Annotated in this window: 58 protein-coding genes (1 of these 58 running past the window's edge); 28 read left to right on the top strand and 30 right to left on the bottom strand. The window is 63.5% G+C overall.

The window, feature by feature from the left end:
• Nucleotides 1-187 precede the first annotated feature (187 nt).
• The gene (locus NKI15_RS26055; RefSeq protein WP_023732115.1) at nt 188-589 is read right to left on the bottom strand and encodes an endonuclease domain-containing protein; all 402 of its coding nucleotides are present in this window, start codon (nt 587-589) and stop codon (nt 188-190) included.
• Nucleotides 590-813: 224 nt separating this feature from the next.
• Between NKI15_RS26055 and NKI15_RS26050 the strand changes: the two genes are divergently transcribed.
• On the top strand, nt 814-984 hold the full coding sequence (locus tag NKI15_RS26050) for a hypothetical protein (protein ID WP_352500447.1): 171 nt from the start codon (nt 814-816) through the stop codon (nt 982-984).
• A 3-nt stretch (nt 985-987) separates the two neighbouring features.
• Here NKI15_RS26050 and NKI15_RS26045 read toward each other — a convergent pair whose 3' ends face one another.
• Nucleotides 988-1,932: a glycine--tRNA ligase subunit alpha gene (locus NKI15_RS26045; protein ID WP_023687115.1), complete on the bottom strand. Its 945-nt coding sequence runs from the start codon at nt 1,930-1,932 to the stop codon at nt 988-990.
• A gap of 176 nt (nt 1,933-2,108) precedes the next feature.
• Here NKI15_RS26045 and NKI15_RS26040 point away from each other — a divergent pair, with 176 nt between their 5' ends.
• The gene (locus NKI15_RS26040) at nt 2,109-2,570 is read left to right on the top strand and encodes a GNAT family N-acetyltransferase (RefSeq protein ID WP_352514476.1); all 462 of its coding nucleotides are present in this window, start codon (nt 2,109-2,111) and stop codon (nt 2,568-2,570) included.
• A gap of 478 nt (nt 2,571-3,048) precedes the next feature.
• Here the strand turns inward: NKI15_RS26040 and NKI15_RS26035 are convergent, their stop codons facing one another.
• The 5 genes from NKI15_RS26035 to NKI15_RS26015 all read right to left on the bottom strand — a co-directional run bounded on the left by NKI15_RS26035 (nt 3,049) and on the right by NKI15_RS26015 (nt 8,261).
• On the bottom strand, nt 3,049-4,824 hold the full coding sequence (locus tag NKI15_RS26035) for a tetratricopeptide repeat protein (RefSeq protein ID WP_352514503.1): 1,776 nt from the start codon (nt 4,822-4,824) through the stop codon (nt 3,049-3,051).
• 191 nt (nt 4,825-5,015) lie between these two features.
• A complete protein-coding gene (locus tag NKI15_RS26030; protein ID WP_023735592.1) occupies nt 5,016-5,432 on the bottom strand; it encodes a DUF1284 domain-containing protein in 417 nt (138 codons plus the stop codon).
• Nucleotides 5,433-5,542: 110 nt separating this feature from the next.
• Nucleotides 5,543-6,136 carry a biotin transporter BioY gene (locus NKI15_RS26025; protein WP_352500448.1) on the bottom strand — a complete coding sequence of 198 codons (594 nt, stop codon included), beginning with the start codon at nt 6,134-6,136 and terminating at the stop codon, nt 5,543-5,545.
• 352 nt (nt 6,137-6,488) lie between these two features.
• The gene (locus NKI15_RS26020; protein ID WP_023702055.1) at nt 6,489-7,157 is read right to left on the bottom strand and encodes a GntR family transcriptional regulator; all 669 of its coding nucleotides are present in this window, start codon (nt 7,155-7,157) and stop codon (nt 6,489-6,491) included.
• An 87-nt stretch (nt 7,158-7,244) separates the two neighbouring features.
• Nucleotides 7,245-8,261 (bottom strand): polyprenyl synthetase family protein, encoded by a 1,017-nt coding sequence (locus tag NKI15_RS26015; RefSeq protein ID WP_023668471.1) that lies wholly within the window; start codon nt 8,259-8,261, stop codon nt 7,245-7,247.
• Between the two features lie 221 nt (nt 8,262-8,482).
• Between NKI15_RS26015 and NKI15_RS26010 the strand changes: the two genes are divergently transcribed.
• From NKI15_RS26010 to NKI15_RS25980, 7 genes are all read left to right on the top strand, one after another.
• Complete coding sequence (locus NKI15_RS26010) at nt 8,483-8,707, top strand: putative signal transducing protein (protein WP_023692106.1); 225 nt, start codon at nt 8,483-8,485, stop codon at nt 8,705-8,707.
• Nucleotides 8,707-9,501, top strand: coding sequence for a tRNA1(Val) (adenine(37)-N6)-methyltransferase (locus NKI15_RS26005; protein ID WP_023696580.1), 795 nt, complete (start codon nt 8,707-8,709; stop codon nt 9,499-9,501). Before NKI15_RS26010 ends, NKI15_RS26005 begins: the two co-directional genes overlap by 1 nt.
• 120 nt (nt 9,502-9,621) lie before the next feature.
• Nucleotides 9,622-10,479 carry a S49 family peptidase gene (locus tag NKI15_RS26000; RefSeq protein WP_023668474.1) on the top strand — a complete coding sequence of 286 codons (858 nt, stop codon included), beginning with the start codon at nt 9,622-9,624 and terminating at the stop codon, nt 10,477-10,479.
• A 72-nt stretch (nt 10,480-10,551) separates the two neighbouring features.
• Nucleotides 10,552-10,737, top strand: coding sequence for a membrane protein (locus NKI15_RS25995; RefSeq protein ID WP_023668475.1), 186 nt, complete (start codon nt 10,552-10,554; stop codon nt 10,735-10,737).
• Between the two features lie 26 nt (nt 10,738-10,763).
• Nucleotides 10,764-11,657, top strand: coding sequence for a 4-(cytidine 5'-diphospho)-2-C-methyl-D-erythritol kinase (locus tag NKI15_RS25990; RefSeq protein WP_023747562.1), 894 nt, complete (start codon nt 10,764-10,766; stop codon nt 11,655-11,657).
• Nucleotides 11,644-12,198, top strand: a complete 555-nt coding sequence (gene moaB, locus NKI15_RS25985; protein ID WP_023732120.1) for a molybdenum cofactor biosynthesis protein B — start codon at nt 11,644-11,646, stop codon at nt 12,196-12,198. Before NKI15_RS25990 ends, moaB begins: the two co-directional genes overlap by 14 nt.
• Nucleotides 12,199-12,322: 124 nt before the next feature.
• Nucleotides 12,323-12,754, top strand: coding sequence for a GFA family protein (locus NKI15_RS25980; protein WP_023709898.1), 432 nt, complete (start codon nt 12,323-12,325; stop codon nt 12,752-12,754).
• Here the strand turns inward: NKI15_RS25980 and NKI15_RS25975 are convergent.
• A complete protein-coding gene (locus NKI15_RS25975; RefSeq protein ID WP_352514475.1) occupies nt 12,744-13,718 on the bottom strand; it encodes a hypothetical protein in 975 nt (324 codons plus the stop codon). The two genes, NKI15_RS25980 and NKI15_RS25975, sit on opposite strands and share 11 nt — an antisense overlap.
• A 252-nt stretch (nt 13,719-13,970) precedes the next feature.
• Nucleotides 13,971-14,474, bottom strand: coding sequence for a glycosyltransferase (locus NKI15_RS25970; protein WP_023684377.1), 504 nt, complete (start codon nt 14,472-14,474; stop codon nt 13,971-13,973).
• A 149-nt stretch (nt 14,475-14,623) separates the two neighbouring features.
• On the opposite strand from NKI15_RS25970, the gene NKI15_RS25965 reads away from it, so the two are divergent.
• Together NKI15_RS25965 and rnhB are read left to right on the top strand one after the other, a co-directional pair.
• The gene (locus tag NKI15_RS25965; protein ID WP_023684378.1) at nt 14,624-15,778 is read left to right on the top strand and encodes a PA0069 family radical SAM protein; all 1,155 of its coding nucleotides are present in this window, start codon (nt 14,624-14,626) and stop codon (nt 15,776-15,778) included.
• Nucleotides 15,779-15,932: 154 nt separating this feature from the next.
• Nucleotides 15,933-16,628 (top strand): ribonuclease HII, encoded by a 696-nt coding sequence (gene rnhB, locus NKI15_RS25960; RefSeq protein ID WP_023747565.1) that lies wholly within the window; start codon nt 15,933-15,935, stop codon nt 16,626-16,628.
• Nucleotides 16,629-16,852: 224 nt separating this feature from the next.
• Here rnhB and NKI15_RS25955 read toward each other — a convergent pair whose 3' ends face one another.
• The 7 genes from NKI15_RS25955 to NKI15_RS25925 form a co-directional block, all read right to left on the bottom strand.
• On the bottom strand, nt 16,853-17,344 hold the full coding sequence (locus NKI15_RS25955) for a F0F1 ATP synthase subunit B (RefSeq protein WP_023668483.1): 492 nt from the start codon (nt 17,342-17,344) through the stop codon (nt 16,853-16,855).
• A gap of 10 nt (nt 17,345-17,354) precedes the next feature.
• Complete coding sequence (locus tag NKI15_RS25950) at nt 17,355-17,954, bottom strand: F0F1 ATP synthase subunit B (RefSeq protein WP_023684380.1); 600 nt, start codon at nt 17,952-17,954, stop codon at nt 17,355-17,357.
• Between the two features lie 92 nt (nt 17,955-18,046).
• Nucleotides 18,047-18,271 carry a F0F1 ATP synthase subunit C gene (locus NKI15_RS25945; RefSeq protein ID WP_006206606.1) on the bottom strand — a complete coding sequence of 75 codons (225 nt, stop codon included), beginning with the start codon at nt 18,269-18,271 and terminating at the stop codon, nt 18,047-18,049.
• A gap of 68 nt (nt 18,272-18,339) precedes the next feature.
• Complete coding sequence (locus NKI15_RS25940; protein WP_352514474.1) at nt 18,340-19,098, bottom strand: F0F1 ATP synthase subunit A; 759 nt, start codon at nt 19,096-19,098, stop codon at nt 18,340-18,342.
• 65 nt (nt 19,099-19,163) lie between these two features.
• Nucleotides 19,164-19,556, bottom strand: a complete 393-nt coding sequence (locus tag NKI15_RS25935) for an AtpZ/AtpI family protein (protein ID WP_023668486.1) — start codon at nt 19,554-19,556, stop codon at nt 19,164-19,166.
• 265 nt (nt 19,557-19,821) lie between these two features.
• Nucleotides 19,822-21,006, bottom strand: a complete 1,185-nt coding sequence (locus tag NKI15_RS25930) for a cell wall hydrolase (RefSeq protein ID WP_352444409.1) — start codon at nt 21,004-21,006, stop codon at nt 19,822-19,824.
• Between the two features lie 136 nt (nt 21,007-21,142).
• Nucleotides 21,143-22,438 carry an MFS transporter gene (locus tag NKI15_RS25925; RefSeq protein ID WP_352460057.1) on the bottom strand — a complete coding sequence of 432 codons (1,296 nt, stop codon included), beginning with the start codon at nt 22,436-22,438 and terminating at the stop codon, nt 21,143-21,145.
• A 117-nt stretch (nt 22,439-22,555) separates the two neighbouring features.
• Here NKI15_RS25925 and NKI15_RS25920 point away from each other — a divergent pair, with 117 nt between their 5' ends.
• On the top strand, nt 22,556-23,464 hold the full coding sequence (locus NKI15_RS25920; protein ID WP_023668489.1) for a LysR substrate-binding domain-containing protein: 909 nt from the start codon (nt 22,556-22,558) through the stop codon (nt 23,462-23,464).
• Between the two features lie 233 nt (nt 23,465-23,697).
• On the opposite strand, the gene der is transcribed toward NKI15_RS25920, so the two are convergent.
• Nucleotides 23,698-25,128 (bottom strand): ribosome biogenesis GTPase Der, encoded by a 1,431-nt coding sequence (gene der / locus NKI15_RS25915; protein WP_023668490.1) that lies wholly within the window; start codon nt 25,126-25,128, stop codon nt 23,698-23,700.
• Between the two features lie 76 nt (nt 25,129-25,204).
• Nucleotides 25,205-25,867, bottom strand: a complete 663-nt coding sequence (locus NKI15_RS25910; RefSeq protein ID WP_023729304.1) for a tetratricopeptide repeat protein — start codon at nt 25,865-25,867, stop codon at nt 25,205-25,207.
• A 193-nt stretch (nt 25,868-26,060) separates the two neighbouring features.
• Here NKI15_RS25910 and NKI15_RS25905 point away from each other — a divergent pair, with 193 nt between their 5' ends.
• A complete protein-coding gene (locus NKI15_RS25905) occupies nt 26,061-27,065 on the top strand; it encodes a polysaccharide deacetylase family protein (RefSeq protein ID WP_031247170.1) in 1,005 nt (334 codons plus the stop codon).
• 26 nt (nt 27,066-27,091) lie between these two features.
• Here NKI15_RS25905 and sbmA read toward each other — a convergent pair whose 3' ends face one another.
• From sbmA to NKI15_RS25890, 3 genes are all read right to left on the bottom strand, one after another.
• A complete protein-coding gene (gene sbmA, locus NKI15_RS25900; RefSeq protein ID WP_023704870.1) occupies nt 27,092-28,360 on the bottom strand; it encodes a peptide antibiotic transporter SbmA in 1,269 nt (422 codons plus the stop codon).
• A 115-nt stretch (nt 28,361-28,475) separates the two neighbouring features.
• Entirely contained in the window at nt 28,476-29,633 is a 1,158-nt protein-coding gene (locus NKI15_RS25895) for a YbfB/YjiJ family MFS transporter (RefSeq protein ID WP_031247171.1), read from the bottom strand.
• 81 nt (nt 29,634-29,714) lie between these two features.
• Nucleotides 29,715-29,930 carry a hypothetical protein gene (locus NKI15_RS25890; RefSeq protein WP_023668495.1) on the bottom strand — a complete coding sequence of 72 codons (216 nt, stop codon included), beginning with the start codon at nt 29,928-29,930 and terminating at the stop codon, nt 29,715-29,717.
• Nucleotides 29,931-30,024: 94 nt separating this feature from the next.
• On the opposite strand from NKI15_RS25890, the gene NKI15_RS25885 reads away from it, so the two are divergent.
• The 3 genes from NKI15_RS25885 (at nt 30,025) to NKI15_RS25875 (ending at nt 32,653) form a co-directional block, all read left to right on the top strand.
• Nucleotides 30,025-30,939, top strand: a complete 915-nt coding sequence (locus NKI15_RS25885; protein ID WP_023687096.1) for a LysR substrate-binding domain-containing protein — start codon at nt 30,025-30,027, stop codon at nt 30,937-30,939.
• Between the two features lie 85 nt (nt 30,940-31,024).
• Nucleotides 31,025-32,281, top strand: a complete 1,257-nt coding sequence (locus NKI15_RS25880) for an aminopeptidase (protein ID WP_023684389.1) — start codon at nt 31,025-31,027, stop codon at nt 32,279-32,281.
• Between the two features lie 15 nt (nt 32,282-32,296).
• On the top strand, nt 32,297-32,653 hold the full coding sequence (locus tag NKI15_RS25875; protein WP_023745515.1) for a DUF488 domain-containing protein: 357 nt from the start codon (nt 32,297-32,299) through the stop codon (nt 32,651-32,653).
• Nucleotides 32,654-32,791: 138 nt separating this feature from the next.
• On the opposite strand, the gene NKI15_RS25870 is transcribed toward NKI15_RS25875, so the two are convergent.
• Complete coding sequence (locus tag NKI15_RS25870) at nt 32,792-33,139, bottom strand: ArsC family reductase (protein ID WP_023687095.1); 348 nt, start codon at nt 33,137-33,139, stop codon at nt 32,792-32,794.
• Between the two features lie 165 nt (nt 33,140-33,304).
• Between NKI15_RS25870 and NKI15_RS25865 the strand changes: the two genes are divergently transcribed.
• Nucleotides 33,305-33,661, top strand: coding sequence for an ArsR/SmtB family transcription factor (locus NKI15_RS25865; protein WP_352514473.1), 357 nt, complete (start codon nt 33,305-33,307; stop codon nt 33,659-33,661).
• Nucleotides 33,658-34,137: an SRPBCC family protein gene (locus tag NKI15_RS25860; RefSeq protein WP_352460059.1), complete on the top strand. Its 480-nt coding sequence runs from the start codon at nt 33,658-33,660 to the stop codon at nt 34,135-34,137. Before NKI15_RS25865 ends, NKI15_RS25860 begins: the two co-directional genes overlap by 4 nt.
• Before the next feature lie 89 nt (nt 34,138-34,226).
• Here the strand turns inward: NKI15_RS25860 and NKI15_RS25855 are convergent, their stop codons facing one another.
• Entirely contained in the window at nt 34,227-34,580 is a 354-nt protein-coding gene (locus NKI15_RS25855) for a nuclear transport factor 2 family protein (RefSeq protein ID WP_023684393.1), read from the bottom strand.
• Nucleotides 34,581-34,766: 186 nt separating this feature from the next.
• Here NKI15_RS25855 and NKI15_RS25850 point away from each other — a divergent pair, with 186 nt between their 5' ends.
• Nucleotides 34,767-35,471, top strand: a complete 705-nt coding sequence (locus NKI15_RS25850) for an SOS response-associated peptidase (protein ID WP_352514472.1) — start codon at nt 34,767-34,769, stop codon at nt 35,469-35,471.
• A 440-nt stretch (nt 35,472-35,911) separates the two neighbouring features.
• On the opposite strand, the gene NKI15_RS25845 is transcribed toward NKI15_RS25850, so the two are convergent.
• The 6 genes from NKI15_RS25845 to NKI15_RS25820 all read right to left on the bottom strand — a co-directional run bounded on the left by NKI15_RS25845 (nt 35,912) and on the right by NKI15_RS25820 (nt 42,080).
• Nucleotides 35,912-36,997, bottom strand: coding sequence for an ABC transporter ATP-binding protein (locus tag NKI15_RS25845; protein ID WP_352514471.1), 1,086 nt, complete (start codon nt 36,995-36,997; stop codon nt 35,912-35,914).
• The gene (locus NKI15_RS25840; RefSeq protein WP_023684396.1) at nt 36,987-37,586 is read right to left on the bottom strand and encodes a helix-turn-helix domain-containing protein; all 600 of its coding nucleotides are present in this window, start codon (nt 37,584-37,586) and stop codon (nt 36,987-36,989) included. Before NKI15_RS25840 ends, NKI15_RS25845 begins: the two co-directional genes overlap by 11 nt.
• A 282-nt stretch (nt 37,587-37,868) precedes the next feature.
• A complete protein-coding gene (locus NKI15_RS25835) occupies nt 37,869-38,975 on the bottom strand; it encodes an ABC transporter substrate-binding protein (RefSeq protein WP_023668506.1) in 1,107 nt (368 codons plus the stop codon).
• A gap of 25 nt (nt 38,976-39,000) precedes the next feature.
• Nucleotides 39,001-39,828: an ABC transporter permease gene (locus NKI15_RS25830; RefSeq protein WP_023709184.1), complete on the bottom strand. Its 828-nt coding sequence runs from the start codon at nt 39,826-39,828 to the stop codon at nt 39,001-39,003.
• Nucleotides 39,825-40,706, bottom strand: coding sequence for an ABC transporter permease (locus NKI15_RS25825; RefSeq protein ID WP_023747934.1), 882 nt, complete (start codon nt 40,704-40,706; stop codon nt 39,825-39,827). Before NKI15_RS25825 ends, NKI15_RS25830 begins: the two co-directional genes overlap by 4 nt.
• A 96-nt stretch (nt 40,707-40,802) precedes the next feature.
• A complete protein-coding gene (locus tag NKI15_RS25820) occupies nt 40,803-42,080 on the bottom strand; it encodes an NAD(P)/FAD-dependent oxidoreductase (RefSeq protein WP_352514470.1) in 1,278 nt (425 codons plus the stop codon).
• Nucleotides 42,081-42,256: 176 nt separating this feature from the next.
• Here NKI15_RS25820 and NKI15_RS25815 point away from each other — a divergent pair, with 176 nt between their 5' ends.
• The 7 genes from NKI15_RS25815 (at nt 42,257) to NKI15_RS25785 (ending at nt 50,404) form a co-directional block, all read left to right on the top strand.
• A complete protein-coding gene (locus tag NKI15_RS25815; protein ID WP_352514469.1) occupies nt 42,257-43,414 on the top strand; it encodes a fumarylacetoacetate hydrolase family protein in 1,158 nt (385 codons plus the stop codon).
• 137 nt (nt 43,415-43,551) lie between these two features.
• Complete coding sequence (locus NKI15_RS25810; protein ID WP_352514468.1) at nt 43,552-45,096, top strand: sugar ABC transporter ATP-binding protein; 1,545 nt, start codon at nt 43,552-43,554, stop codon at nt 45,094-45,096.
• Nucleotides 45,093-46,121: an ABC transporter permease gene (locus NKI15_RS25805; RefSeq protein WP_196814808.1), complete on the top strand. Its 1,029-nt coding sequence runs from the start codon at nt 45,093-45,095 to the stop codon at nt 46,119-46,121. Before NKI15_RS25810 ends, NKI15_RS25805 begins: the two co-directional genes overlap by 4 nt.
• 296 nt (nt 46,122-46,417) lie before the next feature.
• On the top strand, nt 46,418-47,350 hold the full coding sequence (locus NKI15_RS25800) for a substrate-binding domain-containing protein (RefSeq protein WP_023687083.1): 933 nt from the start codon (nt 46,418-46,420) through the stop codon (nt 47,348-47,350).
• Nucleotides 47,351-47,459: 109 nt separating this feature from the next.
• On the top strand, nt 47,460-48,446 hold the full coding sequence (locus NKI15_RS25795; RefSeq protein WP_023668514.1) for an ABC transporter permease: 987 nt from the start codon (nt 47,460-47,462) through the stop codon (nt 48,444-48,446).
• A 4-nt stretch (nt 48,447-48,450) separates the two neighbouring features.
• Nucleotides 48,451-49,245: an ATP-binding cassette domain-containing protein gene (locus NKI15_RS25790; protein WP_023668515.1), complete on the top strand. Its 795-nt coding sequence runs from the start codon at nt 48,451-48,453 to the stop codon at nt 49,243-49,245.
• Between the two features lie 136 nt (nt 49,246-49,381).
• Nucleotides 49,382-50,404: a LacI family DNA-binding transcriptional regulator gene (locus NKI15_RS25785; protein WP_023668516.1), complete on the top strand. Its 1,023-nt coding sequence runs from the start codon at nt 49,382-49,384 to the stop codon at nt 50,402-50,404.
• A 336-nt stretch (nt 50,405-50,740) separates the two neighbouring features.
• Here the strand turns inward: NKI15_RS25785 and NKI15_RS25780 are convergent, their stop codons facing one another.
• The gene (locus NKI15_RS25780) at nt 50,741-51,322 is read right to left on the bottom strand and encodes a TetR/AcrR family transcriptional regulator (protein WP_023668517.1); all 582 of its coding nucleotides are present in this window, start codon (nt 51,320-51,322) and stop codon (nt 50,741-50,743) included.
• A gap of 242 nt (nt 51,323-51,564) precedes the next feature.
• Here NKI15_RS25780 and NKI15_RS25775 point away from each other — a divergent pair, with 242 nt between their 5' ends.
• Nucleotides 51,565-51,825 carry a hypothetical protein gene (locus NKI15_RS25775; RefSeq protein ID WP_023692134.1) on the top strand — a complete coding sequence of 87 codons (261 nt, stop codon included), beginning with the start codon at nt 51,565-51,567 and terminating at the stop codon, nt 51,823-51,825.
• Nucleotides 51,819-54,289: the 5' portion of an efflux RND transporter permease subunit gene (locus tag NKI15_RS25770; RefSeq protein WP_352521258.1), read on the top strand. 718 nt of this gene lie beyond the right edge of the window; only the first 2,471 of its 3,189 coding nucleotides appear in the window; the start codon lies at nt 51,819-51,821; its stop codon lies beyond the right edge, outside the window. Before NKI15_RS25775 ends, NKI15_RS25770 begins: the two co-directional genes overlap by 7 nt.

Here is a 54,289-nt window from a genome sequence, read left to right as displayed (position 1 = left end):
CAGAGTTTCTCCACCCGCATGCCTTCTCCCTGATTGCGCGTCCTCGCGCCTCCGGCGCTGCGGTTGCGCGGCCGGGCGGGGATTTCCTCGGAGCGAAGTTCTAGAAGCAGATCAGGCATAGTTAGGCTCCCACCCTCCCCTCGATGGGGAGGGTCGGCGCGTAGCGCCGGGGTGGGGTGGCGACCTCTCAGCCGCCGATACCTTCGGCACCATCGCGCAAACGCAGGTGTGATTTTCGTTCTTCCACCGCCGCATAGATCGTATCGAGCACGGAATCCAGTTCGTTTTTGATTTCATGGTTCCAGAAGCGGATGACTCGATAACCCTGGCTCTCAAACCATTTCGTTCGACGTTCGTCATGGTGCTGTTGGTCATCGAAGCTGTGATGGACACCGTCCACCTCAATGATCAGCTTCAGCCGGTGGGAGGTGAAATCAGGGAAGTAAACGCCTACCGACGCCTGCCTGCGAAAATGAGTGCCTTCTACTGGAATGCGCCACAGATGCCGCCACAGGATGCGTTCCTCGTCGGTCATCGCCGCGCGAAGCCTTTGCGCAGACTGCAGCTTGAATCGATCGAGTTTTGGCATGGAACGTCGCGCTGTCACCCCCACCCGCCGCTTCGCGGCGACCTCCCCCATCTAGGGGGAGGTAAGAGGGCATAGCAACTCGGCTGACCGCTGTTTCCAGAAATTTTGACCGCCCCTGTCGGGCCGCAACCAGCCCGCCCGTCCTTTGATCAAAGATTTCCATGAACCAAACGCAGCGCTGAAGCGACGAACGCTCAGGCAGGGAACTTATTGGCTGAACGACCATGAAAACGGCATCGAGACTTCTGCAGATCATCGCGCTCAGCGCCTGTTTGACCGCGCAGGCCCATGGCGCCTTCGCGATGCCGGGCGTACGGCAGGCTTTGCGGACCATGGCCGGATCGACTGGCCCGATGTTGGCCCCAATCAACATGTCCCCCGAAATGATGAAGTGAGCCTCAGGCGGCGAGGCCGCCGGCCTGGGTTTGGAGGAACGCCTCGCCGCAGGCCTTCGCCAGATTGCGCACCCGCAGGATGTAGCTCTGCCGCTCGGTCACCGAAATCACGCCGCGCGCGTCGAGCAGATTGAAGACGTGGCTGGCCTTGATGCACTGGTCATAGGCCGGGAAGACCATGCGGTGCATCGGCAGATTGTCGTTCGAAGCCGGGGCGCCGGCCGCGAGCAGCGCCTTGCATTCGGCTTCGGCGTCCTCGAAATGCCTGAGCAGCATGGCGGTGTTGGCATATTCGAAATTGTGCCTGGAATATTCCTGCTCGGCCTGCAGGAAGACATCGCCATAGGTGACTTTTTCGGCGCCTTCTCGGCCATTGAAGTTGAGGTCGTAGACATTGTCGACGCCCTGCACATACATGGCCAGCCGCTCCAGGCCGTAGGTCAGTTCTCCCGCCACCGGCGCGCATTCGATGCCGCAGACCTGCTGGAAATAGGTGAACTGCGACACTTCCATGCCGTCGCACCAGCACTCCCAGCCGAGCCCCCAGGCGCCAAGCGTCGGGCTTGCCCAGTCGTCCTCGACGAAGCGAATGTCGTGCAGCAACGGATCGACGCCGATCGCCTTGAGCGAGCCGAGATAGAGTTCCTGCAGGTTCGGCGGGTTGGGCTTCAGGATCACCTGGTACTGGTAATAATGCTGCAGCCGGTTGGGGTTTTCGCCGTAGCGGCCGTCCTTGGGCCGGCGCGAGGGCTGGACGTAGGCGGCGTTCCAGCCCTTGGGCCCGAGCGCGCGCAGCGTGGTGGCCGGATGGAAGGTGCCGGCGCCGACTTCCATGTCGTAAGGCTGCAGGATGACGCAGCCATAGGCGGCCCAGTAATTGTGCAGGGTCAGGATCAGCCCCTGGAACGAGCGGCTGGGATGCATATGGGCTGGACTGTCTGACGTCACGGCGGCCTCGGAAAGCGCTGAAATGATGCCATTCCCTAGTTGCCGGGCCGGTAGGCGTCAAGGCAGCGCCTATCGCCGCCTTGATGAGAGGTTGAACGCTTTGCTTCGGACTGGCCCATTGCCGGACGGTGCCGGTGGCCGTTTGCTCGCCCAGCTTCAACGACAAAGGTTCAGCCATGCAAGGCCAGTTCACCGTACGCCCCGTCACCCGAGAGGATTACGAGCAATGGCTGCCGCTGTGGGACGGCTACAATGCGTTTTACGGCCGCTCGGGCGAGACCGCCCTGCCCGGTGACATCACTGCAATGACATGGTCGCGCTTCTTCGATGCCTATGAGCCGATGCATGCGCTGGTCGCGGAGAGCGAAGGCAAGCTTCTCGGTCTTGTCCATTATCTCTACCACCGCACCACGACGGCGATTTCGCCGAACTGCTATCTGCAGGACCTCTTCACCAATGAGGCGTCGCGCGGCAAGGGCGTCGGCCGGGCACTGATCGAAGACGTCTATACCAGGGCGCAAACCGCAGGCTCCAGCCGCGTCTACTGGCTGACACACGAAACCAACCACACGGCGATGAAGCTCTATAACAAGATCGGCGATCTCTCGGGGTTCGTCGTCTACCGAAAGCTGTTCTAATGCATGTCGCCCAGAAGTGTGCCGCGGCTCTGGGACAACGACATGCATCAAAACAAAGACTTAAAGCGCGTCGTATGAATCCGTTTCAGCGCGACGCGCTCTAGAATGAGCGCCAACGCTGGAGATTGGCTGAAAGCCTTCCCGACTTCGTCATTCCAGGGCGAAGCAGCCGCCAAGCGGCGTCGCGCAGACCTGGAATCCATTCCGTGACCTTGATCGAAGAACGAAGCGGAGCAGAATTCTGCACCCTCGCAACGCCTTAAGGTCACGGCATGGCTTCTATGGTCTGCGCCGCGTCGCTTCGCTCCTTGCTCCTTGCTCCGCCACAGAATGACGATCGCGATAGGGCGTCTCTATCTCTTTGTTTCTGTCGCAATTCCGAACGGAAAACCGCGCACACTTTCCTGGAATTGCTCTAAGATGCCAAGCCGAAAAAACGGGGCTCAGCGAGCCCCGTTTCATCAGAAGTATGGCCCGATCACCCCTTCGGCGCTGGCGGGGTGGCCGGCTTGACCTTCGGGGTTTCCTGCGCCGTGTTGGATTCGATCGGCGGCAGGCCCTTCATCAGCTTCTGCTGCAAAATGGCAAGCACATCGGGATCCGGCTTCAGGTCGCGCGCCTGATTCCACTGGAAAGTGGCTTCGAGCTTGCGGCCGACGCGCCAATAGGCATCGCCGAGATGGTCGTTGAGCACCGGATCTTCCGGCTTGAGCGACACGGCGCGCTCCATTTCGCGCACGGCGTCGTCGAACCGGCCCATGCGGAAATAGGCCCAGCCCAGCGAATCGACGATGTAGCCGTCGCTCGGCCTGAGGTCGACGGCCTTCTGGATCATCGCCAGGCCTTCCTTGAGGTTCATGTTCATGTCGACCCAGGAATAGCCGAGATAGTTCAGTACCTGCGGCTGGTCGGGGAACAGTTCCAGCGCCTTGAGGAAGTTCGGTTCGGCCTTGGGCCATTCCTTCAGCCGCTCATAGGCGATGCCGCGCTGATAGTAGATGTTCCAGTTGGCATTGGTCGGCGTCTTCAGCACCGCGACCGCCTTGTCGTAGAGAGTGGCGGCGGAGCGGAAATCTTCCTTCGAGGCATAGACCCCGCCCAGCGCCAGATAGGCGCGCATGTCATCGGGGTGAGCTTCGACGAATGCCTTGAGATGGGCGATAGCCTCGTCGTGACGGTTGAGATCGGCAAGGTTGAGGCCGAGCTGCAGGTCGGAAAGCTCCTTCAGCGGCGAGGAGGCTGGAATGCGGCTATAGAGCGCAATGGCGCCTTCGCCGTCCTTCAGCTGCTCCGCAACGGCGGCAAGCTGCACCAAAGCGGCGTCGCTGTCGGGCTTGAGCGCGAGCGCATATTGCAGATAGAGGCGCACGAACGGCTCGCCGCCGCCGCGATTGAGCGCGATGGCGAGGTCGAGCAGGATTTCAGCGGCGCCTTCGGAGGGACTGGCGAGGAAGGGCTCGATCTTGTCGCCCTTGCTGATCCTGTCGCGAAGCGCCTGGATGTCGAGCTTGCCGGGCGCGAACGCCTCGGCCTTGTCGAGCACGTAGAGCGCCTTGTTCTTGTTTCCCTTGCGCGCCAGGAAAGACGCGTAGGCCTGGGCGTTGCGCATCCATGTCTCGGGCGCGGCACCGCCGGCCGTGACGTCGGTCAGGGTCGCGTCATAAAGCGCGTCGGCCTTGTCCGATAGGCCTGCGGCATCGGCGATCAGCGCGCGGTGGAAGGACTTGAACAGGCCGAACCAGTCAGGCCCCTGCAGTTTGTCGATCGAGGCCATCGCCCCGGTGGGGTCGCCGGCGCCCTCTTGTGCCCAGCCGGACATGACGCCGGAAATCAGCCGGTCGAGATCGGATTCGAGCGACAGCTTGAGCCAGTACTGCGCCTTGGTGAAATCCTTCTTGTGGAAGGAATCGACCGCCAGAGCCAGACGCGAGAAGCGCTCGACGTCGGGAACTGCCTTGAGCTTGTCGGCATAGACCAGCGATTCCTCGAAGCGGCCTTGCGCGATCAGCGACAGCATCAGGCTTTGCTGCAGCGAGGTGTCGCCAGGATTGAAGGCGAGCGCCTGCTTGTAATAAGCGATGGCACTGTCGAGGTCGTTGTCGCCTTCGGCGATGCGGGCGGCGAGATAGGCGCCCGAGAAGGAGGTGATCTTGACCGGGTCGGTCGATTCCTTGGCGTAGGCAGGCAGCGGAGAAATCGCCATCCCTGCCACAATTGCCAGCCCTGCGAGCCAGTGCGCACGTCCTTGCCGCATCGTATCCCTTTCAGCCAAGCGCCATCCCGCGTCGGCGCGGAGAAGCCATAGACTCGATGTTTCCTGACAAAGCATGGCCTTTTTGGGGTCAGGCTTCAATCCGGGCCGAATTCACAATCGGGTCACCCGATTAACAAACCATGGCGACGCAGACACTGTCGGTTCCGACAATAGCAGATCGGGGTTGGGAGCTACAGCCTGACATCGCGATATCCGCCTGCCGCTATCGTGCTGCACAGGCCGGCCCACTCGCAACCCTGGCAGGCCTCACGCGTCACGCCGGCTGAAAAGGCCGCGCGCGAGGCGGCAAGCGTTGCCGCGTCGAGGCTGAGACGGACGCCCGCCTCGATGGGCCGGGCCAGCAGCTTGCCGACATCGCGTGCTGCCAGCTCGTCCCGGCCTGCGGCGCTTTCGCGCAAGCAGTGGGGCTCGGCCTCGCCGAGCAGCGGCCGGCAGATGTCGTCGGGGCCGGAGACGATCAGAATATCCTCGCCCCGGCCCAGACGTTTCGCGATCACGTCATAGTTGGCGACGAAGGCTGCGCTGTACCCTTCGCCGATATAGGTCAGCAGGCAAAGCAGATGGTGGGAGCGCAGCCGGACGGTCATCGGTCAGGACGCGCCAGCGGAGCCTGTTCCATCCCGATGGTATCGGGATGGGGCTCCATTTTTTTGTTTGAGCATGATCTCTTCCGAAAACCGGACTCCACTTTTCGGGATCATGCTCCTGCCGGGTCCGCCTTGTTGCTCCAAAACAGCTTGAGCGTCGCGGCGCCGAGCGCCGATTTCAGCAGGCCGCCGACGAGGAACGGCAGGAAACCGAAGGCGATGGCCTGTTCGAGGCCGATCATGACGGCGAGCCAGGCCGTGCCGAGAACCAGGCAGGCGAGGTTGCCGAGGACCATGCCGGCGAAGGCGAGCAGCACGCGGTTGCCGTTCCAGCCGCGCTCGGCCAGCCAGCCGACAAGCGCGCCGACGAGAGGGAAGGCGAAGAGATAACCGCCCGTTGCCCCGACGAAATACGACGCGCCCGCTGCCCCTCCGGACAGGACAGGAAAGCCCACGGCGCCCTCGGCGAGCCAGGCGATGATGGTCATGGCGCCAAGCCGCCAGCCATAAAGTGCGCCAACCAGCGTCACGGCGAAGGTCTGCATGGTGACCGGCACCGGCACCATCGGCACCTCGATCTGGGACAACAGCGCCAGAAACAGCGTACCGAGGACGACGGCCGCGGCCTGCCAGCTATGCGAGCGGGTTTGCGGGCGCAACGGGCTGAAGGACGGCTTGGACGGCGAAAAGGCGATGTCGGTCATGGTTGCTTCCTAGCTGGTTTGAAATTATAGATAATTTTGTTGTTCGATCTATTATCGAATCCATATTTGCGCGGGAATGGCAACCCTCACCCCTAAAAAGGCTTGGGCTTGCGTGTCGAATAAAGGACATTTGGAAAGGCTGGCGGGACAGCACCCCCCTCTGGCCTGCCGGCCATCTCCCCCGCAAGTGGGGAGATCGGATGTCGCCTTTGCTTTCGCCAATGGCCGACGTTGCAGGACTAACGCAACGGCAAAGCTGTTGATCTCCCCGCTTGCGGGGGAGATGTCCGGCAGGACAGAGGGGGTGTGAAGGATCGCTACGCGCGGAATCCGACGACTTGTCCCTTCGTCCCTACCCGACGATGGCAAACGCTTCGCGCATCTTGCCCGACGCGGTCTTGACTGGTTTCTGGCCGATCCACTGCACGTGCCGGCCAAGCGTGGCGGCGGCCGATTCGGTGTTGCCTTGCCGCAGCGCGCTGAGGATCGCGCGATGATCCTGGTCGGTGCGGATTTCCCATTCCGAGCGCCAGGCGGCGAACAGGAAGCGGGCGCTTGCTGCGTGCAAATCGTCGATGGTGGCGATGAGCCGCGGCATGCCGCAGGGCGCCAGGATCAGCCGGTGGAAGGTGCGGTTGGCCTCCTCCCAAGAGCGGACATCGCGGGATTTGTCGCCGGCCTTTGTGGCTTCTTCGGCAAGATTGAGAATGGAAGCCGTCAGATGCGGCGCGGCATGGCGCAGCGCCAACACTTCGAGCGCTGCCCGCATTTCGGCGACTTCCCTTACCTCGCCGAGATCGAAAGCAGCGACGCGTACGCCCCGCCTGGGCTCACTGGCCGCCAGCCCTTGCGCCTCCAGGCGCCGAAAGGCCTCGCGCACCGGGACATGGCTGGTCTGGAATTCCTCGGCGATGTGATCCTGCCGCAGCCGGGCGCCGGGTTCGATCGCACCCGATATGATGCGATCCGCCAGCACCTTGCTGATGCGCACGGCGATGGTGTCGTCTGCGGTCTTTGCCATGTTTTATAGATAATTTGCACTGCTGCCGATTGTCGAGCGGTGATTGCCCGATTTTGCGTGCAAACTTGCTTTGGCGCCAGGCGCGGGTCAGTTCACCCGGCTGATGCAGAAGTCGATGACGTCGATCAGCGCCGATTTCTGCGGCGTCGCCTCCAGCGGCGCCAGCGCGTCGCGGGCGATCTCGCCGAAATGGCGGGCGCGTCCGATGGTGTCGGCAATGGCGCCATGGCGGGTCATCAGGCCGATGGCCTTTTCCAGTCCGGCATCGTCGGTGACATTGTCCTCGATGGCGCGCTTCCAGAAGGTGCGCTCGGCCTTGGTGCCGCGCCGGTAGGCGAGGATGACCGGCAGCGTAACCTTGCCTTCGCGGAAATCGTCGCCGACATTCTTGCCCAGCTCCTGGCTGGAGCCGCCATAATCCAGCGCATCGTCGATGAGCTGGAAGGCAAGGCCGAGATTCATGCCGTAGGAGCGCAATGCGGCGCGATCGTTGCGCGTCGCCGATGCGATGACCGGACCGACCTCGGCGGCAGCCGAGAACAGCGCCGCGGTCTTGGCCTTGATGACGGCGAAATGCTCGTCCTCGGTGGTATCCAGGTTCTTGGCTGCCGCCAGCTGCATCACCTCGCCCTCGGCGATGATCGAGGCGGCGCTGGACAGGATATCGAGCGCTTCCAGCGAACCGACATCGACCATCATGCGAAAAGCCTGGCCGAGCAGGAAATCGCCGACCAGCACGCTCGCCTGGTTGCCCCAGATCATGCGGGCAGTCTTTTTGCCGCGCCGCATGCCGCTCTCGTCGACCACGTCGTCATGGAGCAGCGTGGCGGTGTGCATGAACTCGACCGCGGTGGCGAGCTTGACGTGGCCCTCGCCGGAATAGCCGAACATCTGGGCCGCGGCGAGCGTCAGCATCGGCCGCAGCCTCTTGCCGCCCGACGAGATCAGATGGTTGGCGACCTCCGGGATCATCTCGACGTCGGAGCCGGCCTTGGACAGGATCAGTTTGTTGACGCGCCCCATATCGGCTGCTGTCAGGTCGATGAGATCCTTGATGGAGGCGGGTTCCCGCTTCCCGTTTTCGATGTTGAGAACGACACCCACCAACAAACACTCCCGTCTTTGATCACGCGTGCGACGGCACCCTGGTCCCGCCTGGGACTCTAGGGCGGCACATACGGGCACGGCAAGAGGCGAATTGGCGCGGCTGCGGTGACGGCGTGTCAACCTTAGCGACCGCATGCCGTTGCCCGGAAACCGCTCCACACTTTTCGGCGCCATGCTCCGGCGTTTACATCAACGCTGCAACCTGCGAACTTCGTCCGATGATAGAACTCGTGCGCACCAACGATGCCGTGATCATCTCCTTCGTCGAATCGCTGATGCGCGATGCCGGGATCGCCTGCTTCGTCGCCGACCAGAACATGAGCATTCTCGAAGGGTCGATCGGTCTTTTGCAGAAGCGCGTGATGGTCGATGCCGACCAGGCCGATCAGGCGCGGCGCATCTTGAAAGACGCCGGCATCGAGAACGAAATCCGCCAGACATAATGGCTGAAGCGAGCGCGCTTACCAGCGATACGCCGGCCCATACGGTCGATGCCTTCCATCGCGGCCGCTTCTGGCTGGTCCAGCCCAGGACAGGGCATCGCGCCGGGATGGATGCCATGATGCTGGCGGCAGCAGTTTCATCCGGTTTTTCTGGACGCCTCGCCGATTTCGGCGCCGGCGCCGGTGCGGCGGGTCTCGCCGTGCTGTCGCGCTGCCCAGAGGCGCAGGTCGTGCTCGTCGAACGGTCGGCCGAGATGGCAGGCTTCGCCACAACCACGCTCGCCCATCCCGGCAATGCGCATCTCGGCAATCGCGCCTCGGTGCTGACCGCCGACGTCACGCTGTCAGGCCGAGCGCGGACGCAAGCCGGCCTCGCCGACAATTCCTTCGATTTCGTCATCATGAACCCGCCCTTCAACGCGGCGCAAGACCGCGCCACGCCAGATCCGCTGCGGCGGCAGGCGCATGTCATGGACGACGGGCTGTTCGAAAGCTGGATCCGGAGTGCGGCTGCCGTCGCCAAGCCGCGCGGGGGCCTGGCCGTCATTGCGCGGCCGGAACAGCTTGGCGACCTCCTCGATGCGCTGTCGGGCCGCTTCGGCGACGCCGAGATGCTGGCCGTGCATCCGCGCCCGGAAGCAGCCGCAATCCGCATTGTGGTCAGGGCAGCGCTCGGCGCGCGCGGCAAGCTGTCGATCCGCCCGCCTTTGATGCTGCATGGGCAAACGGGCGACGGCCCGTCGGAACGAACCGAGATGATCAACAACGGACTGGCGTCGCTGTTTGGCGATTGATTTAGGCCCGTCAGTGTCGTTGCCGCAAAACCGGCACACAGTTGGCTGAGATGGATTGCAGCATTGCCGTTGACCGGCAAATCCCTACATGCGTTGAAGCCATTTGGAGACAGCCACCTCGTGAAACGCCTTTTCAACCGCCTGCTGCCGAAATCCTGGCGATCCAGCGTCGTCACCATTCCCGTCATCAGGCTGCATGGCACCATCATGGCCGGCGGCGGCCCGTTCCGGCCGAGCCTGTCCTTGGCGTCCACCGCCGCCCTCATCGAAAAGGCGTTCCTGTTCGATGCGCCCGCCGTCGCCATTTCAATCAATTCGCCTGGCGGCTCGCCGGTGCAGTCGCGGCTGATCTTCAAGCGCATCCGCGACCTCGCGGTCGAGAAGAACAAAAAGGTGCTGGTCTTTGTCGAGGATGTGGCGGCCTCGGGCGGCTACATGATCGCGGTCGCCGGCGACGAGATCTTTGCCGATCCGTCCTCCATCGTCGGTTCGATTGGTGTCGTCTCGGCCTCGTTCGGCTTTCCCGAGTTGATGAAGAAGATCGGTGTCGAGCGCCGTGTCCACACCGCCGGCCAGAACAAGGCGGTGCTCGACCCGTTCAAGCCGGAGAAGAGGGAAGACGTCGAGCGCCTGAAGGCGCTGCAGCTGGAAGTGCACGAGACCTTCATCGACCTGGTCAGGGAACGCCGTGGCACCAAGCTGAAGGACGATCCGGACCTGTTCACCGGCCTGTTCTGGACCGGCAAGAAAGGGCTGGAGCTTGGCCTCGTCGATGCGTTGAGCGACATGCGCACGGTACTGAAAACCCGCTTCGGCGCGAAAACCCAGCTCAGGCTGGTCACCGCGCCGCGTGGCCTGTTTGGCCGCATCGGCCTGTTCGGCTCGAACTTTTCAGCGCCCGATATTGCCGCCGCCGCCGCAAGCGGCGTGATCGATGCGGCGGAAGAGCGCGCATTGTGGGCTCGCTTCGGGCTTTGAAAAAGCAGGGAAAGCGTCTAGCATGAGGGCTTGACAGTCTGCCTTGCCGCCTTGCGAGGGAGGAGCTTTGAAATGCCACAGATCATTTTCTTCGCAGTTGTCGGCGCAGCCGCTTATTTCGGCTACCGCACCTTCGTCCGCGAGGCCGAACGTGTGACCGCCAAGGTGCGGCGCACCGAAAAGCAGGCAGCCAACGGCACCAACGGCACGCTGGTCCAGGATCCCAAGACCGGCGAGTACCGCCTGGCCAAGGACTGATCATCATCCCGTCAGCAGCCGACAGTTTGGATGCCGCAGCCCGGACGTGGCTTGCGCCCGCCAAGATAAATCTGGCGCTGCACGTCACCGGCAAGCGCGCCGACGGCTACCATCTGCTCGAGAGCCTGGTCGTTTTCACCCGCTTCGGCGACAGGGTCGAGATCGAGCCTGCCGACGCCGACCGGTTCTCCGTATCGGGCCGTTACGCGACTTCCGTGCCGATCGACGACAGCAATCTGGTGGTGAAGGCGCGCGAGGCGCTGCGCAGGCAGGCCGGCCAGCAGAGCACGCCGCCGGTTGCCATCCGGCTGGAAAAGAACCTGCCGATCGCATCCGGCGTCGGCGGCGGCTCAAGCGACGCGGCGGCGGTATTGCAGGGTCTTGTCCGGACCTGGGGGCTCGACATCGGCGAGGCCGAACTGAGCCGGATCGGTCTCACGCTCGGCGCCGACGTGCCGATGTGTCTTGCGGCAAAACCGCTGGTTGCGCGTGGCGTCGGCGACGAGCTGTCGCTGGTGCCGGATTTTCCGGCGCTCGCTTTGGTGCTGGTCAATCCCGGCGTCGCCGTCTCGACGCCTGATGTGTTCAACGCACTTGAGAAACGCGACAATGAGGGATTGCCGCCGCTGCCGCGTGCATTTGACTTCCACAGTGTCCGCAACTGGCTGGAGATCACCCGCAACGATCTCGAACCGGCGGCGCAGGCGATCCAGCCGCCCATCGGCCGAGCGCTTTCCCTGCTGAACAGGGCCGGATCTGGATTCTCGCGCATGTCGGGCTCCGGCGCGACATGCTTCGGACTGTTCGAGACCGGCAATGTCGCCAAGCGCGCCGCCGCCGAGATCCGCAGCCGCGAACCGGAGTGGTTTGTCGCCGCGACACGAAGCATCGCTTCAGAGGGGGCCGATGACCAAAATTGACGAAAGCCGCCCCTTCATCCCGGTGCGCATCGCGGTGCTGACGGTGTCCGATACGCGCAGCCTTGCCGACGACAAATCAGGGCGGACGCTGGCCGATCGCATCGTCGAGGCCGGCCATGTCCTGGCCGCGCGCGACATCGTCACCGACGACCGGGAGAAAATCCGCGACAAGGTGCTGGGCTGGTCGCGCGACGAAGACATCGATGTCGTCATCACCACCGGCGGCACCGGTTTTACCGGCCGCGACGTGACGCCGGAGGCGCTGGAGCCGATCTTCGAGAAGCGCATGGATGGCTTTTCCGAAGTGTTCCACCGCATTTCCTACGACAAGATCGGCACCTCGACAGTGCAGAGTCGGGCGACGGGCGGCGTCGTCAACGCCACCTTCGTCTTCGTGCTGCCGGGCTCGCCCGGCGCCTGCAGGGACGCCTGGGACGGCATCCTGAAACCGCAGCTCGACTACCGCCACATGCCCTGCAACTTCGTCGAGATCATGCCGCGCCTGGACGAGCATTTGCGGCGCGGCAAGGCCGCCTCGTAAACCAAGGCAAAGCCGGCCAAGTGCTGCCTTTGTCAGGCAGAATGGCGGCTGCGCCTTCGAGAGGTCATTTCCTCCGGGTCGTCGGGCGGATAGTCTGTCGCCAAGTCAAGACGGAAGAGATCCAATGAGCGCGCACCGCGGCGGCTGCCATTGCGGCAACATCCACCTGACGTTCGAAACGGGAATCGAGCCGGCCGAGGTGGAGATCCGCGCCTGCCAGTGCGCGTTCTGTGTCCGGCATGGTTCGCGCGCCGCTGCCGATCCGCAGGGCCGATTGATCGTCTCGGTCGAGGACGAGGCGCGGCTGCACCGATACCGGTTCGGATTGCGCACCGCCGATTATCTCATCTGCCGGGACTGCGGCGTCTATGTCGCTGCTGTGACCACCGACGGCGAACCGAGAGCGATCGTCATCGTCAATGCGCTGGATGACCGGCCGCGGTTCAACCGCGAGCCGGTCCCAATGGACTATGATGCCGAGAACAAAGAGGGTCGCATTGCCCGGCGGCAAGCGCGCTGGATGCCGGTCGAGATCCGCTCCGGCGTCAGCGGATGACCGGCTCGCCGTGGAAGCGGCGGCGCGAGGGCGGCGAGACGCCGAAGCCGACCTCCATCATCAGCCGTGGCGTGGTGGACGGCACGGTGCCCATGTGGAAGCCGAACGGGTCCTCGACGAAGCCGAGGCCGGCCTCGCCGGTCAGCGTGACCGGGCTGTCGTCGCCATAGACCTTGAGCACGTCTTGCGCCGGATGGCCGACCAGCAGCGTCAACTGGTGCTTGAGGCTGCGCCTGTTGTGGCTGCCTTTGACATAGACGTGCGGGCCGGTGCCGGCATCGCAGGGCTTGAGATAGAAGAAGAATTTCAGCATCCGCCAGTCGTCGAGATCGAAATGATATTTGCCTAGCGAGGCAAGGTTCTTGTCGGCGTCGGAAGCCTCGCCTGTCGGAAAGCTCCACCAGACACGCGTGGTGATCAGCTTCGCCTGCCCGCCCAGATAGTGCTCGGCGATGTCGAGCAGCAGCGGGTCGTTCTGGATGGCGAGTGCCGCCTTGCAGCCGAGGATGCGCTCGAAATAGTGTCCGCTGAGCAAAGAGCGGCCGAACCGCTTCTCGGCTTCTGCGTGTTCTCCGGGCATGAATTCGAGCCGGCGGTCGAAATTGCCGAAGCACGGCGTGCTCTGAGCGAAGCTGGCGATCTCTTGGTGGATTGCCTGCGGCAGGACCAGTCCGGAGAACAGGCCATCGGTGCGCAGCGCCGCGACGATCGACTTGAGGTCGACGCCCCTGAACATCGTCGCTCCGGCACTCTGCGCGGGGCGCGCGGCTTTGGCGCCAAGCCAGTGCAGCTTGCGCGCCGGCATGGTGCGGGCAAGCACGAACATCGGCAGCCATGCGGGATTTTCGCGCAGGTCGGACAGATAGGTCGGGATACGCACCGCAATGCGGCGGAGCAGGCTGCCGTTGCGGGCAATGGCTTCCAGACTGGGGGCGCCGGATTTGTCGGGGGACGAAAGGTTCATCGGGGTCCTCAGATATGAACGGCAGCAACGACGACGCGGCGCTTGCTTACCGCTCCGGCACTACCCAAACCCCGATATCCCGCATCAACGGAATGCTAATCCCGCGTCAGCTTTTGTGCAATGCACAATAGCTTTTTGCGGCGAAAAAGAGGGATGGTGCTGCGACCGTGCCAATGCGGATGAGACGCCGACGCTGCCCCTCATCCGCCCTTCGGGCACCCTTCTCCCTGGGAACGGGAAAAGGGAGAAACATCACTTCTTCGGCGCCAGCCAGATTTCGGCGTCGAGCCGCCTGGTGGCGAGACCGCGCGCAAGGGCTTCGGCGCTGTGCGCGTTCTTCGACAGGGCAGCGGCCTGGCGCTTGCTGATGACCAGCCCTTCGGCCAGCGCCCGGTTGCCCGAAAACACCCGTGACAGGAACGGCGTGCGGCTGCCGCGCGCACGGGAAAAGCGCGCCGGCATGGTTTGCCGCGCCGTGTGAGCGACAACGTCGTCGATCCAGCCCTCCGCCAGCCTTGCGCCGGGTTCCAGAAACAGCAGCCAGTCACCCTTCGCCTGCCTGATTCCCGCGGCAATGCCGCCGGCCACGAAGTGGCAGCCGGCATGATCGGCAACCCGATGCGTCTGGTCGGTCGAGCCGGTGTCGCACACGATGACATCGCGCACCACGCCCTCGACCGCGCCGCCGATCAACGAGGCGAGCGTGCGGGCAAGGCCTTCTTCGTCATCCCGGGTTTCGATCAGAACGCTGAGCATTTTTAGCCGAATAGCGGAAAGCCCGGCGCAGCGCCAGTTGTGCATGGCCAACGAAAAAGTTCTTGCTTTGTTCTCATCAGCGAAATAGGATTATTTTCATGAACAGAGCGATTCGACAGCCAGCCGACAGTCCTTGGGAAAGGGCCAAAATGGAACATATCGTGCGTGCGGACATTGCTGCTTTCGGAGCAGGGCGAGCCGAGATGGCCAATGCGATGATCGAACAGAGCGGCATGCGCGTCCGTCCGGATCGCAACCGCGGCCGTTCCGCGGGCATCAACCCGTCCGGCCGGTTCGAGCCGGTCAGCCGGCATGTGTTCGACGACGGCTGGAATTCGCTGGAGGAATTGCCGCCGTTCAAGACCGAAGTGCAGGTCGAGAAGCCGCGCACCATCATCACCCGCAACGAATCGCCCGACATTTCCTTCGACCGCTCGATCAACCCCTATCGCGGCTGCGAGCATGGCTGCGTCTATTGTTTCGCCCGGCCGACGCATTCCTTCATGGGCCTGTCGCCGGGGCTGGATTTCGAAGCGAAGCTGTTTGCCAAGCCGGATGCGGCGCGGCTGCTCGACAAGGAACTGTCGAAGGATGGCTATCAGCCGCGCACCATCGCGATCGGCACCAACACCGATCCCTACCAGCCGATCGAGAAACAATACCGGATTATGCGCGAGATCCTCGAAGTGCTGGAGGCGCGCGGCCATCCGGTCGGCATCGTCACCAAATCCCATCTGGTGACGCGCGACATCGACATCTTGTCGCGCATGGCCGAACGGGGCTTGGCCAAGGTGGCGCTGTCGGTGACAACGATGGACCGCATGCTGGCGCGCACCATGGAGCCACGCGCGTCGACGCCGACCAAGCGGCTTGAGGCGATCCGGCAGCTTTCCGATGCCGGCATCCCGGCCTCTGTCATGGTGGCGCCGATCATTCCCGGCCTGACCGACCAGGAGATGGAGCGCATCCTCGATTCGGCACGCGCCGCAGGCGCCCGCGAGGCCGGCTATGTGATCCTGCGCCTGCCGCTCGAGGTGGCGCCGATCTTCAAGGACTGGCTGCTGCGCCACTATCCCGACCGCTACCGGCACGTGATGTCGCTGATCCGTTCGATGCGCGACGGCAAGGACTATGATTCGGAATGGGGCAAGCGGATGAAAGGCGCTGGCCCCTATGCCTGGCAGATCGGCCGGCGCTTCGAGATCACGGCCAAGCGGCTCGGCCTCAACGCCGAGCGGCGCACGCTCCGAACCGACCAGTTTGTCGCCGCCGCCAAGGCGACCGAGCAGCTGATGCTGCTCTGAGAGTAGCGCCTGCCCTGCCCTCGTGGCTGTCAGGCGACCCAAGAATCCCGTCCGGCCTGTCCCCTGGCCTGCAGACGGTGCCCTCCCGGTCTTGCCCCACTCGACCCTGGAGGGACTTGCGGAGAATCGGAGCCGATGCGAACCTCGCCGCAACATGGCTCGCGCACGTTCCGATTCTCCGCTTCTTTTCGAAATCGTCGAAAAGCCCGATTTCTCCTTCGAGACGAAGGCGATGGCCGAAGGCCTGTGGCCGGTGGCAGGCATGGACGAGGCCGGCCGCGGTCCGCTGGCGGGGCCGGTGGTGGCGGCGGCCGTGATCCTCGATCCCGCCAACATTCCCGACGGGCTCGACGATTCCAAACGGCTCAACCATTTGCAGCGCGAGGCGCTGTTCCTGAAAATCCTGGGGTCAGCGCTCGGCGTGTCGATGGCCTCGGTCAGCGCCGAAGGCATTGACGGCAGCAACATCCTCAAGGCCAGCCTGGAAGCCATGCGCCGCGCCCTTGCCGGCCTGCCGATCCAGGCGAAGCTGGCGCTGGCCGATGGCCGCGATGTGCCGCCGGGCCTCCTCTGCGAAGGCCGCGCGCTGATCAAGGGCGACCAGCGCTCGCAATCGATCGCCGCCGCCTCGATTGTCGCCAAGGTGATGCGCGACCGCATGATGTGCGGCTGCGGCAGCCACCACGAACGCTACGGGTTCGAAGTCCATATGGGCTACGCCACCGTGCGGCACCGCACCGCGATCGAAGCGCATGGTCCGGTGGCAAGGCTGCACCGGGCGTCATTCGCGCCGTTCAGGCTGGGTGGAGTTGAGGTGGTTGAGGAAGAGAGCTTCGCCGGGTTGGAGTAATGGTAATCTCCCCCCTTGAGGGGGAGATGGCCGGCAGGCCAGAGGGGGTCGCCGCGCGTGAAGCGCTAGCCCTTACTGGCCGCAGAAAGAGCGTCGCGCCCGGTCGCACCGACCCCCTCTGTCGCCTTTGGCGACATCTCCCCCTCAAGGGGGCAGATTGTCCGCGCTCAACAAAAAAGCCGCCAAGTTGCCCGGGCGGCTTGATGTCAGCGAGTTAACGCCGCTCAGTTCAGCCTGGCCTTCACGTCCTGCAGCGCGGACTTGAACAGGTCGGCGCCGGCCTTGGCGTCGATCTTGCCGGCGAGCAGCGTGCGGGCCGCCTCGACGGCGATGTCGACGGCGCTGGCGCGCACTTCGGCGACGGCTTCGCGCTCTGCCTGGCCGATCTTCTGCTCGGCAAGCGCAGTGCGACGGGTGACATAGTCTTCGGTCTTCTTGTGCGCCTCGGCGGCAAGCATGTCGGCCTCGCGCTTGGCGGCAGCGACGATGGCTGCGGCCTCCTGCTCGGCTTCCTTGCGCTTCTTCTGGTATTGGCCGAGCAGTTGCTGGGCCTCTTCGCGCAGCCGGCGGGCTTCCGCAAGCTCGTCGCTGATCTTGGTCGCACGGGCGTCGAGCGACTTGGCGATCAGGCCTGGCACCTTGATGTAAACGGCAACGCCGAGGAAAATGACGAGGGCAACCGTTGCCCAAAGCGTTGCGAGAGATGTGGCGTCCATGATGTGCTCCTCACCGGGCCACGGATTTGACCGCAGCCGAGATCTCGGCCTTGCTCGTCTTGCCGCCGACAAGCGCATCGACGATGGCTGAAGCGGTGTCCTCGGCAATCGTGCCGACTTCCTTCATGGCGTTGGCCTTGATGGAAGCAATGCTGGCCTCGGCCTCGCCGAGCTTCTTGTCGAGGGCGGCCTCGACCTTCTTGCGGGCAGCCTCGGCTTCAGCCTTGGCAGCGTCGTTGGCCTGCTGGCCGATCGCGTTGGCCTTGGCCTTGGCTTCCGCCAGTTCCTGCTCGTAAGCGGCAACGGCGGCGTCGGCCTCGCCCTTCAGCTTGGCGGCCTGGTCGAGGTCCTGCGTGATGCGATCGCTGCGGACGTCGATGATGCCGCCAAGGCGCGGCATCACCACCTTCTTCAGGAACAAATAGAACAGCCCGAACGTGATCGCCAGCCACAGAAGCTGGGACGGAAACGTCGCCGGATCGAATGGCGGGAACGTGCCGTGCGCCTCGGCAGGCACGCCGGTGCCGGAATGCGTGTCGCCTTCCGTACCGGTGTGGGCGCCTTCAGCGGCGGGTGCGGACTCTTGCGCAAACGCAGATGTCACGAACATGGACTATCCCCTGATATCAGGCATGGCCGCAGGAATGCGGCCAGCCAATTCTTCCCAATGCTCGTCCGACCGATAATTGGCCGAACAGGGGCTCAGCCGAACAGGGCGAGAAGCGCGATGAGAAGCGAGAAAATGCCCAGAGCTTCGGTCACGGCGAAGCCGAAAATCAGGCGGCCGAACTGGCCATCGGCGGCCGACGGATTGCGCAGGGCGCCCGCCAGGTAGCTGCCGAAGATGTTGCCGAGGCCAATGCCCGCGCCGCCCATGCCCAGGCAAGCGATACCGGCGCCGATGTACTTTGCTGCTTCTGCGTCCATTTTAAACTCCTTTGGATCTGTAATTCCGTTGCAATTCCATCCGGCGAAAGATGCCGGAAATTCTAAGGTCAGTGCCCGGGATGCAGGGCGTCGTTCAGATACATGCAGGTCAGCACCGCAAAAACGTAGGCCTGCAGGAAAGCGACCAGCAATTCCAGCGCGGTCAGCGCGACTGCCATGGCCAGCGGCAACACCGAACCGGCAACGCCGACGGCGCCGAGCGCGCTCAGGCTGACGACGAAGCCCGAAAACACCTTCAGGGTGATGTGGCCGGCCAGCATGTTGGCGAACAGACGAACCGAGAGGCTGACCGGGCGCGACACGAAGGAGATCACCTCGATCAGCACCACCAGCGGTAACAGGAACACCGGAACGCCGTGCGGCACGAAGAGCTTGAGGAAGCCCAGACCGTGCTTCGTGAAGCCGTAGACAACGACGGTTCCGATCACCAGGGCTGCGAGGCCGAAGGTGACGATGATGTGGCTGGTGACGGTGAAGAAGTAGGGGAAAAGGCCAAGCAGGTTGGCGACCAGCACGAACATGAACAGCGAGAACACGAAGGGGAAGAACTTCATGCCCTGCGTTCCGGCGGCGTCGCGCAGCATGTTGGAGACGAACTCGTAGCCCATTTCCGAAACCGACTGCAGGCGCCCGGGAACAAGGCTGCGGCTTGCGGTCGAGAGGTACAGAAACGCCGATGCGACGAGCACGGTCGCGACCATGAACAGGGACGAATTGGTGAAGGACAGGTCATAGCCTCCGATATTGATCGGAATCAGCTTGACGATATGGAACTGGTGGATCGGATCGACCTTGTCAGCAGCCATTTACATCCCCGTCAAAACCGCGAGCGGCCTTAAGTGTCCTTGTGCGCCATTGGCGGCGCGCCATTTCATTCTTTCGGATCGTGCGACTTCTCGCTTTTTCCGAATTCCGCCACAACACCTGACGAACGCAGGACATTGAGCACGCCGGCGCCAAAGCCCAGCAACAAGCCGACGACCAGACCCCATGGCGAGGTTCCCGCCACGCGATCCAGAAACCAGCCAAGGCCCACACCCACCACTATCCCGGCGATGAACTCGCTGGACAGCTTGAGCGCCTGGCCATATCCGGCCGTCGCTTTCGCGCCGTCATTCCCCTCGAGCTGATCCGGCCGTCTTGTCGCAAGCGATGCTCCAAGCTCACGCCGGCGGCGTTCGAGATCTTCGTCGCGGATGTCGGCCTCGTGCTTGCTGCCGCGGCCGGTTTCTCCGGTTCCGTCTGGCCCGTTCTTGTCGGCCATCGTAACCCCCCTGCCCGGTCAGACCGTCACCGTCCGTCCGCTTCTAAAGTCGCCGGCAACATAGTTAGAGGGTTTGCGCCCGTCAAGCCACGGGCGGGACTTCAAAGCCATGTATTTTTTCTATTGGAATCAATCACTTGGCGAGGTGCGACATCGTGCCCGGCACTATCGGGTCGGCACATGCCCCGAATCCGTCCGGCGACCGCTGTCCGATTTCGGCTTCCAGGGCCTTTGCGGTTCGTTTGCGACAGGCAAACCGAAGGGCTCAGCTCCAGCCGCCGCCATAGGTGCGGTAGAAGATATGCAGGCCGATCTTGGTCATCTTCTGCATCGTGCGCGCCCAGCCCGGATGGACGTAGTTGGCGTAGTAGTGGGTGGATGAGCCGACTTCGGGAATGAATATCTTGCCGGCGGTGACCGCCATCGCGACGTCCTGGGCGGTCTTGTAGTGGGCGGGGCTCTCGATGCGCTTCTTGCGGCCGTCGCAGGCGAAGGAGAACTGGCAGCGGTTCAGCCAGTTGTCGTTCTGGTAGACGACGCCGCAAATCGAGTTCGGATAGGCCGGATTGCGGACTCGGTTGAGAATGACCTGCGCGACGGCGGCCTGGCCGCGCACGGATTCGCCGCGCGCCTCGAAATAGATGCCGTTGGCGAGGCAGGCCTGCTCCTTCGTGGAGAAGACACTGGCCGGCAGCGGGTTCTGAATCCACGAGTGGTCACCCTTGGCCATCGGCGGAATGAAGCGCCCGCTGCTCGGCTCCTCGTCCTGCAGCAGCGCCTCGAAGGGTGAGGCCTTGGCGTAATCGGGTTCGGCCTGGGCATAGGCGGTGGCCAGCACGTCCGGTCTGTCATTGTTGACCAACGCGGCAAGCATGGCCGGCACGCCGGGATCGGGCTTCTTGTCCAGGTTGGTATGGAAGGCCTGGGCGATCTGGATTTCCTTGCCCTTGATGCCGGGCTTGGCGAAGGCGAGCTTCAGGCCGCTGTCCATGCTCGGCCGCAGCAGCGAGGACGTGCGCTGAAAGATCGAGCCGGCATTGAAGTTCTTCGGCGGCGCCACCGGCGAGACCTGGATGATGCGGCCCTTCTTGTCGGCGCGCATCACGCGGTCTTCGTCGGGCGTGACGCCGGCGACATTGCCCTTGCCGCGAAACGAGACCTTGCCGACGCCGGGCAGGCGTACGCCCGAGCCCGAGAGCGAACCGGTGGTGACGGAATCGATGAAAGGCATTTCGGCGGCATGAACCGAGCCGGCGACGGATCGCTCGACATAAGAGTTCCAGCGGGTGCCCGAAGCTTCGAGGCCGGAAATCAGGCTGCCCATGTCCTGGTAGGCGACGACGGTTGGAAAGCCGATCCAGATGCCGAGCCCGATGACCAATGGCGATACGAAGGAACGTTTTTTCTCACCGGCGGCGGCGGCCAGCCGCTTCAGGACACGTCGATGCACGGGGAACTCTCCAGAAACGCAACTGAGCCACTGGAGAGCCAAAGTGAAGCATTAACCTTGATGCGGGGTTAACGCGGTCGATCGTGTTGTTCCGAAGCGGCCCGAAATGGGACGCCGTTTGCCGGCCGGCAGCCCGTCAGTTCGGCCGCAGGAAAATTGGCCATGCAATCATGGCGCAGAGCGCGCCCACCAGCCAGACGCCAGGCCACGACCAGATGAGCAGCAAAGCCGGAATGGCGGTCGGCACCACGAAGAAGGCGATGAAGACGAAGCTGTTGGCAAGACCGAGCGCGGTTCCGGCGCGGCTGGCACCGGCAAGCGTGGCGAGTTCGGTGTAGGCCACGCCATGCCAGGCGGAGACCGAAATGCCGGCGACGACCAGCAGCACGGCAATCGCCGGGATCAACGCGGCATGGGCGTCTGGCGTGGCTCCTGCCGCCAGGACCAGCAGGCCGACGGCCGCGAAGCCAAACGCGCTCGTCACGCTGCAGAGCCGCAGGAATGAGCGGCGGTTGCCGTGGCGGTCGGTGTAGCGGCCGCTCCAGACGCGCATCACCATCGCGCCGGTCTGCACCGCGGCAAGGCTGGCGCTGATCGTGAGCGTGGCCATGCCGGCGAAATCGTGCAGGAAGACGGAGGCGAAGGTGAGCACCGCCACTTGCGGAAAGCAGAGCAGGCCGATGGCGGTGGCGATGCGCCAGACCTCGACATTGCGCAGCGGCGCCGGACCGCCCGACTTTGCCATGGCCATGCTGCCGGCATTGTCCAGTTCCGGCGGCTGGTGCAGCCATCGCCAGGCAAACAGCGCAGAGACGGCGTTCATGGCGGCCAGCAGCCCGAAGACCGCCGCGAAACCGTGCACCGATGCCAGCGACGGCAGGACCAGCGCGCCGAGCCCGCCGCCGAGCGGCACCGCGGTCTGCCTGATGCTCATGGCAAAGCCACGTTCGCCTTCGTGGAACCAGGCCATGATGGCGCGGCCGCTGGAACCGTTGACGCTGCCGCCGAGCAGGCCGGCGACCAGAAGGCATGCGGCCAGCATTGCGACGCCAGGCACATAGGTCACTGAGGGCACGATGAACAACGCCATCAGGGCGAGCCACGCCGCGGTCGCACCAAGGCCGGTCAACAGCACGCCGCGATCTCCCCAGCGGTCGGTGAGCAGACCCCAGGGCAGTTCGCTCAAGGCGACGCCCAGTCCGAGAAGGCCGAGGACCAGACCGAGATTGCCATTGCTCAAGTGATAGCCCGACCGCAGAAACACCGCCGCCGCCGGTATGCCGGCGAAGGTGGCGGAGAAACTGGCATTGGCGGCAACGCCGATGCCAAGCACCTTCCAGCGATGATTGGCGCGAAATCGTTCAGCCTTCGACGTGACGGCGGCGGCTCGGCCAACCCGGCCTGGCTCACAATTTGCGTCGGCAATCGACATGGCGGGACTCCTGTTGATGCCCTCTCGGGACCTTGACGCCTCGTCTTTACCGCCATAACTTCATCCCGAATATCGGGAATTTTTTGACAATCGTTCCCGAAAAACAGGATCGTTGAGATGCGCCGCGTAACCTTCGACCTCGATGTCCTCCGAAGCTTCGTCACCGGCATGGAACTCGGCAGCTTCGCCAAGGCCGCCGACCGGCTTGGACGCTCGACCTCGGCGGTGAGCGCGCAACTGAAGAAGCTGGAGGACCAGGCGGCGACGCCGATCTTCCGCAAGTCGGGCCGCGGACTGGCGTTGACCGAAGCCGGCGAAACCATGCTCGGCTATGCCAGGCGGCTGCTCGAGTTGAACGACGAGGCGGCCTCGGCCATCCACGACGTGGAACTGGAAGGCTGGGTCAGGCTCGGCCTGCAGGAGGATTTCGGCGAGGCGGTGCTGCCGGAGGTGCTCGGACGCTTCGCCCGCGCGCACCCCAAGGTCAAGATCGAGGCGCGGATCGGGCGCAGCTATGAACTCGCCGAGCGGATCACATCAGGCAATCTCGACATTGCGCTGGCCTGGGACAGCGGCCAGGCGCTGCCTTACAGCCGGCATGTCGGCGACGCGCAATTGCGCTGGATCGGGCCGGCAAAGCTGATCGAGACCAGGCTGCGCGAGGGCGAGGCACTGCCGCTGGTGGCGCTGGAAGCGCCATGCCTGCTGCGCACAGTGACGACGGAAACGCTCGACCGCGCCGGCCTGCCATGGCGGATGGCCTTCTCCAGCCCCAGCCTTGGCGGCATCTGGGCGGCGGTCGCCGCCGGCCTCGGCCTGACGATCCGCACCGATATCGGCCTGCCGGCCAATGTCAGGGCGATGGCGCCGCAAACGCTGGGCTTACCCGCGCTGCCGACCATGGCGCTGGTGCTGCACCAGAAAGACGCCGAACTGGACCCGGTGGCGGCGCGGCTGGCGGATATATTGTGGCACGCGGCGGTGGCGGCGCTGCCGCAGGACGAGCGGTTGAGAGAGGTCGCTTAGACGGAAGCGGCTGTCCAGCGTAGCGTTCCGTCACACCCCCCTCTGTCCTGCCGGACATCTCCCCCGCAAGGGGGGAGATTGGATCTCGCGAATGCTTTCGCCAATTTTCAACGTTGCAAGAGAGGCTCCAAAGACGAAACGACTGATCTCCCCCCTTGCGGGGGAGATGCCCGGCAGGGCAGAGGGGGGTGCTGTCCCGCCAATCTTGCGGAGAATTCCGCAACCGTCATCGCTCACTTGCGCTTGTTCGCTCTCCCCGCGAACGGGTTGTCCGAAGTCCGCAGCGCTATCCGGATCGGCACGCCGGGCATGTCGAAGGCTTCGCGCAGGCTGTTGGAGAGGTAGCGCACGTAGGATTGCGGCATCGCGTCGGGCCGCGAGCACTGGACGACGAAACCCGGCGGCCGGGTCTTGGCCTGGGTGACATATTTGACCTTGAGCCGGCGGCCGGCGACGGCGGGTGGCGGGTGATGCGCCAGAATGCTTTCCAGCCAACGGTTGAGCTTGCCGGTGGAAACGCGGCTGTTCCACACCTTGTGCGTCTTGATGACGGCATCCATCAGCTTGTCGAGGCTGCGGCCGGTCTCGGCCGAAACCGTCACCGCCTGGATGCCGCGCACCTGCGGCAAAAGCCGTGTGGTCTTTTCGCGCAGTTCCGTCAGCAGTTCCTGCGGATTGTCGATCAGGTCCCATTTGTTGAAGGCGATGACCGGCGCCCTGCCTTCGCGGATGATCAGGTCGGCGATCTGCAGATCCTGCTTCTCGAACGGGATGGTGGCGTCGAGCACGATGATGACGATCTCGGCAAAGCGGATGGCGCGCAAGCCGTCCTGCACCGACATCACTTCCAGCTTCTCGTGGATCCTGGCCTTGCGGCGCATGCCGGCAGTGTCGAACAGTTTTAGCCGGCGGCCATGCCAGTCCCAGTCGACGGAGATGGAATCGCGGGTGATGCCGGCTTCCGGGCCGGTCAACAGCCGCTCCTCGCCGATCAGCGCGTTGATCAGCGTCGACTTGCCGGCATTGGGCCGGCCGACGACGGCGATGCGCATCGGCTTGGTGTCGTCATAGGCGGGTTCGGCGTCGGGATCGGTGATGTCCTCGCCGATCAGCACCTCGCTGGCGGCGACGTCCTCGGCCTCGTCTTCTTCCTCGCCGAAGGCGCGGTCTTTGCCCAGCGCCTCGATCACCGCGTCGCGCAGATCGGGCATGCCCTGGCCGTGCTCGGCCGAGACCGGGATCGGCTCGCCCAAGCCCAGTTCCCAGGCTTCCAGCATGCCGCCCTGGGCGCCCTTGGCCTCGGCCTTGTTGGCGACCAGCACGACCGGCTTGCCGGACTTGCGCACGATCTCGGCAAAGGTGCGGTCGTCGGGCAAAAGCCCGGACTTGGCGTCGATGGTGAAGAAGATCAGGTCGGCTTCGCGGATCGCGATCTCGGTCTGCGCGCGCATGCGGCCGGGCAGCGTCGAGGCGGCGGCGTCCTCGAAGCCGGCGGTGTCGATGACATCGAAATGCAGATCGTAGAGTTTGGCCGCGTGGACGCGACGGTCGCGGGTGACGCCCGGCGTGTCGTCGACAAGCGCCAGCTTCCGTCCCACCAATCGGTTGAAAAGCGTCGATTTGCCGACATTGGGCCGGCCGATAATGGCGACTTTGAAGCTCATCCGGCTATCCATATCATCGCCCAAACCGCAGCGCGCCCTTGGGTCAGGCCCGAGGGCAGGCTTTGGGCGATGCGTATCATGACGCGCCCGAGCCGCGGATCAATTCCGACATCAGCGTCGCCCGCTGGCGCGCGTTGCGCGGGGCGCCGTCATCGGCAGCGATCTGGTCGAACAGTTTCAGCGCATCCTGGGTCTTGCCTTCCTTCCAGGCGGCAAGGCCGAGCGCTTCGCGCGCTGTGTGGCGCAGCGTGTTGTTGTCGGCGGTCAGCGCCTCGACGCGGCTGGAGACGTCGGCGAAGGAGCCGTGATCGACGAGCAGCAGGGCGGCCCGCAGGCGCGCCATGTCGCGAATGCCCTGGGGAATGGCGTTGTCGGCGGCGACGCCATCGAAATCGGCGACGGCGGCGGCAAAGTCGCCCTTGTCGGCCTTGACGGTTGCCGCGCGCATGCGGGCGAGCAGCGGATAGGCGCCGTAGCCGTCCTTTTCCAGCTGTTCGAGGGCGGTCAGCGCCTCGTCGCTCTTGCCGTCATTGGCAAGCTTCAGCGCCTGCGAGAAGGCATCGCCGGAGCGGTTGGCGCGGGTCTCGTCCCAATAGCGGTAGCCGACGAAGGCGGCGGTGCCAAGCACCACCAGGATGGCGAGGCCAAGGATCGCCGGACCAAAGCGGTCCCATAGCGCCTGCGCCTGCTCGCGACGGATCTCGTCGTTGACTTCGCGGATAAAACTGTCGTCGGACATCAATCAAAACCATTGCTGCCCTAACAGGGGCGCTTCTTGAGCCCGCGTTTTAGCGAAATTTCGCGGGCATGGAAGGGGCTCGGCAGGAAAATCGGCTAATCGCCGGGCGCATAGCTGCCGACGTTGATCGCACCCACGCCACATTTTGCCGATAGCCGGCTTGGACTGCCTCCAGATCAAGCCCAGATTGCCGATGCCACGTTTGTCCCGCGTTGTTGCGTTTTCCTCAGCCGTGCTTGCCATGGCTGGTGCGGCTTTCGCCGACCCGCCGGCGCCGCCTGCCCCGGCAAAGCCGAAGCAAATCGTCATCATCTCGTTCGATAGCGCCCGGGAGATCTCGCAATGGCACCGCAGCCGGGCGCTGGCCAAGCGCACCGGCGCGCATTTCACCTACTTTTTGTCCTGCGTCTTCCTGCTGTCGCCGCAGACGCGGGCCGACTACACAACTCCGGCCAAGTCCGCGGGCAAATCCAACATCGGCTTTGCCGCTTCGAAGCAGGACGTCGCCGATCGGCTCGATCAGATCGGGCTCGCCGCTTCGGAAGGCCATGACATCGCCAGCCATGGCTGCGGCCATTTCGACGGCAAGGACTGGAGCAAGGCCGACTGGCTGAAGGAATTCGCATCGTTCGAGCGCATTCTGGAGAACGCCTATGCAATCAACGGCATTGCGCCCGAGCCCGCAGGCTGGCGCGCTATTGCCCATGCCGTGGTCGGCTTTCGCGCACCCTACCTCTCGACCGGCAAAGGGCTCTACAAGGCCCTGGCTGAAGCAGGCTACGACTATGACGCCAGCGGCGTTTCGAACGGCCCGGTCGAGCCGCCGACCAGCGGCGGCCTCACTCGCTTTTCGCTGCCGCAGATCCCGGAAGGCCGGAGCGGCAGGCCGGTGATCGCCATGGACTACAATCTTTATGTCCGCCACTCCGGCGGTTTCGAGCGGCCGAGCCAGGCAGCCGAGTTCAGCGATCGGACCTACCAGGCGTTCCGCGCCGCCTTCGACAAGCAATATCAGGGCAAGCGCATCCCGCTGGTGCTGAGCTTCCATTTCACGCTGATGAATGACGGCGCCTACTGGAACGCGCTGGAGCGCTTTGCCGACGAGACGTGCGTGAAAGCCGACGTCGAATGCATCAGTTTTCGCGATTATGTGCAGCGGCAACGTGGTAGCGAGAGGCAGGCGGCGGTGGGCGGCTGAGCCGCCAACCGTCTGTGCAAATAGGATCAAGCCGGGTCGGGTTCCTTTGCCTGTTCCTGACGCTCCATGAAGTGGCGGTCAATGTCGGGCAGCGGCTCGCCGCGAATCGTCGCCTCGAAGGCGCGAAGGCGCTTGTGAACTGACAGAAGCTCGACAATCGTCGACCAAGAATTGACGAGATACTGGAATGAGTTGGTTACCTGACTGAAGGCTGAACTGACCTGGTTGATGAGACCCAGCGTCAGCGTTCCAGCGATCATGGAAGGCACCATCAGGAAGTAGGAGAAGACGTTGTTGGTCTGAAGATAAAGATAGCGGACCACGTTGAAATACACATAGTGGAAATACAGGCGAAAGTAGTTTTGCCGCACACTCGCAAACAGCTCCGCGACGGTCGGCGGCTGCGCCCGGGCCGGATCGTCCTCACCGTAGACGAGTTCCTTGCGATATGCTGCCTCGACGCGCTGGTTACGAAACTGCAAGCCAGGAAGCTTGATGCCTGCGGTCGCAATGATGACTGTACCGAAGACTGCCCAGAAGATCGCAGCCAAAACCAGCGGCTGAGGAACATGACCGATCAATGGCAACTCTGTGACATGCTTAGAATAACTGAGCAGGATCGGCATGAAAGCGATAAGCGTCATGATGGAATCGACGAAGCTAGTGCCAAGGTCTTCCATTATCTTGGAAAACCGCATCGTGTCTTCCTGCACACGCTGTGCAGCGCCCTCAATATGGCGCAGCTTCGGCCAATAGGACATGTAGTAATTGTTCATCGCAGTGCGCCAGCGAAACACCCAGTGGCTGACGAAGAAGTTTGTCAAAACGAACACGGTAACCGCGACAAGAGCGATACCGAGGAAAGTGATTATTTGAGCGTAAAGATCAGCCTCGGTTGCCTTGACCGTTTTGCTAACGATGCCCTGAATGAGGTCCCAGAATGGTCCATACCATGCGTTGATCGCCACGCTTACCTGCACCTGAAAGTAGGTCGTGAACAGGAGCAGCGAACTGCCGAGGATAGACCATTGGTCCCACGGGTGCGGAGAATACCAGTGCCAGAAGCCATAGAATATCAAAACGCCAAGCGCATAGTAGATGTAGAACCAGAGGAACGGAGGCGACCAGAACACCGAGACGCCTATGATGGGCGGCGCGTCGGCAAGAGCCGGAGGCAAGCCGAGAAACGCGCCAAGCTGGTCAGCACCGAGGAACCAGGCTGCCACGAGAACCGCAGTCCAGACGACGGCCGAGATGAAAAACAGCTTCGGCTGCGGGAAGAAGGATACGAACACTGTGGTGAAATCCTCGGTCGGTGCGCAAATCAGCGGGGTTCGGCGGGCATAAAGTCACACATTAGGTGGAAAGCAAATGCCCGTACCCGATGCCCGGCATCGAGCAAGACCACAATCATGGCGATTTTGGCGCGGCCGACCAGGTGATCCCAGCAGATACCAGCAATACGCCAGCAGCGACGATCGAGGCCAGGAAGAAGTTGCCCGAGGCTTGCGCCAGCAGTCCGGCGACGATCGGGCCGACGATCTGGCCGATGCCGAAGGAAGCGGTCATCAGCGCAAAAATCCGGCGCGGCGCCTCCGGCACGAGCTGCCTTGCCGTCTGCAGGCCGAGCGCGGTGATGGCGATGAAGGTGCCGCCGAGCAGGACGCCCGCCAGCAGCGGCCCGGCGGTGCCGCCGATGGCGACGCTGGCGGTGACGCCGACCACCTCGACCAGGCAGCCCAAGGCATAGGCGGTATAAAGCCCGATCCGTGCCGCTACCTTCTGCCACAGCCAGACCGAGGGAAAGCCGGCAAGGCCGGTGACCATCCAGACGCTTGCCTCGAAGACGCGGCCGCCGCCGCCCTGGCGCACGATGGCGACCAGGAAGGTCGCCGTCACCACATAGCCGAAGCCGAACAGGCCGTAGGCAACGATGACTTTTGCCAACGACCGGTCCCTCGGCAGTGCCGGTTCGCGGTCGGCCACGCCGCGGCCAGGTGCGGTGCCGCCGGCGAGCAAGGCGACCATCGCAAGGCCGCCGGCGGAAATCGCTGCCGACCACAGCCAGCCCGAAGCCCAGCCGGCATGTTCGGTGACCAGAACCGCCATCAGCGCTGAGGATGCCGCGATGCCGAGGCCGACGCCGCCGAAATGCAGCGCCTGCAGGTCGCTTCTGTTGGCGGCTGCCAGGTGACCGAAGACGATCGAGGCCATGAACACCATGACGAAGGCGCTGGCGAGACCGGCAAGGAAGCGGAGGACGACAAAGGCGGTCATCGTCTCGCTCAGCCCCATCAGGGCGGCGAGCGCAGCACTGGCGGCAAGGCCGCCAAACATCAGCAGGCGCTCGCGCCCATGCGCCCAGCCGCCGGCCGCCGCAAGCGCGCCGACGAGGTAGCCGAGGTAGTTGGCCGACGCGATCCAGCCGGCATCAGCCGGCGACAGATGCAGCTCCTCCATCATGCCGGGCAGGATCGGCGTGTAGACGAAACGGCCAATGCCCATGGCGACGGCCATGGCGATCATGCCAGCGAGAGCAAGGCGCAAGGGTGATGGAGCGGCGTTCATTGCAGCGCACCATAGAATTGGCGACCGATGAAACAATCCGCTTTGTGTTGGGCCAGCGGGCGCGACTAACGCCCCCGCATCTCAGCCGCAGCCGACCGCCCCGGTCTCGTAGGCGGTGCGGCGCGCCGTCAGCCGGAACGGGATATCTCCGAGTTCGCGTTCCGACATGGTGTCCAGCACCGGATGCGACAATGGGTCGGTAACCCAGTCGATGACATCGCCGCCGTGCATCCCATCATAGCGGTCCGGCCGGAGGCCGGCAGCGGCTAAGATCTTGAACAATGATACGATCGTCATCCTCGCCTCCTCGGTCTGACTGTCCCACTAAAATCTGCCTTGTCGGGCTGTCTTTCAATTGAGATTTCAGCCGCGCCGGTTTAGAAAAACTGAAATGGCTATGCTGAACCGCGTCCATCTCAACGGCCTGCGCGCCGTCGAAACCGTCGCCCGCCTCGGCTCGCTGGCGGCCGCTGCCGGCGAGCTCAACGTCTCCGTCAGCGCCGTCAGCCAGCAGATCAACCGCACCGAAAAGCAGCTTGGACAGGCGCTGTTCGAACGAACGGCGAGCGGGCTGGTGCTGACCGAGTTCGGCACGGTTTTTTCCGCCCGGCTTGGCGCCGGTTTTCGCGAGCTGGCGCAAGCGGTGGCGCTGGCCGACGAGGCAAGCCAGTGCACGCTGGTGGTTTCGGTGGCGCCGGCCTTCGCTTCGAAATGGCTGCTGCCGCGATTGTCGCGGCATTTCGACCGCCATCCCAACGTGCTGCTGCGCATCGACGCCTCGGTGCGGCTGGCCGATCTCGAGCGCTCCGACATCGACATCGCCATCCGGCTTGGCGACGGCAAATGGCCGGGCGGCCGGGCGGAACTTTTGTTGGCGCAGGAAGTCTTTCCGGTCTGCGCGCCGGTGATCGCCAAGAAACTGAAGTCGATCGAAGACCTGGCGCAGACCTGCGCCATCACCGACGAACGGGCGATGATCAACTGGGAGAGCTGGTTCAAGGCTGCCGGGGCCGAGCCGGTCAGCTTCCGCAAGGGCGCGCGCTTCACCGACCCGATGCTGTGCCTGGAATCGGCGATCGCCGGCCATGGCGTCATGCTCGGCTGGCAATTGCTGGCCGCCGATGCGCTGGCCGACGGCCGCCTCGTCGCGCCTTTCGGCGTGCGGGCGCAGAGCGGCCTCGGCTACTGGCTGGTGACCTCGGCGACCAAGACCGAAAGCCGCAAGGTGCGCGATTTCAAGATCTGGATCCGCGAGGAAATCGCGGCGACCGTGGCGCAGTTTAGCGCGCTGGAAAGCGCTGCCTAGGGCTGTCCGTCGCGACGGTGCTGGAAAGGACAGCCGCGCCGGCCTATGTTGGAACTCTCACTCCCGGACCAAGGCAGGCAGGATCATGACCACACATTCGCGCGGCGTTTCCGCAACGATCGACCCGGTGAAGCTCGACAGGCTGGCGGAAGTCGCCATCAAGGTCGGGCTGCAATTGCAGCCGGGGCAGGATCTGGTGCTGACCTCGTCGATCGCCGCACTGCCGCTGACCAGGCGCATCGTCGAGCACGCTTACAAGGCGGGCGCCGGGCTGGTAACGCCGATCTTCAACGATGACGAGATCACGCTGGCGCGCTTCCGCTACGGCGCGGATGCCGGCTTCGACCGCGCCGCCGGCTGGATGTATGAAGGCATGGCGAAGGCCTTTTCCAACAATGCGGCGCGGCTTGCCGTGCGCGGCGAGGACCCGTCGCTGTTGTCGGCGCAGGACCCGGCGAAAGTGGCGCGCGCCAACAAGGCGAACTCGATGGCCTACCAGCCGGCGCTGGAAAAGATCACCGGCTTCGACATCAACTGGAACATCGTCGCCTACCCGGATCTCGCCTGGGCAAAACAGGTCTTCCCCGGCGATGCCGACGATGTCGCCGTGGTGAAGCTCGCCGATGCGATCTTTTCGGCATCACGGGTCGATGTGGAAGACCCGATCGCAAACTGGACGGCGCACAATGCAGCGCTGCGCGGCCGCACAAAGTGGCTGAACGAGCACAATTTCCATGATCTGCATTTCAGCGGCCCGGGCACCGACCTCACCGTCGGGCTGGCCGATGGCCATGAATGGATGGGCGGCGCCTCGACTGCCAAGAACGGCGTCACCTGCAATCCGAACATCCCGACCGAGGAGGTCTTCACCACGCCGCATGCACGGCGCGTCTCCGGCCGTGTATCCTCGACCAAGCCGCTGTCCTACCAGGGCACGCTGATCGACGATATCTCGGTGCGTTTCGAAGAGGGCAGGATCGTCGAGGCCAAGGCTTCGAAGGGCGAGGACGTGCTGAAGAAAGTGCTCGACACCGACGAGGGTTCGCGCCGGCTCGGCGAGGTGGCGCTGGTGCCGCATTCCTCGCCGATCTCGGCCAGCGGCCTGCTGTTCTTCAACACGCTGTTCGACGAGAACGCCGCCTGCCACATCGCGCTCGGGCAGTGCTATTCAAAATGCTTCGTCGACGGCGCCTCGCTCACCCAGGACGAAATCGCCCAGCGCGGCGGCAACAAGAGTTTTATCCACATCGACTGGATGATCGGCTCCGACAAGATCGACATAGACGGCGTGCACAAGGATGGCCGCAAGGTGCCGGTGATGCGCAAGGGTGAGTGGGCGTAAGCTCGCGGAGGGCGGATGGGTTTCGACCTGACGGTCAAGCGAATTTACGAAGCACCCGCGCCCGATGACGGGCAGCGGGTGCTGGTTGATCGCATCTGGCCGCGCGGCATCAGCAAGGAGGATGCCGCGCTGACGCTGTGGCTGAAGGAGATCGCGCCGAGCGATGAATTGCGGAGGTGGTTCGGACATGAGCCGGCGCGATGGGCGGAGTTTCAGGTGCGGTATTCGGTCGAGCTGGATGGGAATAGAGAAGCGGTGGCGAAACTGCGTGGCTTGCTCGGCAAGGCCAAGGTGACGCTGCTTTATAGCGCACATGACGAGGCGCATAACAATGCGGTGGCGTTGGCGGGGTATTTGCGCTGGACGGGTTGAGAGACAGCGAACCGCTGCATACGCCGCAAGCGAAAGCCTGCACAATTAGCGATCGCCCTCCACGCGTTCGTCATCCTTGGGTCTGCGCTGCGTCGCTTCGCTCCTTGCTACGCCATAGGCTGACGAGGCAAGGCTACGCTACTTCACCACCCCTTCATAAGCCTCCGGCTTGAACCCCACCAAAATCTCATCCCCGACCTCGAGCACCGGGCGCTTGATCATCGTCGGGTTGGCCAGCATCAGCTTCCTGGCCTTCTTCTCGTCGAGCCCTTGCTTGTGCTTGTCGGGCAGTTCGCGGAAGGTCGTGCTGCCCTTGTTGAGCAGCTTTTCCCAGCCAACCTTGCCGATCCATCCATCCAGTCTGCCCACCTCTATCCCCTCGGCCCGGTAGTCGTGAAAACGGTAAGGCACATCGTGGCCCTCCAGCCAGGTGCGCGCCTTCCTGATCGTGTCGCAGGTGGTGATGCCGTACATGGTGATCGTCAAAACGCACTTCCCTTGGGCTGGTGGTCGAATCCGCCGGACAGCCTAAAACCGTCCTTCCCGCTTTGCCAGCACCCCGGTCACATCAGCCCATTTTTAGGGCTTGCCAATACTAAGGAATTTTCCTAAGTATCTTTCCATACCCGTCGACGGACCTCAGGATCGCCCATGCCAAGCCTCCACGCCCCAACTACAAGTCTCCCGCCGATCGACGGCATCTTCCGCGCGCTGGCTGACCCGACGCGGCGGCGCGTGGTCGAGCGGTTGAACCGCAGTCCGGCCTCGGTCAGCGAGTTGGCGCAGCCTTTCGAGATGGCGCTGCCTTCCTTCATCGAGCATCTGAAAGTGCTGGAAGGCTGCGGACTGGTGCGATCGGAAAAAATCGGCCGCACCAGGATCTATCAGCTGGCGCCCGAACCGCTGCAGCTCGCCGAAAACTGGCTGGCCGAACAGCGCACGCTGTGGGAGCGCCGACTCGATCAATTCGACGCCTATGTGATGAGCCTCAAGGAGCAAGAAAAGTGAGCTATCCCTTCAAGCCCGACCCCAGACTGGACCTGACTCTGGAGCGCAAGCTCGACGCGCCGCGCGAACTCTTGTGGAGCGCGATGACGGTGCCGGAGCATGTCAAGCAATGGTTCACGCCCAAGCCCTGGCTGATCACCGATTGCGAGATCGACCTTCGTCCGGGCGGACTGTTCCGGACGCGCATGCAATCGCCCGACGGCAAGGAGGTCAACGACCGCCATTGCTGCTATCTCGAGATCGTGCCGAACGAGCGGCTGGTGTGGACCGATGCGCTGCTGCCGGGCTATCGGCCCTCCGGCGAGCCCTTCATCACCGCAGTCATTTCGCTTCAGTCGGATGACAAGGGCACGCGCTACACGGCAACGGCCATCCATCGCGACGAGGCTACCCGCAACAATCATGAAGAGATGGGGTTCTTCGACGGCTGGGGCACGGTGGCCGATCAGTTGGCGCAGTATGTGAAGACCATTTGAGCTTTTCCCACTGTGGCCAGGACTTTGTCCCGGCCGCCTGGTTTTTGGGTCGTGCAGCGAAGTGCGCCGGAACCCTACGGCACCCGGGCTCAGTAGTAGAAGCGCTCTTCGGTGATCTTGCCGTTCTTGACCGTGTACAGGCCAACCTCGTCCATGGTGACCCGTTCGCCGGTGGCCTTGGGCGTTATGTCGAACTTGAAGCGCACCGCGAACTGGTCGCCGTTGACATAGGGGCCTTCGACAGAGCCGCCATGGACTTCGTGGTTCTCTTGCCACCATTCGCCCTTTTGCCTGAGAGCCTCCTTGCCACGGGCGATGGCCATCGGCCCCTCCATGGCTTCGAGGCTGACGATATCATCGGCATTGTACTTTTCACCAGCACCCAGGTGATCCCCCTGCTGGAGCATTTCAGTGAAATCCTTGGCAACATCCGCGATGGTCATGTGTGTTCCTCCTGTTCAGACTGGTTTGAAGTAGGGAAGCGCTTGCCGGCCCGCCACCTTTACCCGCACGACAGCTGACAAGGTGTGTCAGGACGATTATATAGCGCGGCTGTGTGACGACGATTGCGGCGGCGTCGGACAGCGACTTCGGTTGCAGACAAAAGCCAATTCCGCAATGCTGGGTGCATGTGCAACCTCTACAACATCACGACGACGCAAGAGGCGGTCCGCCAATGGACCCGCACATTGCGCGATATCAGCGGCAACCTCGAACCTTCGCTTGATGTCTATCCCAATCAACCTGGGCTTGTCGTTCGCAACAGGACGGATGGGGAGCGTGAACTGGCGAAACTGCTTTGGGGTTTGCCAACGCCGCCCGAGCGCATGAAAGGTAAGGCCGACTACGGCACCACCAACGTTCGCAATCCGCAATATTCGCACTGGCAGCAATATGTGGGCGTCGAGCACAGATGTGTCGTGCCGGTGACCAGCTTTGCCGAGCCCAGCCCTGCGGCGAACGATAAAGACCCGGAAACAGGAATCCAGCGAAATTACTGGTTTGCCCGTGGCGAGAGCCGGCCGCTGTTCTTCTTCGCTGGTTTCTGGACGTCTTGGCAGGGCGTGCGAAAGGTCAAGGACGGTCCCGGCGACTTCGAGCTATACGCCTTCATGACCACCAAGCCTAATGCTCTCATTGCGCCGATCCATGAGAAGGCTATGCCCGTGATCCTCACCACGCCGGAGGAAACCGAGGCTTGGCTGACGGCGCCATGGTCGGAAGCACGGCATTTGCAGCGGACGGCGCCCAACGACGCGTTGGTGATCGTTGAGAAGCCAGCCACACAGATCAAGTTCCCACCAGAGGCGCCGGCCCAAGGGTCTCTGTTTTAGCCCGAAATCGGCTCTCCTCAATCGTCGTCTCGCCAGATTACCCGGCGAACCATGCGGATTTCGACAAGACGTCTGACGCGAATTTTAAGGCGTTCAGCAGCGCTTGGCAGAATGATGCCTGCATCGAGCTCACGACCTTTGCAGCGCTCGCACCGCATGTGCCGCTCCACATCCCAAAAGGGGATATCACCAACCAGCTTTGCGAGATCGCCAGGCAGATAGTGTCGAGTGATGTTGCAGTTCCGACATCGAACACGAATTAGCTGCCCGACTTCATGCGCCAAGCAGAGGGTTTGCACATTTCGGCGCGGTCGGGTGCTTAGTTCGGGCATCCCGCAAAGTAGGAATATGTTCCTTTGCGAGTCAATTCACACTTAATTCCACCTTGGCGATCTTCACAGCAGGTTAAATCCAACCGTCGATGAAGGGATTGGGTTGGATCAGCTTGGCAGCATAGGGCAGTTGGCACCACGGCGCAGGCTGATATGCGCCACGTCGCCGACGCTGAATTGAAAGCCCTCGGCCTGGCGCGGCGCATCGATCACCACCGGCAATCCCTGCCCCAGCTCAGCATGCAGCCGCAGCGTGCGGCCGTGGAAGACGATGGAGTTGACGCGCGCCGGCGCGGTGCCGGCGGCGGCATCGGTGGTGGCCAGCAAGTCCTCGGGGCGAACGCCGATGGTGCGCTCAGTGCCTTCGCCGGGTGTGTCGCCGGTTTCAGATGTTGCTTCCAGCGAAAGCCCGCCAGCGGCGAAGCGCAGGCGGTCGCCGTCGCGGCCGATGAAGCGCGATTGCAAGAGGTTCATGGTGCCGATGAAGCTTGCGACGAATTTCGTCGCCGGCCGGTCGTAAAGCGTAGCCGGCGGCGCGATCTGCTCGATGCGGCCCTTGTTCATGACGACGATGCGGTCGGAGATCGACAGCGCTTCGGTCTGGTCGTGGGTGACCATGACGAAGGTGGTGCCGAGCCGCGACTGCAGCCGCTTCAGTTCGACCTGCATCTGTTCGCGCAGATGCGCATCGAGCGCCGACAGCGGTTCATCGAGCAACAGAACGCGCGGCTCGCAGACTATGGCTCGGGCGAGCGCGACGCGCTGGCGCTGGCCACCCGACAGTTCGGAAACGCGGGCGCCGAGCTTGTCGGCGAGGCCGACCATGTCGAGGGCTTCGCGGACGCGCTTTGCCTGCTCGGCGCCGGACAGTTTGCGCAGCGACAGGCCGAAGCCGACATTCTCGGCGACGTTCATATGCGGGAACAGCGCATAATCCTGGAACACGGTGTTGACGGGACGGTCGAACGGCCTGAGCGCGGTGATGTCGCGACCATCGAGCAGCACCTTGCCGCTCGACGGGCTTTCGAAACCGGCAATGACGCGCAGGCTGGTGGTCTTGCCGCAGCCCGAGGGCCCGAGCAGGGTGATGAACTCACCGCTGATAATATCGAGATCGACGGCGTCGAGCCCAACAATGCCGCCGGGGAAAACCTTCGAGACCTTGTCCAGCCGCACCAGTGCGTCAGGCGCCATCGCGCACCTCCGAGGGTTTGGTGGTGTTGACCCAGAGGATCTGGCAAGGTTCGGTGCCGGGATTGCGGAAGGCATGAAGGAGCGTGCTCTTGAAGGCAAAGGAGTCGCCGCTCTTCAGCACGTATTTTGTCGAGTCCACCACCAGTTCGACCTCGCCCGAGAGGACATAGCCGAATTCGTGGCCGATATGCGCATAGGCTTCCGCCGTGCCGCCATCGGCTTCCACCGTCACCAAGAGGCCGGTCAGCGCCGCGCCCGGCGGTGACAGCAGCGCCTTGGCGATGCCTTCCGACTTGACCGGGAGCTGCCGCCTTTTGTCGGCGCGCACGCAATAGAGATCGTTGGCGGCTTCGTTGCCGTCGGTGATCAGCGCCGAAGGCTCGATGTCGAGAGCGGCGGCCAGCGGCCAGATCACCTTGACGCGCAGCGAAGACAGGCCGCGCTCGATCTGGCTCAGCGCCCCAATCGACACGCCGGCTTTTGCCGCAAGCTCGGCCAGCGACAAATTGCGCTCCAGCCGCAGCGCCCGCACGCGCCGGCCGACGCGAATGTCGGCGTCGGCCTTTGGTTTCGCTTCAAGCATGTCCATCAGTTGGTCCTTGTTGCAGTCTTTGGCGCGGCGGCAAGACCCGCGGGCTTCAGGAGATTAGTCACAATTACCTGCCGTCGGCGCTGCCCCCTCATTGTCCTGCCGGACATTTCTCCCCGTATAGTGACGGGGAGAAAGCGGCTGGTCGCAAACTCGGCGCCATTTCTGCAACGTTTGCGATTTGCGAAATCGCTGGTGACAGCGCCCCTCTCCCCGTCACTATACGGGGAGAGGATGCCGGCAGGCAGGTGAGGGGCAGCGCAACCGTCGGCGATGGATCCCTCAGCCGCCCGCCTTCACTTTCTCGAACATCTTCGCCACATCGTCGTTCTGCTTCATCGGGCCGGTGAAGATGGTGGTCTTCAGCATCACCTCCGGGTCCGCCGGCAATTGCAGCTTGTCCAGTTCGTCCTTCGCCACGCCGGCGAAGGCGGTGCTCAGCGAGCTGCCATAGCCGTAGGCCTGGATCAGGTACTTACCCGAGTCGGCGTCGAGCCGGCTGTTGATGAAGTCATAGGCGAGGTCGACGTTTTTGGCGTCCTTGAGCATGACGAAGCCGCAGGCCCAGGTCAGCATGCCCTCCTTCGGCTTCATGAACTCGACCGGCACGCCCTGCTTCTTCAGCGAGGTTGCCGACGCGTTCCAGGTCATGGCGGCGACCAGCTGGCCGCTGGCCAGCGCCTGTTCGACCGAGGTCATGTCGGTGGTGTAGTTGGAGAGCAGCGGACGCTGCTCGCGCAATTTTTCCGCCACCTTGTCCATCTGCTCCGGCGTCATATCGAAGGGGTTTACGCCGGCCAGAAGTGCTGCAACGATCGGCGTGTCATGCACGGCATCGATGGTCGCCATGCGGCCGGCATATTGCTTGTCCCACAGAAGGTTCCAGCTCGCTTCCGGGTTCTTCACCAGATCGGTGCGGTAGAGGATCGAGGTGTTGCCCCAATCCCACGGCACCATCCAGACCTTGCCGTCGCCGGCCTGGATGTCGGGCAGGTTCTTGAACACCGGGAAGATCGAATCCCAGTTCTTGATGCGCTTGGTATCGATCGGCTGCAGCAGGCCTTCCTTGTTCCAGCGCGCCACCTTGTCGTAGCAGGGATGGGCGATATCGGGGCGGAAGCCGGCCTTGACCTTGGTGAAGGCATCGTCGTCGTCGCCGAAGATCGAGGCCTCGACGCCATCGGGATGGGCCGTCAGGAAGCTCTTGTTGAAGTCTGGCAGTTCATAGCCGGACCAGGTGAAATATTGCAGCTTGTCGGCGGCGAAGGCGACAGTCGACGACAGGACGATTGCAAGCGCGGCAAGCCCGGTGCGGGCTGTCTTTGCAGTGATCGATTTCGGGCCAGTGATCGATTTCAGCCCAGTAATTGATTTCGGGTCGAATGCCATTTCGGTTCTCCTCTTTTGTTATGGGTCAGGCTGGACTGGTGGGCGCCGTCCGACGGGCTGTGCTCAGCCCGCGATGGCGCAGGATTTCGGCGATGCCGGCGATGATGACGGACACAGCAAGGATAGCTGTCCCCAGCGCCATCACGGTCGGCAGCGAGCGAGGAAAACGCAGTTGGCTCCAGATGTAGAGCGGCAGCGTCGGCTCGGTGCCGGCGAGGAAGAAGACGACGATGAACTCGTCGAAGGAAATCAGAAAGGCCAGCATGAAGGCCGAGACGATGGCCGGCAGCGAGAGCGGCAACATCACCCGCCGGAAGGTCGTCCAGTCGGAAGCGCCGAGATCGAGTGCGGCCTCGCGAATGGTTTTCGGAATTGCGGCAAACCGGCTGCGCATGATCACCACGGTGGTCGGCAGCGCCACCAGTATGTGGCCGAGAACGATGGCGATGCGCGACGGGCCGAGGCCGATGAGATTGACGAGGATCAGCAACGATATGCCGACGATGACGCCGGGGATCAGGATCGGCAGCCTGGAGATGGCGCTGATGGTGGCGGCGAGCGGCGAACGACCGTAGAGGTCCATATAGGAGACGGTGATGCCGCAGAGCGTGGCGCCGGCGGCGGCCACGACGCCAATGACGAGACTGTTCAAAAGCGCGCCGGACAGCGCCGGATTGCCATAGAGCGTGGCATACCATTCGAGCGTGAAGCCCTGCAGCGGAAACGCGGCCTGGATGGAGTTGTTGAAGGAAAACAGCGGGATCAACAGCACCGGCAGATAGAGGAAGACGAGATAGGCAAGCACATAGACGCCGAGCCAGCCGCGGCCATCATCTCTCCGCGCCGCGCTCATGTGCGGCTGCCGAATTTGCGGTCGGCGCCGCGTGCGACCAGCACCACGCAGAGGATGACCAGCATCACGCAGACTGAAAGTGCCGCCCCGAACGGCCAGTCATTGGCCTTGCCGAACTGCGACTGGATCAATGTGCCGATCATGGTGCTGGCGGGACCGCCGACCATGGCCGGGGTGACATAGTCGCCGACCGTCGGCACAAAGACGACGAGGGCGGCCGCCAGAACGCCCGGCATCGAATTGGGCAAGACGACGCGGCGAAACGCCGTGAACGGTCTGGCGCCGAGATCGGAGGCGGCTTCGAGCAGTGATTTCGGGATGGTGTCCAGCGCCACATAGATCGGCAGGATGGCGAAGGGCGCATAGGCATGCGCCAGCGTGACGACCACCGCCGCCGGCGTGTTGAGGAAGGCCAGCGTCGGCTCCGACCAGATGCCGCTTTCGATCAGCGCCGAGTTCAAGACGCCGTTGTAGGCGAGCACGATCTTCCAGGCGAAGACGCGCAGGAGATAGCTGGTCCAGAACGGCAGGGTCACCAGAAACAAAAGCAGGCTGCGGCGGCGGCCGGCATAGAAAGCGAGATAGTAGGCGACGGGATAGGCGGTGACGACGGTCGCCAGCGTCACCAGGCCGGCGATCACCAGCGAGCGCAGCGTCACCGTCCAGTAGAGCGGATCGGAGACCACGGTGATGAAGTTGCCTGCCGTGAAGCCGGCGCCGAGCAGCGAACCGTCATTGCCGCGAAGTGAGAGGAAGAGCACAAGGCCAAGGGCAAACAGGATCAGGAACAAGGTGACCAGCCCGCCCGGCAGCAACATGGCGAAGCGGAAGCCTCGGGACGACCCTGCCGGCGCTTCTGTTGCAACGATGCTCGACATCGGACTGCTCAACGGAAATATGAAATCGGCTTAGCTTTTTTCATATTTGTGAAACTGTCAAGCTGAATCCACGAGGCCTAGGCGACCGGCACCCAATCAGCGCTCGAAGGCGTCGAGCATCCGGTACCAGGCGATGGTCGCGGCGACGCCGACCTGGCGGAAGGCGTGGAACGGGATCGGCCGGACCGGCGACAGCGGGAACGGCAATTGATTGACATCGCCGCCCGCGAGGTAGCCCGCCATGCGTTTTCCCAGCGCGGTCATCAGGCCGACGCCCCTGCCCTGGCAACCAACCACGGCGAGCAGGCCCTTTTCCGGCTCATGGATGTGCGGCAGGTGATCCGGTGTCATCGCCACGCGGCCGAACCAGCGCTTCTCGATGACGACATCGGAGAGCGCCGGATAGAGCCGCACCAGCGCGTGCTGCAGATGCGCCCAGTCGGCCTCGCTCCTCGGCCGCGCCATGCGGCCGCGGCCGCCAAGCACCAGATGGCCGTCGGCTGTTTTGCGGTAGTAGACGAGAATGCGCCTGGAGTCGGACACCGCCTGCCCTTCCGGCAGGATCGTCGCCGCAAGGTTGGATGACAGCGGCGCGGTCGCGACCTGGAAGGAATGCAGCGGCACGATCGTTTCCGCGAGGCCCGGAAGCAGTCCATCGGTATAGGCGTTCGTCGCCAGGACAACCGCTTTCGCCCGCACCTCGGCGCCGCTTTCGGTTGAGACACGCCAAAGGCCGGCCTCCTTGCGGAGTTTCACCACCTTCTGCCGCTCGGCAATGCTGGCGCCGGCGGCGGCGGCGATGCGCGCCAGTTCCACTGTATAGGTGAGCGGATCGATGATGCCGGCGCGGCGGTCGAGCCAGCCGCCGAGATAGCCTTGCGCGCCGGTCATATCGGCGATCTCGCTTTCATTCAGAAGCCGGACATCGGCGCCACGCGCCCGCCATTGACCATCCCTGTTCGCCGCCGCTTTCAATGCGGTTTCGGTATGCGCGGCCTGGATCCAGCCCTTGCGGGTGAGCGGCACCGCCAGCTTTTCGTCGCGGATGAGATCGAACACCGTATCCGCCGCCGAGGCGGCGAAATCGACCAGCGCCCGGCCACGCTCGGGGCCGAAATGCTCGAGCAGCCATTCGGGATCATATTTCAGGCCGGGAATGACCTGGCCGCCATTGAGGCCCGAGGCGCCCTGGCCGATCTCGCCGGCCTCCAGCACCTGTACACCGAGACCGAGCCGGGCTGCGTGCAAGGCGGTCGACAGGCCCATGAAGCCGCCGCCGACGATGGCAACGTCGACCGGCGCAGTGACGAGCAACTGGAAGGCGGATGCGGTCTGCGGCTTCTGCCAGATCGGAACGGAAAACGGTGCGGGCAAGGCTTCACCTGGAGTATGCGGAAAATGAAAATTCTAGTGCCAGTTTCATTTTTTTGAAAGAGCGGGCCTCATGTCAGAACCGACAATTGCCTGCGCCACGGGATAGACCTTTGGCGTGAATCCGGTGAAAGTGCCGCGGCCCAGCTGCCATCTCGATCATCAAAGGACCGTAAGCCATGACGAACCCAATGCAGCTTCCCGCCGACGGGCTCTTCATCGGCCGAGCCAGGGCAAGCGATGCCTCGCATCCGCTGGTGGTCACCGTGCGCGACGGGATCGTTTTCGACGTCACCTCGACCACCGCACCCACAGTGCGCGACATCTGCGAGATGGCCGATCCGGCCGGACACGTGCGCTCTGCCAAGGGCGAACCGGTCGGCTCGCTCGACGCGATCGCCGCCAACAGTTTTCAGGCCACCCGCGATCCGGCAAAACCCTATCTGCTCTCGCCTGTCGACCTGCAGGCGGTGAAGGCGTCGGGCGTGACCTTCGTGGTCAGCCTGCTCGAACGCGTCATCGAGGAGCAGGCGCGCGGTTCGGCGGAAAAGGCCGACGCCATCCGCGCCGACATTGCCGGGCTGATCGGCCACGATCTGTCGAAGCTGAAGCCCGGCTCACCCGAAGCGATGGAGATCAAGGCCAAGCTCATCCAGCGCGGCGCCTGGTCGCAATATCTGGAAGTCGGCATCGGCCCCGACGCCGAGATCTTTACCAAATGCCAGCCGATGGCGTCCGTCGGCTTCGGCGCCGATGTCGGGCTGCATCCTGTCTCCACCTGGAACAACCCCGAGCCGGAGATCGCCATGATCGCCGCCAGCACCGGCAAGATCGTCGGCGCGACCATCGGCAACGACGTCAATCTGCGCGACGTCGAGGGACGCTCGGCGCTGCTGCTCGGCAAGGCCAAGGACAACAATGCCTCGGCCTCGCTTGGGCCCTTCATCCGGTTGTTCGACGCAAGCTTTTCCATCGACGATGTCAAGCGCGCCACGGTGGGGCTGAAGGTCGAGGGCGAGGACGGGTTTTCGCTGGAGGGCGCGAGCTCGATGGCCGAGATCAGCCGTTCGCCCGAAGAGCTGGTCGCGGCCGCCATGGGGCCGCACCACCAGTATCCCGACGGCTTGGCGCTTTATCTCGGCACCATGTTCGTGCCGTCGAAGGATCGCGGCGAGAAGGGCAAGGGATTCACCCACAAGATCGGCGACATCGTCACCATCTCGTCGGAGAAATTCGGCGCGCTGGTGAACCGCGTGCTTCTGTCGCCCGATTGCCCGCACTGGACCTACGGCGCCAGCCATCTCATGCGGGACCTCGCCAAGGCCGACCTGATCTGATTTCGGAGCAGCGGGACGAACGGATAGCCGATAAACGTTCGCATCCGGTCCCTGTAAGCCGTTTGTTAGCGGAATCCGGGTGACTGTATCGGAAATTCGCTCCAGGATCGGGGCGCGGTCTGTGGGGGCCGAATCGCATGCTCGGTTTGCCGATGATATCGGTGCGCAATCTCGCCATGCGTTATGGCGGCGTTGTCGCGCTCAGGGATATGAACCTGTCTGTCGGACAGGGGACCATCCATGCTGTCGTCGGTGAAAGCGGCGCCGGAAAGTCGACGCTGGTGAAGGTGCTTGCCGGCGTGCTCCGGCCCAACAGCGGCACCATCCGCGTCGGCGACCAGATCGTCACCGTCGACAGCCCGATCGCTGCACGCAAGCACAGCTTCGGCGTCGTCCACCAGGGGCTCGGCCTGTTTGCCGACCGCTCGGTGCTGGCCAATCTGTTCGTCAATCGCGAGCCGTTGCGCAATGGCTTCGTCTCCAGGCGCGAAATGGAGGCACGCAGCCGCACCTTGCTTCGGCAACTCAAGCTCGACGTCGATGTCCACGCTCCTGTGGGACAACTCGGCATGGGCGAACGGCATTATGTCGAACTCGGCCGCGCAATTCTGGAAGGCCCGAGGCTGCTGATCCTCGATGAACCGAATTCTGCGCTCGACCGGCGCCAGACCGAGCACCTGTTCACCGTACTAAGTGACCTCAAGGCCAAGGGCACGAGCGTGCTCTATGTCTCGCACCGGCTGGAGGACGTGTTTGCGATCGCAGACCAGGTCACCGTGATGCGCAACGGCCGTGACGTGCTGACAAGTGAGCGCTCGGCGTTGAGCGAAGCCGATGTGATCGACGCCATGATCGGCCAGCAGCGCGGCAGCCTGTTCCCGCCTGCACTGCCGGCCAATGCCAGCACGATAAGGCCGCGGATCACGGTGGAGGGTCTGAGCGGCGGCCGGATTTCCGGCGTCAGCTTCACCGCCCGCTCCGGCGAGATCCTCGGCTTGGCCGGGCTTGAGGGGTCGGGCGTTGAAGACCTGTTCGAGATGCTGTTTGGCCTGCGCGAGGCGCAAAGCGGCAGGGTGCGGCTCCCCGACGGCTACGGCTTGCCTGGAAATCCGACCGAAGCGGCGCGGCGCGGCATCGGCCTGGTGCCGGCCAACCGCCTGTGCAACGGCCTGATGCCCGACCGGTCGCTGGCCTTCAACATAGGCAACATCGCTACAGGCGCCCGCAACTGGGGGTCTCGCCGCTACTCGCCCAAGGCCGCGATCGCCGCCGCCGCAAGGCAGATCGATGCGCTGCGCATCAAGGGCCTGCCGGACGCGCCGGTGAATTCGCTGCTGGCCGGCGATCAGCAGAAGATCGTAATCGCCAAATGGCTGGAGACGGCGCCGCAAGTGCTGCTCCTAGACAATCCGGCTGGCGGTATCGAGGCGGCTGCCAAGCGCAAGATCTATGCGCTGATCCGGCAGATGGCGGCCAATGGCTGTATCGTTTTGCTGCGTTCGGTCGAGCCGTCCGAACTGACCAACCTCAGCAACCGCGTCCTTGTCTTCCACCGCGGCCAGGTCGCCGGCGAGCTGTCCGGCGTCGAGATGAAGCGAAGGACAGTGCTGCAACTGACCACCACCGGCGAGATGCCGGAGGCGGAGCGGCCGAAAAAGAAACTCGTGGGAGCCATGGCATGACACGATTGGATCCCATGCTACAGCTTGCCGGTTCGGCTGCCCACCCGAAGCGCAGCCTTCGCCTGCCCCTCGAACTCAGGCCGCTCATCGGGCTCGTTGTCCTGGTGGCGATTACAGGCTTTGCCCGGCCGGATTTCCTCGATGAGGCCAATGTGCTGTCGTTGCTGGAAACCGCTGCGTATCCCGGCATGCTGGCGATCGGCATGGTGTTCGTGCTCGCACTCCGCGAGATCGACCTTTCCGTCGGCTGGATATTCCATCTCGCGGCCCTTCTCACCGCATTCCTTCTGGCCGCCGGCATCGACCCGTGGCTTGCCGCCCTTGCCGGCGTGCTGCTCGGCGCCGGGCTCGGCCTCGTCAACGGCCTGCTGGTGGTGGCGCTGCGACTGCCGGCCATCGTCGTTACGCTGGGCACCTTTGCAATGTTCCGGGGCGTGGCGGCGGTGGCCGTCAAGATGCAAGCGACAGCTCCGGCCAGCCCAGGCGGCGACTTCTTTGAGATCGTTCACGGCAAGCTGTTCGGCCTTGTGCCGACGGCTGTCTTTGTCTTCGTCGCAATGGCGGTGGTGATGCACCTCGTGCTTCACCGCAGCCGCTTCGGCTACCGGATCCAGGCCGTCGGCAGCAATCCGCAGGCGGCGCTCTATGCCGGCATCCCGACAGGTGCTGTGCGGCTGCAGACGCTGGTGCTGATGGGCGTCATCTCGGGGCTGGCGGGCGCGCTGTGGCTTGGCTCTCCCGTTACCGACGTCGACCAAGGCGGCGGTTTCGTGCTGATGGCGATTGCCGCGGCGATCATCGGCGGCACCTCGCTTTCCGGCGGGCGCGGCACCGTCTTCGGTGCGGTGATCGGCATGCTGATCGTCCAGGTCATCTTGAGCGGCGTGACCCTGTTCGGCATCGACGCCGCATGGAGCCCGTTCGTGATCGGCGCGGTGATGGTGCTGGCGCTCGCGCTCGACCGGCTGGCCAAGGTGCTGCGCAACCGCCAGGCCGAGCGCTTTCAGGAAAATCCGCGCGCCTGAGTTTAAGCCCCGCCTGCTTGCCGGGGAATATCTCTATCTCTTGGTTTGACGCAATTCCGGGCGGAAAACCGTTTCACACTTTTCCTGGAATTGCCCTCTAACTGATGCGATCTGATGGGATCGCTGATGGCGCGTTGCATCGCGCCACCATCCATTGGGCGGATAGAGGCTTGCCATCGGCCGCAAAAGAAGATGCTCTGCGCATCCGGGTCGGCGCTGGCAGGAGAGAGGATCAAGGGCATCGCCCGGATCATCGCCGGACGTGGAGGTCGTTTTTCAACATGGGAGGAAAGCAAATGCTGACGAGGCTACGATTACTCGTGCTTGGCTTGATTGTGGCGCTGGCCGTTCCGGCGGCGGCACAGGCCAAGACGTTCTACTGGATTTCGCATGGCGGCCCGGCCGACCCGGTCTGGACCTACTTCCTGGCCGGCGCCAAGCAATGGGCGAAGGACACCGGCAACACCGTCAACACCTCGTTCCACAATGGCGACGTTGCCTCGCAGCAGGAGGCCGTGCGCGCCGCGATCTCGGCAAAGGCCGACGGCATCGTCACCACCAGCCCCGATCCGGGCAGCCTGATCGAAATCGCCAAGGAAGCCAACACGGCCAAGATCCCGATCATCAACTTCAACACGCCCGATCCCAAGGCAAGCTTCGACGCCTATGTCGGCGGCGACAACGTCACCTTCGGCAAGCACTGGGCGCAATATCTGGTCGACAAGGGCCTGGTGAAGAAGGGCGACTTCGTCTGGATGCCGGTCGAAATCCCCGGCGCCACCTACGGCGTCCAGGAAGAGGAAGGCATCAAGAGCGTCTTCGAACCGCTGGGGATCACCTATGAGATCACCGAAGCGACCCTCGACCAGGCCGAAGCCATCAACCGCATGGTCGACTATCTCACCGCCAACAAGGCCAAGGTCAAGGCAATCATCGGCCTCGGCGATCTGGTCACCGGCTCGATCAAGCGGGTGTTCGACCAGGCCGGCATCAAGCCGGGCGAAATCCCGGTCGTCGGCTGGGGCAACTCGCTCGACACCACCCAGGAAGTGCTGACCGGCTACGTCAATGCCGGCCAGTGGCAGGACCCGCAGGCGACCAGCTATGTCGCTCTGTCGCTGGCCAACATGGCGGCGTCAGGCATTCCCCCGGGCTTCAACGTCATCACCGGCGCGCTCTATGAAAAGGACACCGCGCAGGTCTACGACGACATCCTGTCCGGTAAATAACCCAGACCTTCAACAGTCGCGGCCGCAGCCGCGGTCGCGACTGTCTTTTCGCCGAGCCCTTCGCGTTGCGCGCTGGGCTCAGCCTTCCCCTTCCTGTCGCAGGTTATCAGTGGAAAACCGTTCGCTCATCCAACGCCTGATCGCGAGGCCGGAATTCGGGCCCTTCGTTCTGCTCATCGTCGAAATCGCGGTGTTCTGGAGCATCAACCACGATTTCCTGTCGCCGCAGAACATCTCCAACACGCTGGCCTTCACCGTCGAGCTCGGGCTGATCGCGCTGGCGATGACGCTGTTGATGACGTCGGGTGAATTCGATCTGTCGGTCGGCTCGCTGTTCGGCTTTTCGCCGGTGCTGATGTGGACGCTGTTCAACAGCGGCCTGACCTCGCTGGAGGTCGGCTTCCTCGCCGCGCTGCTGATCGCGGCCTTCATCGGCCTGGTCAATGGCTGGTTCGTCACGCAGCTGAAAATCCCATCCTTCCTGGTGACGCTCGGCATGCTGCTGGTGGTGCGCGGCACCGCGCTGTTCGTCACCGACGGCTTTCCGCAGCGGACGTGGAGCGCCGAGGGCAGCTGGCTGGCCGAAGCGCTGGTCGGTGATTTCTTCATCGGCCCGTTCCGCATCTACATGTCGCTCTTCTGGTTCATCGCGGCGGCCATCGCACTGGGCTACGTGCTGACGCAAAGCCGGACCGGCAACTGGATCCAGGCAGCCGGCGGCAATCCAGGCGCCGCAAGGGCGCGCGGCGTCAACGTCAGCGGCGTCAAGATCGGCCTGTTCGTGCTGTCGTCGGTGATGGCTTCGCTTGCCGGCGTCATCTCGTCGCTGCGCACGTCGGCCGCCAACCCCAACAGCGGCACCGGCTACGAGCTCGAAGTCATCGCCATGGTGGTGATCGGCGGCACGGCGCTGACCGGTGGGCGCGGCACCATCATCGGCACGGTGCTCGGCATCCTCATCCTGCGCGTCATGCGCAACGGCATCGTGCTGATCGGCGTGCCCGGGCTGGCCTACAACATCTTCATCGGCGCCATCATCCTCGGCATGATGGCGCTGCACTCATGGCTGGAACGCCGGCATCAGGCAGGGACCTAGAACCATGGCTGAACCGCTCATCCGCATGTCCAACATCAAAAAGTCCTACGGGCGCGTGCAGGCGCTCGAAGACGCCAATTTTCATGTCAACGAAAGGGAGATCGTCGGCCTGCTCGGCGACAATGGCGCCGGCAAATCGACGCTGATCAAGGTGTTGTCGGGGGCGGTGCCGCTGACCAGCGGCGACATTTTCATCCGCGGCAAGAAGGTCAATCTGCGCAGCACCAGCGACGCCATCGCGCACGGCATCGAGACGATCTACCAGGATTCGGCACTGGTGACGCAGCTGTCGATCGCGCGCAACCTGTTCCTCGGCCGCGAGCCGATCAAACCGCCGCGCTTTTTGAACCGCATGGACCAGGAGGCGATGAACAATGTCGCCCGCGACCTGTTGAAACAGGTCGGCATCTCCAAGAACATCCCGCCGACGACGCCGATCGGCTCCCTGTCCGGCGGCGAGCGGCAGGCCGTCGCCATCGCGCGCGCCATGCACTTCGACAGCGACCTGATCATCCTCGACGAGCCGACCAACAATCTCGGCGTCGCCGAGACGCAAGGCGTGCTGAGCTTCGTGCGCAACGCGCGCGATTCCGGGCATTCCTGCATCTTCATCGCCCACAACATCCACCATGTCTTCCAGGTGGTTGACCGCATCGTCGTCATGCGCCGGGGCAAGGTGGTGGCCGACGACATCGACCCGAAGAAGACCAGCGTGGCCGAGGTCGAACGCATCATCACCGGGATGTCCGACAAGGAGATCCGCGACGCCATCATCGAAGGCGGGCCATCGCACGGCTGAACCGTCTTCGCGCCGTCTGGCACGGAAACGCATCCGCTCTAACTCGTTGTAGAGCATGACCTTTTGACAAAACGGTTCCCGTTTGTCCGAGAAAACCGGTTCCCACTTTTCGGGATCATGCTCTATGACTACAGCCATGAAAGCCACCGTTGCCGACATAGCCAGGAGCTGCGGCCTGTCGACCGCGACCGTCGACCGGGTTCTGAACAACCGGGCCGGCGCGAGCGCCGCCAACCGCCAACGGGTGATGGAGGCGGCCAAGCAGCTCGGCTATTTGCCGGTGGTCGATCAGGTGACGCTGCCGTCGCGGCCGGCGCATCTTGAATTCTTCCTGCCGATCGGCGCCAACGGTTTCATGATCGACCTCGCCGGGCACATCGAGGACTATGCGGGGCGCCTGCCGCTGGTCGCCTCGTGCCGGATCCACAATCTCGGCGGCATCTCGCCGGCAGCGCTGCAGGCGGCGGTTGAAAATCTGTCGCTGAAGGCCAATGGCGTCGGCGTCATTGCCGTCGATCATCCGCGAACGCGCAACATATTGCGCGATGTGGTCGAGGCAGGCATCCGCCTTGTCACGCTGGTCTCCGACGTTCCAGCCGCCCCGCGTTCGGCCTATGTCGGCATCGACAACCGGGTTGCCGGACGCACGGCGGCGCTGTTGATGGGGCGCTTCCTCAATGGCCGCCAGGGTCATCTGGCGATGGTCGTCGGCTCGCGTTCCTATCGCGGGCACGAGGAGCGAGAAATGGGCTTTCGGTCGGTGCTGACAGAGGAATTCCCCAATCTCACGGTCTCGAGTGCGGTCGAGATCAATGACGAACCGGAGGGCAGCTACACCGCAACGATGCAGGCGCTGCACAACGAGCCGGAACTGCTCGGCATCTATTGCGTCGGCGCCGGGCGCTCAGGTGTGGCGAGAGCGCTGCTCGAGGCCAAGCCAAAGAAGAAGCCGGTCTTCATCTGCCACGACCTGACCAAGGAAACGCGCGGCTATCTCGTCGACGACCTCGCCGATGTCGTCATCGACCAGAATGCGCGGCTGATCGCGGAGCAATCTGTGATCCGCCTGCTTGGCTCGATCGCATCCGCCGCGCCATACCTGACGAAGAAGTTCATCGAGCCACGGCTGATCTTCAAGGAAAACGTGCCGGTGCAGTGAAGTCGCGCCGTGGCGGTTTCTTCGATTTGTACGACAAGTCGGGGTAGATGCCGCAAATCTGCACAGCAGCCATGCAACTTTCATTGTTGCCGAATCATTGGGCAACCCGTACTCATCTGGGTGTCGGCCATCTACTCCTCCCAGATGCGATGCCGACGCTGAGCGCGGTGCACCTCCTCCCGCATCTCGTTCGAAATCGAGCCCGCTGCCACCTCCTCCCGGCAGCGGGCTTTTTTCATTCTCAAATGAATCTAAATTAGAGTTGACGGGCAAGTTCGGAGAATAGCCAAAAGCCCCGCCGGATGATGGGGACTCCTCAACTCCGAAAGCTGGAATTCAGCGCGCCCTGAAAGAGCTGATCAGGCCTTCAGCCATGCGCACGAACTGCGTGCTGGGGCCCTGGCAGCCCATGGTCTGCACGCTGACGCGCGCCCCTTCGAACAGCAGCGACAGCGTATCGGCCAGAAGCTCGGCCTGACCGATGCCCGCATCCCGGCACAGCGCAACGAGGCGATCGCGCTGAGCGCTCTTGAGCTCCTTGATCACGCTCCTGGCGGGATGGTCCGGCTCGGTCAATTCGGCGGCGGCATTGGCCATGTCGCAGCCGCGACCGTCAGCCGCCAGGCAAGCAGCGGCCATGCGAATCCAGGCATGCAACTGGGCGAGCTTGTCGCCGGGATGCTCAGCCTCGAATTGGTCCCACATCGCGGCGCCTTTAGCCGCCGACGCGCGCAGGCATTGGACGATCAGTTCGTCCTTCGACTCAAAATGACGGTAGAGCGTCATCTTGTTGGTGCCGGCGGCTTCCGTGATGGCGTCGACACCGACGCCCTTGATGCCATGCTTGTGAAACATGTCCTGCGCCGTCTCCAGGATTCGGTCTCGGGGGCGCACGCGATCGGTAATGCCGTCTGCCATCGCAGTCTCCTTGTCTCCCTAAAAATTCGGTTCACCTCTTGACTAGGGTGTTACCGGTCTGTAACTATCCGAATGTTACTTACTGGTAACACCTATGTGGCCTTCCGTCAATAACAAGGCCGTGAACTGGTCCTGCCAGATCACAAAGGGTGAAAATTGCAGGTCATGCGGCTCCGGCCGGTGAAGAGATGAAAACCGGTTCGCGATCGTCCGATGCGGGCCGCTGGAATGGAGACGCTCCAATGTCGCAGCGCAAGGATTTGACCATCGATGAAGCCATCCGGGATCCGATGATCCGGCTGGTGATGAAAGCGGACCGCGTCAATCCGCGCGCCTTCGAAGCGATGCTGAGGACCGTTGCCGATGAGCAGGGCCTCAGCGGTGCGGCGCCGTCTTCGTATTTTTTGCAGGACCCGGGTTCGGTGCGCGGCCGGCGGCTGTCCCGGTCTGCCAATTCTTTTAAAGAGGCCGGTTCTTCTAAAGAGGTTTGCGTGTCGTGGTAAACTTTTTCATCCATCGTCCGATCTTCGCCTCGGCCATCGCCATCATCATGGTGCTCGCCGGGACGATTTGTTATTTCCTTTTGCCGGTTTCGCAGTTTCCCGACATCACGCCGCCGCAGGTCGTGGTCAGTGCGCATTATCCGGGCGCCAGCGCGCAAGTGGTCGCCGATACGGTGACGACGCCGCTGGAGCAGCAGATCAACGGCGTCGAAGGCATGACCTACATGTCGTCGTCGAGCTCCAATGACGGCTCCTCGACCATCACCATCACCTTCGATGTCGGCTATTCCTTGAGCACCGCGGCCGTCGACGTCCAGAACCGCGTCTCGCAAGCCGCCTCGTCGCTGCCGGCGATCGTCAACCAGGGTGGCGTGACGATCAAGAAGCAGAACCCGAATTTCGTCCTCATCGTCAATCTGACCTCGCCCGACAGTTCGGTCGATCCGGTGGCGCTGAGCAACCTCGCCTATCTGCAGGTTGTCGATCCTTTGAAGCGGCTGCCCGGCGTCGGCGACGTGCAGATCTTCGGCGAACGCCGCTATTCGATGCGCGTCTGGCTCGATCCGGACAAGCTCGCCAATCTCGGCATCACCGCTGTCGACGTCCAGAACGCCATCTCGGAACAGAACGTCCAGGTGGCGGCCGGCAAGATCGGCCAGTCGCCGGCGCCCGCCGGCACCGCCTTCGAGATGCAGGTCAACGCCGTCGGCCGCCTGAGCGACCCCAAGGAGTTCGGCGACATCGTCGTGCGCGCCAACACCGGCACCGGCTCGCTGGTGCGGCTGCGCGACGTCGCCCGCATCGAGCTCGGCGCGCTGCAATATTCGTCGTCGGCCTTCTTTGGCAAGGACCCCACGGTGGTGCTGGCCGTCTACCAGATGCCCGGTTCCAACGCGCTCGATCTGCAGCAGCACGTCAAGGACAAGATGCAGGAACTGTCGGCCCGTTTCCCCAAGGGCGTCTCCTACGCCATGCACTACGACACCACGCGCTTCGTGTCGGCATCGATGCATGACGTGCTGATCACGCTTGGCGAAGCGCTGGTGCTGGTCGTGGCCGTGGTGTTCATCTTCCTGCAGAGCTGGCGCACGACGATCATCCCGACCATCGCCATTCCGGTGTCGCTGGTGGCGACGATGGTCGTCATGGAAATGATGGGCTTCTCGCTCAACATGCTCTCCCTGCTCGGCATGGTGCTGGCCATCGGCCTCGTCGTCGACGACGCCATCGTGGTGGTCGAAAATGTCGAGCGACAATTGGAGGCGGGCCTCAAACCGCTGGCGGCGACCAAGGCCGCGATGGCCGAGGTCACCGGACCGATCATCGCCACCACCGCGGTGCTGATGGCCGTCTTCGTGCCCGTTGCCTTCATTCCTGGCGTCTCCGGCAAGCTCTACAATCAGTTCGCGCTGACGGTGGCGATTTCGGTCGGCATATCCGCCTTCAACTCGCTGACGCTCAGCCCGGCGCTGAGTGCCGCCTTCCTGCGCCATCGCGGGGAGACGCAGTTCGCCCCGTTCCGCTGGTTCAACACGGGTTTCGACAGGCTGTCGCATGCCTATGCCCATGGCGTACGCATCCTCATCCGGCTGCGCTGGATCATGCTCGGTCTGTTCGCGGCCGGCCTGGTCGCCACCTACTTCGTCTGGCAAAAGCTGCCCTCGACCTTCCTTCCGGTCGAGGACCAGGGTTACTTCTTCGTCGTCATCCAGCTGCCTGACGGCGCCTCGCTGGAACGCACTGACGCCGTGGCCCAGAAGGCGCGCGACATCCTCCAAGCTACGCCCGGCGTCGAGATTGTCGGCTCGATCAGCGGCCTGAACTTCCTGACCAGTGCCGCGCAGTCGAACTCGGCTGTCGAGTTCGCCATCCTGAAGCCGTGGGAAGAGCGCGGCCCCGACCAGAGCGCGTCGAAGCTCGTCGCCGACGTGCGCGGGAAGCTGATGCAGATTCCGGAAGCCTTCGCGCTGTCCTTCGATCCGCCTTCGATCCCGGGTATCGGCACCACGGGCGGCTTCGAATTCGTCGTCGAGGATCTCACCGGGCGCGGCAGTTCAGCCCTCAACGACGCGACGCAAGCCGTGATCGCCGAGGCGCGCAAGCAGCCGGAAATCAACCCGCAGCAGCTGTTCTCGCCGTTCTCGACCTCGACGCCGCAGTTCAACTACGACCTCGACCGCAGCAAGGCCAAACTGCTCGGCCTCAACCTGCCCGACGTCTTCAACACGCTGCAGATCTATCTCGGCTCGCTCTACGTCAACGACTTCAACCTGTTCGGCCGCACCTTCCGGGTGACCATCCAGGCCGACAAGGATGCACGTGCCGACGCAGGCGACCTTTCGCGGCTCTATGTGCGCAACGCCTCCGGCGGCATGGTGCCGCTGAGCACACTGGGCAAACTGGTGCCGTTCGTCGGCCCGGAAACCGTGCCGCACTACAACAACAACGCCTCGGCCACGATCAA

This window comes from Mesorhizobium sp. M0862 (assembly GCF_040319795.1).
Classification (GTDB): domain Bacteria; phylum Pseudomonadota; class Alphaproteobacteria; order Rhizobiales; family Rhizobiaceae; genus Mesorhizobium.
The sequence above is the reverse complement of the archived record's forward strand: the minus strand, read 5'-3'. Positions and strand labels throughout refer to the sequence as shown.

Excerpts from the sequence above, each read along its gene's own strand:
- NKI15_RS26055 (WP_023732115.1), bottom strand. The coding sequence starts at position 589 with ATGCCAAAACTCGATCGATTCAAGCTGCAGTCTGCGCAAAGGCTTCGC.
- NKI15_RS26050 (WP_352500447.1), top strand. The coding sequence starts at position 814 with ATGAAAACGGCATCGAGACTTCTGCAGATCATCGCGCTCAGCGCCTGT.
- NKI15_RS26040 (WP_352514476.1), top strand. The coding sequence starts at position 2,109 with ATGCAAGGCCAGTTCACCGTACGCCCCGTCACCCGAGAGGATTACGAG.
- NKI15_RS26035 (WP_352514503.1), bottom strand. The coding sequence starts at position 4,824 with ATGCGGCAAGGACGTGCGCACTGGCTCGCAGGGCTGGCAATTGTGGCA.
- NKI15_RS26030 (WP_023735592.1), bottom strand. The coding sequence starts at position 5,432 with ATGACCGTCCGGCTGCGCTCCCACCATCTGCTTTGCCTGCTGACCTAT.
- NKI15_RS26025 (WP_352500448.1), bottom strand. The coding sequence starts at position 6,136 with ATGACCGACATCGCCTTTTCGCCGTCCAAGCCGTCCTTCAGCCCGTTG.
- NKI15_RS26020 (WP_023702055.1), bottom strand. The coding sequence starts at position 7,157 with ATGGCAAAGACCGCAGACGACACCATCGCCGTGCGCATCAGCAAGGTG.
- NKI15_RS26010 (WP_023692106.1), top strand. The coding sequence starts at position 8,483 with ATGATAGAACTCGTGCGCACCAACGATGCCGTGATCATCTCCTTCGTC.
- NKI15_RS26005 (WP_023696580.1), top strand. The coding sequence starts at position 8,707 with ATGGCTGAAGCGAGCGCGCTTACCAGCGATACGCCGGCCCATACGGTC.
- NKI15_RS25995 (WP_023668475.1), top strand. The coding sequence starts at position 10,552 with ATGCCACAGATCATTTTCTTCGCAGTTGTCGGCGCAGCCGCTTATTTC.
- moaB (WP_023732120.1), top strand. The coding sequence starts at position 11,644 with ATGACCAAAATTGACGAAAGCCGCCCCTTCATCCCGGTGCGCATCGCG.
- NKI15_RS25980 (WP_023709898.1), top strand. The coding sequence starts at position 12,323 with ATGAGCGCGCACCGCGGCGGCTGCCATTGCGGCAACATCCACCTGACG.
- NKI15_RS25975 (WP_352514475.1), bottom strand. The coding sequence starts at position 13,718 with ATGAACCTTTCGTCCCCCGACAAATCCGGCGCCCCCAGTCTGGAAGCC.
- NKI15_RS25970 (WP_023684377.1), bottom strand. The coding sequence starts at position 14,474 with ATGCTCAGCGTTCTGATCGAAACCCGGGATGACGAAGAAGGCCTTGCC.
- NKI15_RS25965 (WP_023684378.1), top strand. The coding sequence starts at position 14,624 with ATGGAACATATCGTGCGTGCGGACATTGCTGCTTTCGGAGCAGGGCGA.
- rnhB (WP_023747565.1), top strand. The coding sequence starts at position 15,933 with ATGGCTCGCGCACGTTCCGATTCTCCGCTTCTTTTCGAAATCGTCGAA.
- NKI15_RS25955 (WP_023668483.1), bottom strand. The coding sequence starts at position 17,344 with ATGGACGCCACATCTCTCGCAACGCTTTGGGCAACGGTTGCCCTCGTC.
- NKI15_RS25950 (WP_023684380.1), bottom strand. The coding sequence starts at position 17,954 with ATGTTCGTGACATCTGCGTTTGCGCAAGAGTCCGCACCCGCCGCTGAA.
- NKI15_RS25945 (WP_006206606.1), bottom strand. The coding sequence starts at position 18,271 with ATGGACGCAGAAGCAGCAAAGTACATCGGCGCCGGTATCGCTTGCCTG.
- NKI15_RS25940 (WP_352514474.1), bottom strand. The coding sequence starts at position 19,098 with ATGGCTGCTGACAAGGTCGATCCGATCCACCAGTTCCATATCGTCAAG.
- NKI15_RS25935 (WP_023668486.1), bottom strand. The coding sequence starts at position 19,556 with ATGGCCGACAAGAACGGGCCAGACGGAACCGGAGAAACCGGCCGCGGC.
- NKI15_RS25925 (WP_352460057.1), bottom strand. The coding sequence starts at position 22,438 with ATGTCGATTGCCGACGCAAATTGTGAGCCAGGCCGGGTTGGCCGAGCC.
- NKI15_RS25920 (WP_023668489.1), top strand. The coding sequence starts at position 22,556 with ATGCGCCGCGTAACCTTCGACCTCGATGTCCTCCGAAGCTTCGTCACC.
- der (WP_023668490.1), bottom strand. The coding sequence starts at position 25,128 with ATGAGCTTCAAAGTCGCCATTATCGGCCGGCCCAATGTCGGCAAATCG.
- NKI15_RS25910 (WP_023729304.1), bottom strand. The coding sequence starts at position 25,867 with ATGTCCGACGACAGTTTTATCCGCGAAGTCAACGACGAGATCCGTCGC.
- NKI15_RS25905 (WP_031247170.1), top strand. The coding sequence starts at position 26,061 with ATGCCACGTTTGTCCCGCGTTGTTGCGTTTTCCTCAGCCGTGCTTGCC.
- NKI15_RS25895 (WP_031247171.1), bottom strand. The coding sequence starts at position 29,633 with ATGAACGCCGCTCCATCACCCTTGCGCCTTGCTCTCGCTGGCATGATC.
- NKI15_RS25890 (WP_023668495.1), bottom strand. The coding sequence starts at position 29,930 with ATGACGATCGTATCATTGTTCAAGATCTTAGCCGCTGCCGGCCTCCGG.
- NKI15_RS25885 (WP_023687096.1), top strand. The coding sequence starts at position 30,025 with ATGGCTATGCTGAACCGCGTCCATCTCAACGGCCTGCGCGCCGTCGAA.
- NKI15_RS25880 (WP_023684389.1), top strand. The coding sequence starts at position 31,025 with ATGACCACACATTCGCGCGGCGTTTCCGCAACGATCGACCCGGTGAAG.
- NKI15_RS25875 (WP_023745515.1), top strand. The coding sequence starts at position 32,297 with ATGGGTTTCGACCTGACGGTCAAGCGAATTTACGAAGCACCCGCGCCC.
- NKI15_RS25865 (WP_352514473.1), top strand. The coding sequence starts at position 33,305 with ATGCCAAGCCTCCACGCCCCAACTACAAGTCTCCCGCCGATCGACGGC.
- NKI15_RS25855 (WP_023684393.1), bottom strand. The coding sequence starts at position 34,580 with ATGACCATCGCGGATGTTGCCAAGGATTTCACTGAAATGCTCCAGCAG.
- NKI15_RS25850 (WP_352514472.1), top strand. The coding sequence starts at position 34,767 with ATGTGCAACCTCTACAACATCACGACGACGCAAGAGGCGGTCCGCCAA.
- NKI15_RS25845 (WP_352514471.1), bottom strand. The coding sequence starts at position 36,997 with ATGGCGCCTGACGCACTGGTGCGGCTGGACAAGGTCTCGAAGGTTTTC.
- NKI15_RS25840 (WP_023684396.1), bottom strand. The coding sequence starts at position 37,586 with ATGGACATGCTTGAAGCGAAACCAAAGGCCGACGCCGACATTCGCGTC.
- NKI15_RS25835 (WP_023668506.1), bottom strand. The coding sequence starts at position 38,975 with ATGGCATTCGACCCGAAATCAATTACTGGGCTGAAATCGATCACTGGC.
- NKI15_RS25830 (WP_023709184.1), bottom strand. The coding sequence starts at position 39,828 with ATGAGCGCGGCGCGGAGAGATGATGGCCGCGGCTGGCTCGGCGTCTAT.
- NKI15_RS25825 (WP_023747934.1), bottom strand. The coding sequence starts at position 40,706 with ATGTCGAGCATCGTTGCAACAGAAGCGCCGGCAGGGTCGTCCCGAGGC.
- NKI15_RS25815 (WP_352514469.1), top strand. The coding sequence starts at position 42,257 with ATGACGAACCCAATGCAGCTTCCCGCCGACGGGCTCTTCATCGGCCGA.
- NKI15_RS25810 (WP_352514468.1), top strand. The coding sequence starts at position 43,552 with ATGCTCGGTTTGCCGATGATATCGGTGCGCAATCTCGCCATGCGTTAT.
- NKI15_RS25805 (WP_196814808.1), top strand. The coding sequence starts at position 45,093 with ATGACACGATTGGATCCCATGCTACAGCTTGCCGGTTCGGCTGCCCAC.
- NKI15_RS25800 (WP_023687083.1), top strand. The coding sequence starts at position 46,418 with ATGCTGACGAGGCTACGATTACTCGTGCTTGGCTTGATTGTGGCGCTG.
- NKI15_RS25790 (WP_023668515.1), top strand. The coding sequence starts at position 48,451 with ATGGCTGAACCGCTCATCCGCATGTCCAACATCAAAAAGTCCTACGGG.
- NKI15_RS25785 (WP_023668516.1), top strand. The coding sequence starts at position 49,382 with ATGAAAGCCACCGTTGCCGACATAGCCAGGAGCTGCGGCCTGTCGACC.
- NKI15_RS25780 (WP_023668517.1), bottom strand. The coding sequence starts at position 51,322 with ATGGCAGACGGCATTACCGATCGCGTGCGCCCCCGAGACCGAATCCTG.
- NKI15_RS25775 (WP_023692134.1), top strand. The coding sequence starts at position 51,565 with ATGTCGCAGCGCAAGGATTTGACCATCGATGAAGCCATCCGGGATCCG.